The 56,401-nt window shown below is 69.5% G+C and carries 53 protein-coding genes, 2 tRNA genes and 1 pseudogene (1 of these 56 running past the window's edge); 27 read left to right on the top strand and 29 right to left on the bottom strand.

Features of this window, described 5'->3' with window-relative positions:
• Positions 1-16: 16 nt before the first annotated feature.
• From ACFWV3_RS32575 to ACFWV3_RS32565, 3 genes are read left to right on the top strand one after another with little or no spacing between them, the layout of a single operon-like run.
• The gene (locus ACFWV3_RS32575) at positions 17-457 is read left to right on the top strand and encodes a YbaB/EbfC family nucleoid-associated protein (protein WP_382416928.1); all 441 of its coding nucleotides are present in this window, start codon (positions 17-19) and stop codon (positions 455-457) included.
• Between the two features lie 9 nt (positions 458-466).
• Positions 467-775, top strand: coding sequence for a hypothetical protein (locus ACFWV3_RS32570; RefSeq protein WP_382416926.1), 309 nt, complete (start codon positions 467-469; stop codon positions 773-775).
• Complete coding sequence (locus ACFWV3_RS32565; RefSeq protein WP_382416924.1) at positions 775-1,818, top strand: hypothetical protein; 1,044 nt, start codon at positions 775-777, stop codon at positions 1,816-1,818. The genes ACFWV3_RS32570 and ACFWV3_RS32565 overlap by 1 nt, the downstream gene beginning before the upstream one ends.
• Before the next feature lie 223 nt (positions 1,819-2,041).
• Here ACFWV3_RS32565 and ACFWV3_RS32560 read toward each other — a convergent pair whose 3' ends face one another.
• Genes ACFWV3_RS32560 through ACFWV3_RS32550 form a run of 3 tightly spaced genes read right to left on the bottom strand, consistent with a single transcriptional unit; the run spans position 2,042 to position 6,446 of the window.
• On the bottom strand, positions 2,042-2,485 hold the full coding sequence (locus tag ACFWV3_RS32560; RefSeq protein WP_382416922.1) for a DUF4233 domain-containing protein: 444 nt from the start codon (positions 2,483-2,485) through the stop codon (positions 2,042-2,044).
• Entirely contained in the window at positions 2,482-3,819 is a 1,338-nt protein-coding gene (locus ACFWV3_RS32555) for a bifunctional folylpolyglutamate synthase/dihydrofolate synthase (RefSeq protein ID WP_382416921.1), read from the bottom strand. Before ACFWV3_RS32555 ends, ACFWV3_RS32560 begins: the two co-directional genes overlap by 4 nt.
• Entirely contained in the window at positions 3,819-6,446 is a 2,628-nt protein-coding gene (locus ACFWV3_RS32550) for a valine--tRNA ligase (protein WP_382416919.1), read from the bottom strand. Before ACFWV3_RS32550 ends, ACFWV3_RS32555 begins: the two co-directional genes overlap by 1 nt.
• Positions 6,447-6,571: 125 nt before the next feature.
• Here ACFWV3_RS32550 and ACFWV3_RS32545 point away from each other — a divergent pair, with 125 nt between their 5' ends.
• Both ACFWV3_RS32545 and ACFWV3_RS32540 read left to right on the top strand, forming a co-directional pair.
• Complete coding sequence (locus ACFWV3_RS32545) at positions 6,572-7,447, top strand: hypothetical protein (protein WP_382416917.1); 876 nt, start codon at positions 6,572-6,574, stop codon at positions 7,445-7,447.
• 149 nt (positions 7,448-7,596) lie between these two features.
• Positions 7,597-9,885: an FdhF/YdeP family oxidoreductase gene (locus tag ACFWV3_RS32540; RefSeq protein ID WP_382416915.1), complete on the top strand. Its 2,289-nt coding sequence runs from the start codon at positions 7,597-7,599 to the stop codon at positions 9,883-9,885.
• On the opposite strand, the gene ACFWV3_RS32535 is transcribed toward ACFWV3_RS32540, so the two are convergent.
• Together ACFWV3_RS32535 and ACFWV3_RS32530 are read right to left on the bottom strand one after the other, a co-directional pair.
• Positions 9,882-10,046 carry a hypothetical protein gene (locus tag ACFWV3_RS32535; protein ID WP_382416913.1) on the bottom strand — a complete coding sequence of 55 codons (165 nt, stop codon included), beginning with the start codon at positions 10,044-10,046 and terminating at the stop codon, positions 9,882-9,884. The genes ACFWV3_RS32540 and ACFWV3_RS32535 overlap by 4 nt on opposite strands.
• A gap of 25 nt (positions 10,047-10,071) precedes the next feature.
• Positions 10,072-10,629 (bottom strand): winged helix-turn-helix domain-containing protein, encoded by a 558-nt coding sequence (locus ACFWV3_RS32530; RefSeq protein WP_382416912.1) that lies wholly within the window; start codon positions 10,627-10,629, stop codon positions 10,072-10,074.
• Positions 10,630-10,723: 94 nt separating this feature from the next.
• On the opposite strand from ACFWV3_RS32530, the pseudogene ACFWV3_RS32525 reads away from it, so the two are divergent.
• Positions 10,724-11,222 (top strand): annotated as a pseudogene (locus ACFWV3_RS32525) (DUF2238 domain-containing protein).
• Here ACFWV3_RS32525 and ACFWV3_RS32520 read toward each other — a convergent pair.
• Positions 11,167-11,658: a hypothetical protein gene (locus ACFWV3_RS32520; RefSeq protein WP_330856347.1), complete on the bottom strand. Its 492-nt coding sequence runs from the start codon at positions 11,656-11,658 to the stop codon at positions 11,167-11,169. The pseudogene ACFWV3_RS32525 and the gene ACFWV3_RS32520 overlap by 56 nt on opposite strands.
• Before the next feature lie 57 nt (positions 11,659-11,715).
• Entirely contained in the window at positions 11,716-13,230 is a 1,515-nt protein-coding gene (locus ACFWV3_RS32515) for a phytoene desaturase family protein (protein ID WP_382416910.1), read from the bottom strand.
• A gap of 65 nt (positions 13,231-13,295) precedes the next feature.
• Here ACFWV3_RS32515 and fdhD point away from each other — a divergent pair, with 65 nt between their 5' ends.
• The 3 genes from fdhD to ACFWV3_RS32500 are packed head-to-tail and all read left to right on the top strand — an operon-like array spanning position 13,296 to position 16,161.
• Positions 13,296-14,123: a formate dehydrogenase accessory sulfurtransferase FdhD gene (fdhD, locus tag ACFWV3_RS32510; RefSeq protein ID WP_382416908.1), complete on the top strand. Its 828-nt coding sequence runs from the start codon at positions 13,296-13,298 to the stop codon at positions 14,121-14,123.
• Positions 14,110-15,240, top strand: coding sequence for a CaiB/BaiF CoA transferase family protein (locus tag ACFWV3_RS32505; RefSeq protein WP_382416907.1), 1,131 nt, complete (start codon positions 14,110-14,112; stop codon positions 15,238-15,240). The genes fdhD and ACFWV3_RS32505 overlap by 14 nt, the downstream gene beginning before the upstream one ends.
• A gap of 39 nt (positions 15,241-15,279) precedes the next feature.
• On the top strand, positions 15,280-16,161 hold the full coding sequence (locus ACFWV3_RS32500; protein WP_382416905.1) for an alpha/beta hydrolase: 882 nt from the start codon (positions 15,280-15,282) through the stop codon (positions 16,159-16,161).
• 70 nt (positions 16,162-16,231) lie between these two features.
• Here the strand turns inward: ACFWV3_RS32500 and ACFWV3_RS32495 are convergent, their stop codons facing one another.
• The 6 genes from ACFWV3_RS32495 to tig all read right to left on the bottom strand — a co-directional run bounded on the left by ACFWV3_RS32495 (position 16,232) and on the right by tig (position 22,577).
• Complete coding sequence (locus ACFWV3_RS32495; RefSeq protein WP_382416903.1) at positions 16,232-16,825, bottom strand: serine hydrolase domain-containing protein; 594 nt, start codon at positions 16,823-16,825, stop codon at positions 16,232-16,234.
• A 10-nt stretch (positions 16,826-16,835) separates the two neighbouring features.
• Positions 16,836-18,128, bottom strand: coding sequence for a serine hydrolase domain-containing protein (locus ACFWV3_RS32490; protein WP_382416901.1), 1,293 nt, complete (start codon positions 18,126-18,128; stop codon positions 16,836-16,838).
• Between the two features lie 86 nt (positions 18,129-18,214).
• Entirely contained in the window at positions 18,215-19,495 is a 1,281-nt protein-coding gene (clpX, locus tag ACFWV3_RS32485; protein WP_090100149.1) for an ATP-dependent Clp protease ATP-binding subunit ClpX, read from the bottom strand.
• 304 nt (positions 19,496-19,799) lie between these two features.
• Positions 19,800-20,414 (bottom strand): ATP-dependent Clp protease proteolytic subunit, encoded by a 615-nt coding sequence (locus tag ACFWV3_RS32480; protein WP_154697940.1) that lies wholly within the window; start codon positions 20,412-20,414, stop codon positions 19,800-19,802.
• Between the two features lie 35 nt (positions 20,415-20,449).
• Entirely contained in the window at positions 20,450-21,034 is a 585-nt protein-coding gene (locus ACFWV3_RS32475; RefSeq protein ID WP_382417016.1) for an ATP-dependent Clp protease proteolytic subunit, read from the bottom strand.
• 196 nt (positions 21,035-21,230) lie between these two features.
• Positions 21,231-22,577, bottom strand: coding sequence for a trigger factor (gene tig / locus ACFWV3_RS32470; RefSeq protein WP_382416899.1), 1,347 nt, complete (start codon positions 22,575-22,577; stop codon positions 21,231-21,233).
• A 527-nt stretch (positions 22,578-23,104) separates the two neighbouring features.
• On the opposite strand from tig, the gene ACFWV3_RS32465 reads away from it, so the two are divergent.
• Positions 23,105-24,004 (top strand): LysR family transcriptional regulator, encoded by a 900-nt coding sequence (locus ACFWV3_RS32465; protein ID WP_382416897.1) that lies wholly within the window; start codon positions 23,105-23,107, stop codon positions 24,002-24,004.
• A gap of 379 nt (positions 24,005-24,383) precedes the next feature.
• Here ACFWV3_RS32465 and ACFWV3_RS32460 read toward each other — a convergent pair whose 3' ends face one another.
• A complete protein-coding gene (locus ACFWV3_RS32460; protein WP_382416895.1) occupies positions 24,384-25,367 on the bottom strand; it encodes a LacI family DNA-binding transcriptional regulator in 984 nt (327 codons plus the stop codon).
• A 98-nt stretch (positions 25,368-25,465) separates the two neighbouring features.
• On the opposite strand from ACFWV3_RS32460, the gene ACFWV3_RS32455 reads away from it, so the two are divergent.
• From ACFWV3_RS32455 to ACFWV3_RS32435, 5 genes are read left to right on the top strand one after another with little or no spacing between them, the layout of a single operon-like run.
• Complete coding sequence (locus tag ACFWV3_RS32455) at positions 25,466-26,719, top strand: ABC transporter substrate-binding protein (protein ID WP_382416893.1); 1,254 nt, start codon at positions 25,466-25,468, stop codon at positions 26,717-26,719.
• A 4-nt stretch (positions 26,720-26,723) separates the two neighbouring features.
• A complete protein-coding gene (locus ACFWV3_RS32450) occupies positions 26,724-27,593 on the top strand; it encodes a carbohydrate ABC transporter permease (protein WP_382416892.1) in 870 nt (289 codons plus the stop codon).
• A complete protein-coding gene (locus tag ACFWV3_RS32445; protein WP_382416890.1) occupies positions 27,590-28,411 on the top strand; it encodes a carbohydrate ABC transporter permease in 822 nt (273 codons plus the stop codon). The genes ACFWV3_RS32450 and ACFWV3_RS32445 overlap by 4 nt, the downstream gene beginning before the upstream one ends.
• Positions 28,412-28,430: 19 nt before the next feature.
• Positions 28,431-29,549 (top strand): glycosyl hydrolase, encoded by a 1,119-nt coding sequence (locus ACFWV3_RS32440; RefSeq protein WP_382416888.1) that lies wholly within the window; start codon positions 28,431-28,433, stop codon positions 29,547-29,549.
• A gap of 4 nt (positions 29,550-29,553) precedes the next feature.
• The gene (locus tag ACFWV3_RS32435) at positions 29,554-32,460 is read left to right on the top strand and encodes an alpha-mannosidase (RefSeq protein ID WP_382416886.1); all 2,907 of its coding nucleotides are present in this window, start codon (positions 29,554-29,556) and stop codon (positions 32,458-32,460) included.
• 216 nt (positions 32,461-32,676) lie between these two features.
• On the opposite strand, the gene ACFWV3_RS32430 is transcribed toward ACFWV3_RS32435, so the two are convergent.
• The gene (locus ACFWV3_RS32430) at positions 32,677-33,813 is read right to left on the bottom strand and encodes a cytochrome P450 (RefSeq protein ID WP_382416884.1); all 1,137 of its coding nucleotides are present in this window, start codon (positions 33,811-33,813) and stop codon (positions 32,677-32,679) included.
• Positions 33,814-33,980: 167 nt separating this feature from the next.
• On the opposite strand from ACFWV3_RS32430, the gene ACFWV3_RS32425 reads away from it, so the two are divergent.
• Positions 33,981-34,157, top strand: a complete 177-nt coding sequence (locus tag ACFWV3_RS32425) for a hypothetical protein (protein ID WP_382416882.1) — start codon at positions 33,981-33,983, stop codon at positions 34,155-34,157.
• A gap of 100 nt (positions 34,158-34,257) precedes the next feature.
• On the opposite strand, the gene ACFWV3_RS32420 is transcribed toward ACFWV3_RS32425, so the two are convergent.
• The 4 genes from ACFWV3_RS32420 to ACFWV3_RS32405 form a co-directional block, all read right to left on the bottom strand.
• Positions 34,258-35,214, bottom strand: a complete 957-nt coding sequence (locus ACFWV3_RS32420; RefSeq protein ID WP_382416880.1) for an ABC transporter substrate-binding protein — start codon at positions 35,212-35,214, stop codon at positions 34,258-34,260.
• A complete protein-coding gene (locus ACFWV3_RS32415; protein ID WP_382416878.1) occupies positions 35,214-37,151 on the bottom strand; it encodes an ABC transporter permease in 1,938 nt (645 codons plus the stop codon). Before ACFWV3_RS32415 ends, ACFWV3_RS32420 begins: the two co-directional genes overlap by 1 nt.
• Positions 37,151-38,173 (bottom strand): glycine betaine/L-proline ABC transporter ATP-binding protein, encoded by a 1,023-nt coding sequence (locus tag ACFWV3_RS32410; protein WP_382416876.1) that lies wholly within the window; start codon positions 38,171-38,173, stop codon positions 37,151-37,153. The genes ACFWV3_RS32415 and ACFWV3_RS32410 overlap by 1 nt, the downstream gene beginning before the upstream one ends.
• 192 nt (positions 38,174-38,365) lie before the next feature.
• On the bottom strand, positions 38,366-40,123 hold the full coding sequence (locus ACFWV3_RS32405; protein WP_382416874.1) for a hypothetical protein: 1,758 nt from the start codon (positions 40,121-40,123) through the stop codon (positions 38,366-38,368).
• A 19-nt stretch (positions 40,124-40,142) separates the two neighbouring features.
• Between ACFWV3_RS32405 and ACFWV3_RS32400 the strand changes: the two genes are divergently transcribed.
• Together ACFWV3_RS32400 and ACFWV3_RS32395 are read left to right on the top strand one after the other, a co-directional pair.
• Positions 40,143-40,904, top strand: coding sequence for an alpha/beta hydrolase family protein (locus tag ACFWV3_RS32400; RefSeq protein WP_382416872.1), 762 nt, complete (start codon positions 40,143-40,145; stop codon positions 40,902-40,904).
• A gap of 45 nt (positions 40,905-40,949) precedes the next feature.
• Positions 40,950-41,357, top strand: a complete 408-nt coding sequence (locus ACFWV3_RS32395; protein ID WP_382416870.1) for a hypothetical protein — start codon at positions 40,950-40,952, stop codon at positions 41,355-41,357.
• Between the two features lie 148 nt (positions 41,358-41,505).
• Here the strand turns inward: ACFWV3_RS32395 and ACFWV3_RS32390 are convergent, their stop codons facing one another.
• Entirely contained in the window at positions 41,506-41,838 is a 333-nt protein-coding gene (locus tag ACFWV3_RS32390; RefSeq protein WP_382416869.1) for a hypothetical protein, read from the bottom strand.
• Between the two features lie 111 nt (positions 41,839-41,949).
• Positions 41,950-42,023, bottom strand: a tRNA-Pro gene (locus tag ACFWV3_RS32385).
• Positions 42,024-42,085: 62 nt separating this feature from the next.
• On the opposite strand from ACFWV3_RS32385, the gene ACFWV3_RS32380 reads away from it, so the two are divergent.
• Positions 42,086-42,156, top strand: a tRNA-Gly gene (locus tag ACFWV3_RS32380).
• Between the two features lie 219 nt (positions 42,157-42,375).
• Here ACFWV3_RS32380 and ACFWV3_RS32375 read toward each other — a convergent pair.
• Complete coding sequence (locus ACFWV3_RS32375; protein WP_382416867.1) at positions 42,376-43,005, bottom strand: NAD(P)-dependent oxidoreductase; 630 nt, start codon at positions 43,003-43,005, stop codon at positions 42,376-42,378.
• Here ACFWV3_RS32375 and ACFWV3_RS32370 point away from each other — a divergent pair.
• The 3 genes from ACFWV3_RS32370 to ACFWV3_RS32360 all read left to right on the top strand — a co-directional run bounded on the left by ACFWV3_RS32370 (position 42,991) and on the right by ACFWV3_RS32360 (position 44,192).
• Complete coding sequence (locus ACFWV3_RS32370) at positions 42,991-43,305, top strand: winged helix-turn-helix transcriptional regulator (RefSeq protein WP_382416865.1); 315 nt, start codon at positions 42,991-42,993, stop codon at positions 43,303-43,305. The genes ACFWV3_RS32375 and ACFWV3_RS32370 overlap by 15 nt on opposite strands.
• Positions 43,302-43,637: a VOC family protein gene (locus ACFWV3_RS32365; RefSeq protein WP_382416863.1), complete on the top strand. Its 336-nt coding sequence runs from the start codon at positions 43,302-43,304 to the stop codon at positions 43,635-43,637. The genes ACFWV3_RS32370 and ACFWV3_RS32365 overlap by 4 nt, the downstream gene beginning before the upstream one ends.
• Positions 43,638-43,856: 219 nt before the next feature.
• Positions 43,857-44,192 (top strand): histidine triad nucleotide-binding protein, encoded by a 336-nt coding sequence (locus ACFWV3_RS32360; RefSeq protein ID WP_382416861.1) that lies wholly within the window; start codon positions 43,857-43,859, stop codon positions 44,190-44,192.
• On the opposite strand, the gene ACFWV3_RS32355 is transcribed toward ACFWV3_RS32360, so the two are convergent.
• A complete protein-coding gene (locus ACFWV3_RS32355; RefSeq protein WP_382416859.1) occupies positions 44,173-44,781 on the bottom strand; it encodes an MBL fold metallo-hydrolase in 609 nt (202 codons plus the stop codon). The genes ACFWV3_RS32360 and ACFWV3_RS32355 overlap by 20 nt on opposite strands.
• A complete protein-coding gene (locus ACFWV3_RS32350; RefSeq protein WP_382416857.1) occupies positions 44,778-45,458 on the bottom strand; it encodes a 2-phosphosulfolactate phosphatase in 681 nt (226 codons plus the stop codon). The genes ACFWV3_RS32355 and ACFWV3_RS32350 overlap by 4 nt, the downstream gene beginning before the upstream one ends.
• 27 nt (positions 45,459-45,485) lie before the next feature.
• Between ACFWV3_RS32350 and ACFWV3_RS32345 the strand changes: the two genes are divergently transcribed.
• Complete coding sequence (locus ACFWV3_RS32345; protein ID WP_382416855.1) at positions 45,486-45,968, top strand: ribose-5-phosphate isomerase; 483 nt, start codon at positions 45,486-45,488, stop codon at positions 45,966-45,968.
• On the top strand, positions 45,961-46,761 hold the full coding sequence (locus ACFWV3_RS32340) for an Fpg/Nei family DNA glycosylase (protein WP_382416853.1): 801 nt from the start codon (positions 45,961-45,963) through the stop codon (positions 46,759-46,761). The genes ACFWV3_RS32345 and ACFWV3_RS32340 overlap by 8 nt, the downstream gene beginning before the upstream one ends.
• Positions 46,762-46,836: 75 nt before the next feature.
• Here ACFWV3_RS32340 and ACFWV3_RS32335 read toward each other — a convergent pair whose 3' ends face one another.
• From ACFWV3_RS32335 to ACFWV3_RS32315, 5 genes are all read right to left on the bottom strand, one after another.
• Positions 46,837-47,583 carry a hypothetical protein gene (locus ACFWV3_RS32335; RefSeq protein ID WP_382416851.1) on the bottom strand — a complete coding sequence of 249 codons (747 nt, stop codon included), beginning with the start codon at positions 47,581-47,583 and terminating at the stop codon, positions 46,837-46,839.
• Between the two features lie 57 nt (positions 47,584-47,640).
• Positions 47,641-48,852: a GNAT family N-acetyltransferase gene (locus ACFWV3_RS32330; protein ID WP_382416849.1), complete on the bottom strand. Its 1,212-nt coding sequence runs from the start codon at positions 48,850-48,852 to the stop codon at positions 47,641-47,643.
• Positions 48,853-48,893: 41 nt separating this feature from the next.
• On the bottom strand, positions 48,894-50,246 hold the full coding sequence (locus tag ACFWV3_RS32325; RefSeq protein ID WP_382416847.1) for an aldehyde dehydrogenase family protein: 1,353 nt from the start codon (positions 50,244-50,246) through the stop codon (positions 48,894-48,896).
• Positions 50,247-50,347: 101 nt separating this feature from the next.
• Complete coding sequence (locus tag ACFWV3_RS32320; protein WP_382416845.1) at positions 50,348-51,193, bottom strand: DNA-3-methyladenine glycosylase family protein; 846 nt, start codon at positions 51,191-51,193, stop codon at positions 50,348-50,350.
• 37 nt (positions 51,194-51,230) lie between these two features.
• Positions 51,231-51,839, bottom strand: coding sequence for a DsbA family protein (locus tag ACFWV3_RS32315; protein ID WP_382416843.1), 609 nt, complete (start codon positions 51,837-51,839; stop codon positions 51,231-51,233).
• 172 nt (positions 51,840-52,011) lie between these two features.
• On the opposite strand from ACFWV3_RS32315, the gene pepN reads away from it, so the two are divergent.
• From pepN to ACFWV3_RS32300, 3 genes are all read left to right on the top strand, one after another.
• Positions 52,012-54,573 (top strand): aminopeptidase N, encoded by a 2,562-nt coding sequence (pepN, locus tag ACFWV3_RS32310; protein WP_382416841.1) that lies wholly within the window; start codon positions 52,012-52,014, stop codon positions 54,571-54,573.
• Between the two features lie 71 nt (positions 54,574-54,644).
• Entirely contained in the window at positions 54,645-56,327 is a 1,683-nt protein-coding gene (locus ACFWV3_RS32305) for a GNAT family N-acetyltransferase (protein WP_382416840.1), read from the top strand.
• Positions 56,324-56,401: the beginning of a GNAT family N-acetyltransferase gene (locus tag ACFWV3_RS32300; protein ID WP_382416838.1), read on the top strand. Its footprint extends 558 nt past the window's final position; only the first 78 of its 636 coding nucleotides appear in the window; its start codon is at positions 56,324-56,326; its stop codon lies beyond the right edge, outside the window. The genes ACFWV3_RS32305 and ACFWV3_RS32300 overlap by 4 nt, the downstream gene beginning before the upstream one ends.

Raw genomic sequence — 56,401 nt, 5'->3', positions numbered from 1 at the left:
CTCAGTCTGAGCGGGCATGAGTTCTGCAGAACTGGGGGCTGGACAGCAGAGACTCGACGACTACCTGCGTCGCGTCACCGAGATCCAGCAGCGGGCCGAAGAGACACAAGCGCAGCTCAAAGCGTTGCGCGCCACCGTGAGCAGTCCTGACCGGTCGGTCACCGCGACCACGGCACCGGGTGGGCGGCTGGAGCGGCTGAGCCTGGCTCCGTCGGCGATGAGGATGTCGCCCGAGCAGCTCGCCGCCCTCATCACCGAGACCGTGGGCCGGGGACAGGCTGCCGTCGCGCAGCAGATGGAGGCCACGATGCAGCCGTTGATCGGCGGCACGCCGGCGATGGACTTCCTGCGCGACCAGGTCACGGCGGCGCAGCAGCCGGAGGAGACCGAGGAGCCACAGCAGGCGCCCAGGCGACGACCGGACGACGACGAGCCGTTCGGCACCATCTACCGGTAAGGGGTCCCGGTGTCAGATTTCGCAATGGTGCCCGCCGACGTGGTCAACCACGCGGGCACCGTCCAGTCGATGGGCATGGAGCTCACGCGGGCTGCCGGGCGCGGTCAGAGCGTCGACCTCGGCGTCGACACGTACGGGATCATCGGCCAGGTCTTCAGCGTGCCGGTGCGCATCCACATCGCGGCGATCGCGAACTCCATCAACGAGCTGGCCGACGCGCTGCCGGACGTCGCCGACGCGTTGCGCGACTGCGCGGACGTCACCCAGCAGACCGACGACGAGCACGCGAAGCTCTTCACGAAGTTCAGGGGGCAGTGATGGTTCTCGACGTCAGCGCCGACAACGCGACCGACGGCGCGCGCATCATCGACACCGTCTGGAAGTGCGCGGAGGACTTCGACAACCCCAGCGACTGGGCGTTCGACGGCGTCGCGCTCGGGCTCGACGTGCTCGGGTTCGTCGCGAACCCGCTCGGCACGCTGGTGGGCGCGGGGATCGGCTGGCTGATCGAGCACGTGTCGTTCCTCAAGGAACCGCTCGACATGCTCGCCGGCGACCCCGGTGCGATCAACGTCGTCGCGGCCACGTGGGGTGAGGTCGCCAAGGCGTGCGCGAAGGTCGGCAACGACTACGCGCAGGCCGCCACCGGTCAGACCGCCACCTGGACGGGTCAGTCCGGCGACGGCTACCGCAAGGCCGCTGCCTCGCTCGCCGAGCAGGTCAAGGCGCTGGAAGGGGCGGCCAACGCCGTCGCGACCGGCATCCGCGGCACCGGCGTCCTGGTCGCGGCGGTGCGCGGCATCATCCGCGACATCGTGGCCGACGTGGTGGCGGAGTTCATCATCGCCGCGGTGACGGCGCTCGCGACGAGCTGGTGCAGCTTCGGCGCCTCGATCGCCGCGTTCACCGGCTGGGCCGTGGCACGGGCCGCGTCGACGGCGGGCAAGATCGCGGGCAAGGTCAGCAAGCTGCTGATGAAGCTCGCGCAGGCCGTCCGCAAGTTCGACAACCTCAAGGGCGTCTCGAACGCGCTCGCGAAAGCCGCCGTGAACATCGGCCGCAAGGCCAAGGAGGTCGGCCGCTCGATCGGCAAGAACCGCGCGGCGGTGCGGCAGATCGAGGACGGCTTCTCCGGCGCCAACAACGCCATTCGCGACAAGCTCACGTTCGGCAACGACGCCATGAAGAACGCGGCCAACCGGGTCGACGACATCATGGCGCCGCGCGGCCGTGACGGGTTCGCGGACACCGTGAAGCCCGTCGCGCTCGGGCGGACCGGTGCGTCGGAGGCGTTCAAGGAAGGTGCGAACTGGGACGAGAGCTACGCGCAGGGCCAGGAGGACCTGTCCACGCAGAAGTAGCCGGACGGCCTGACCGGGCTCGCGGTCAGGCCGGTTCCGTGCCGGGGCTCGTGGGGAACCGGCCGGGTCGACGCGGCCGTCGAGAGCGATGGATGCGTCCGCCGTGGGCGCCGCACCCGAACAGCGCACGCTCGCGCAGGGGTCCCCCGAGCTTGGGAACCCCTCGCATCACAACGTACTCAGCTACCCCGACAAGATCAGCGACCCGCGTTCGCGGGCCTGATCACTCGGCCTGCTGTGCCTGTTCTTGCTGAGTCTGTTCCTCCTGGGCCTGTTCCTGCCGGGCCTGTTGCTGGGCGGGCAGCCGACCCTCGGCCATCCGCTTGAGCAGGTCCCTGCGCAGCCACAGCAGGTACGCCCAGACCAGGCCGAAGATCACGCCGATCACGCCCATCGCGGGCAGCAGCAGCCACGTCGCGATCAGCAGCACGTGCAGCGCGACGACGGCGGCGATAGCCCACGGGCGGCGGACGAACGCGCACATCGCGATGAACACCACGATGAAGCCGAACGCGACCCAGCCGGCCGCCGACGTGACGCCGCCGTGCAGCTTGGCGATCACCGGCAGAGCCAAAGCCACGACGATGACCTCGAGGATCAGCGTGCCGGCCATGATGCCCCGGAACGCCTTCATCGGGTCCTTCTTCAGCGGCGCCGGGGTGGTCATGCCGGCTCCTTCCCGAACAGCGCGCGGGCCTCGCCCGCGGTGACGACGGAGCCGGTGACGATGACGCCGCCACCGGACTGCTCGTCCTCGGTCAGGTGGATGGCTTCCTCGATCGCGTCCACGAGGCGCGGGCGCACCTCGAAGCGGTCCTCGCCGAAGATCGGCACGGCGATGCCCGCCAGGACGTCCGGGTCCATGGCCCGCGGGGACGAGTTGGTGGTGATCACCAGCTCCTGCACCACGGGCTCCAGGGCGGAGAGGATGCCCTCGGCGTCCTTGTCGGACATGACGGCCACGACCGCGACGAGCTTGCGGAAGCCGAACTCGGACTCCAGCGCGCGAGCCAGTGCCGCGGCGCCGTGCGGGTTGTGGGCCGCGTCGACGAACACGTTGGGCGCGGAGCGGACGCGCTCGAGCCGCCCTGGGTTGATGACCGAGGCGAAGCCCTCGCGGACGACGTCGATGTTGATCTGGCGGTCGGGGCCCGCGCCGAAGAACGCCTCGACCGCGGCCAGTGCCAGTGCGGCGTTGGCCGCCTGGTGCTCTCCGTGCAGCGGCAGGAAGATGTCCTCGTAGATGCCGCTGAGGCCCTGCAGCGTGATCATCTGGCCGCCCACCGCGACCGCGCGGGAGACGACGCCGAACTCGCTGCCGAAGCGCGCGATGGTGGCGTCCACCTCGGCGGCGCGGGTGAGGACGACCTTCATGACCTCGGGCGTCTGCTCGCCGATGATCGCGACCGAGCCCGGCTTGATGATGCCAGCCTTCTCCACCGCGATGTCCTCGGGACGGTTGCCCAGGTACTCGGTGTGGTCGAGGCCGATCGGCGTCAGCACGGCGATCTTCGCGTCCGCGATGGACGTCGCGTCCCAGGTGCCGCCCATGCCGACCTCGACGACGGCGACGTCGGCCGGTGCCTCCGCGAAGGCCGCGTAGGCCATGCCGGTGAGCACCTCGAACTTGCTCATCCGGATCTCGGACTGCCCGTCGACCATCGCGACGTACGGCTCGATGTCCCGGTAGACCTCGACGTAGCGCTCGGGGCTGATCGGGGCGTTGTCGAGGCTGATCCGCTCGGTCGCGAGCTGCAGGTGCGGGCTCGTGTAGCGGCCGGTGCGCAGACCGATGCGCGTGAACAGCGCATCGGTCATGCGCGACGTCGACGTCTTGCCGTTCGTGCCCGTCAGCTGCACGACCGGGTACGACGTCTGCGGGTCTCCCAGCACGTGGGCGAGCGCCTTGATCCGCTCCAGCGACGGCTCGAGCTTGGTCTCGGGCCACCGCTGGTTGAGCTCGTTCTCGACGTCGAGGAACTCGTCGAGGTTGGTGTCCATCACTTCTCCGGCAGCGCGGCCAGGCGCTCTTCGATGCGGGCGATCTCGGACTCGGCCACGGCCTTGCGCTCCTCGATCTTGGCCTTGACGTCGGCGGGCGCCTTGGCGAGGAACGCCTCGTTGCCCAGCTTCTTCGTCGTGCCCTCGAGCTCCTTCTGCGCCACGGCCAGGTCCTTCGCCAGGCGCTTGCGCTCCGCCGCGACGTCGATCGTGCCGGACAGGTCCAGCTCGACCTTCACCGCGCCCTTGGGCAGGCCGACCTCGAGCGTCGCCGAGACGGTGAACTCCTCCCCCGGCTCGGTCAGGCGCGTCAGCGACCGCACCGACGGGACCTGGTCGAGCAGGCCGACGCAGCACGCGCCGCGGACCTTGCCGGCGACCTTCTGGCCGGGCTTGAGGCCCTGCTCCGAGCGGAACCGGCGGATCTCGGTCGCGAGCTTCTTCAGGCCCTCGATCTCGGCCTTGGCGTCGAGATCCCGCTCCGCACCGGAAGGAGCCGGCCACGAGGCGACGACCAGCGACTCACCACCGGTCAGCGACGTCCACAGCGTCTCGGTGATGAACGGGATCGCCGGGTGCAGCAGGCGCAGCAGGACGTCGAGGACGTGGCCCAGGACGGACTGCGTGGCCTCCGCGCGGCCGTCCGCGATCTGGACCTTCGCGATCTCCAGGTACCAGTCGCAGAACTCGTCCCGCGTGAAGCCGGCCAGCGCCTCGCAGGCACGCGAGAACTGGAACGCCTCGAAGTTCGTGTCCACAGTGGACACCAGCGCGTCGAGCTCGTCGAGGATCCAGCGGTCGGCCGCCGTCAGCTCGTCGCGCGCCGGCAGCGGGCGCTCGACCGTGGCGCCGTTGGCGAGGGCGAACCTGGTGGCGTTCCACAGCTTCGTGGTGAAGTTGCGCGACCCGGCCGCCCACTCCTCCGCGACGGCCATGTCCGAGCCGGGGTTCGTGCCGCGCAGCAGCGTGAACCGGGTGGCGTCGGCGCCGTAGCGCTCCATCCAGTCCAGCGGGTCGATGCCGTTGCCCTTGGACTTCGACATCTTCTTGCCGAACTGGTCGCGGATGAGTCCGTGCAGGAAGACGTCGTTGAACGGCTGGACCTCGTCCATGGCGTACAGGCCGAACATCATCATCCGGACGACCCAGAAGAACAGGATGTCGTAGCCGGTCGACAGAACAGACGTCGGGTAGAACCGCTTCAGGTCCTCGGTCGAGTCCGGCCAGCCCAGCGTCGAGAACGGCCACAGGCCCGAGGAGAACCACGTGTCGAGGACGTCCTCGTCCTGGCGCCAGCCCTCACCGGTCGGGACCTCGTCGTCCGGTCCGACGCAGACGACCTCGCCGTTGGGGCCGTAGTACACCGGAATCCGGTGGCCCCACCACAGCTGGCGCGAGATGCACCAGTCGTGCAGGTTGTCGGTCCAGTCGAAGTAGCGCTTGCCCAGCTCGGCCGGGTGGATCTTCGTGCGGCCGTCGCGGACCGCGGCGGACGCGGCGGCGGCGATCGTCTCGACCTTGACCCACCACTGCAGCGACAGGCGCGGCTCGACGACAGTGTTGCAGCGCGAGCAGTGGCCGACGGAGTGGACGTAGGGCCGCTTCTCCGCGACGATCCGGCCCTCGGCGCGCAACGCGGCGACGATCGCCGGACGCGCCTCGAACCGGTCGAGGCCGAGGAACGGGCCGGGCACGGTGATCGTGGCGCGGCCGTCCAGGACGGTGAGGTTCGGCAGGCCGTGGCGCTGGCCGATCTCGAAGTCGTTCGGGTCGTGCGCGGGGGTGACCTTGACCGCGCCCGTGCCGAACTTCGGGTCGACGTGCTCGTCGGCGACGATCGGGATCCTGCGGCCGGTCAGCGGCAGCTCGACCTCGGTGCCGATGAGGTGCCGGTAGCGCTCGTCGTCCGGGTGGACGGCGACCGCGGTGTCACCGAGCATCGTCTCGGCGCGCGTGGTCGCGACGACGATCGACGCGTCCCCGTCGCCGTAGCGGATGGAGACGAGCTCACCCTCGTCCTCGCTGTGGTCGACCTCGATGTCCGACAGCGCCGTCTGGCAGCGCGGGCACCAGTTGATGATCCGCTCGGCCTGGTAGATCAGGCCGTCGTCGTACATCTTCTTGAAGATCGTCTGGACGGCGCGGGACAGGCCCTCGTCCATGGTGAAGCGCTCGCGCGACCAGTCGATGCCGTCGCCGAGCCGCTTCATCTGGTCGAGGATCTTGCCGCCGTACTCCTCTTTCCACTCCCAGACGCGCTCGACGAACTTCTCGCGCCCGAGGTCCTGCCGCGACAGGCCCTGCTTCGCGAGGTCGCGCTCGACGGCGTTCTGCGTCGCGATGCCCGCGTGGTCCATGCCCGGCAGCCACAGGACCTCGTAGCCCTGCATGCGGCGGCGCCTCGACAGGGCGTCCATCACGCTGTGGTTCATGGCGTGGCCCATGTGCAGCGAGCCGGTGACGTTGGGCGGGGGCAGCACGATCGTGAACGGCGGCTTGTCGCTCTTGACGTCCGCCTCGAAGTACCGCCGGTCGACCCACCGCTGGTACAGCTCCGCCTCTACCTCCGCCGGAGTCCACGCGGCGGGGAGGTCGGGACGCTGGGTTGCGGTGTCGAGTTCAGTCACAGCTGTCAAGTCTACGGAGGCCGGGCTATCGACTTGAAACGAGATACCTGATAACGGCACGGCGACAATCCGAACCATGCCATCGGCGTCCCCGCGCCCCGTGCTCAATGATGTGCGCCGATCACATGGGGGAAACGTTGCAGTACGACATCGAAGATCATCCTGATCTCCAGGACGCCGCCTGGATGCGCGGCGCGAACAGACGCGCCAAACGGGACGTCCGCAGGCAGAAGCGCCGGGTCAAGGCCCGCCGGCACAGCGGCAAGATCGTCGCGGCCGTCGCGCTGCTCGCGGTCGGGGCGGTGGTGTTCGGCCTCTACCGGGCGGGGACGTTCGCGAACGTGTCGCTGCCGAAGGCGCCGGACGTGCACCTGCCCCACTCCGGCGTGAACGTCGAGCAGCCCTTCACCGGCACGCCGGCCGAGCAGTGGTCCGACGGCGAGCGCGGCATCGTCCTGCCCTCCACCGACCCGGCGTTCGAGCAGGTCCGGCAGGCGCTCATCGCCTCGCGGCTCGACCCGGCGATGCTCGTCGAGCACAAGCCGGACCGGTTCCTCTCGATGCTGGCGCCGGGCTCCCGCGAGCACGTCGCGACCGACGTCTCGATGGTGGCGACACGGCTCGAGCAGGGCATGAAGCTGTTGCCGAACGGCATCAGGGTGTCCGGGAAGATGACCCTCGGCCAGGGCGCGAACTATCCGGCCGTGACCGCGGACTACGTCTTCGCCTACGCGTTCGAGCCGCCGGACCCGAGGAAGCTCACGACGCAGATGGAGATCGTCGCGGCCGTGCGCCACCAGGTCACGTTCGAGATCACCCCGGAAGGGCTCTGGCTGACCAAGTCCTCCAGCTTCCAGTACTCGATCGGGTGCGAGGCCTCGAAGGCCGGCTTCCTGGCCCCGCAGTTCTCCGAACGGCCCAAGAACGTGGGCGGCCAGTACGACGACGAGAAGCACTTCTCCGTCGACGGACCGGTGCCGACCGACGGCAACTGCGACTGATCACTCTTTCAGAGGTGCCGAGCGGCAGTGACGGCGATCACAATTGACCGTCACGGACCGTTCCAACCCCTTGGGGCCCGTGACGACGGCGCCGCCGCGTTCTTCGGGGGCGCTGGCGGCGCCGACGTCGATCGGCGTTGAATGAAGGCATGAGCAGCAAGCCTCCGCAGCACGACGTCGACGAGTCCGCGCTCGAAGTCAGCACCCCCAAGACGTGGGCAGCGGGAATCCCCGGTGTGCTCGTGTCGCTCGACCGCGCGGTCGAGCAGATGGGTGTCGGACGCACGGTCAAGACGTTGCGCCTGCTCAACCAGCGTGAAGGGTTCGACTGTCCCGGCTGCGCGTGGCCGGAGCCGCAGGGCCACCGCAAGATGGCGGAGTTCTGCGAGAACGGCGCCAAGGCAGTCGCCGAGGAAGCCACCAAGCGGCGGATCGGGCCGGAGTTCTTCGCCGCGCACCCGATCGAGAGCCTGCGGGAGAAGACCGACTACTGGCTCGGGCAGCAGGGCCGCATCACCGAACCGATGGTGCTCAGGCCGGGTGCGACGCACTACACACCGATCGCCTGGGACGAGGCGTTCTCGCTCATCGCGGACGAGCTGACGGCGCTGCCGAACCCGGACGAGGCGATCTTCTACACCTCCGGCCGCACCAGCAACGAGGCCGCGTTCCTCTACCAGCTGCTGGTCCGCTCGTTCGGCACGAACAACCTGCCGGACTGCTCCAACATGTGCCACGAGTCGTCCGGCTCGGCGCTGAACGAGACCATCGGCATCGGCAAGGGCTCGGTCTCCATCAAGGACTTCGACCTCGCCGACCTGATCGTGGTCGTCGGCCAGAACCCCGGCACGAACCACCCGCGCATGCTCAGCGCGCTGGAGGAGGCCAAGAAGAACGGCGCCAGGATCATCGCCGTGAACCCGCTGCCGGAGGCGGGCCTGATGCGGTTCAAGAACCCGCAGAACGTGGCGGGTGTCGTCGGCCGCGGCACGGCGCTGTCCGACGAGTTCGTGCAGATCAGGGTCGGTGGCGACCAGGCGCTGTTCCAGGCCGTCGGCCACCTGCTGCTGCAGTGGGACAAGCTCGACAAGAACTTCATCGGTGCCAAGACGCACGGATTCGAGGCCTACGCCGAGAGCCTGCGCGAGCTCGACTGGGACCGGGTGCTCACCGCGACGGGCCTGACCCGCGAGCAGATCACCAAGGTCGCCGGCATGTTCGTCGACTCGCAGCGCACGATCGTCTGCTGGGCCATGGGCCTGACGCAGCACAAGCACAGCGTGCCGACGATCCGCGAGATCGCGAACGTCATGTTCCTGCGCGGCATGATCGGCAAGCCGGGCGCGGGCCTGTGCCCGGTGCGCGGTCACTCGAACGTCCAGGGCGACCGGACGATGGGCATCTACGAGAAGATGCCGGAGCCGTTCATGAAGGCGCTGGAGACCGAGTTCGGCATCTCCGTGCCCCGCAAGCACGGCTTCGACACCGTCGACGCGATCAACGCCATGCGCCACGGCCGCGGCAAGGTGTTCATCGCGATGGGCGGCAACTTCGTCAGCGCCACCCCGGACACCCCGGTGACCGAGAAGGCGCTGGAGCAGTGCTCGCTGACCGTGCACGTCTCGACGAAGCTCAACCGCTCGCACGTCGTCCACGGCCGCACGGCGCTGATCCTGCCCGCGCTGGGCCGCACGGAGAGCGACGTGCAGCACTCCGGCGAGCAGTTCGTGACGGTCGAGGACTCGATGTCTGTCGTGCACCGCTCGCGCGGCCGGCTCAAGCCCGCGTCCGACCAGCTGCTGTCCGAGGTCTCGATCGTCTGCCGCCTGGCCCGCAAGGTGCTCGGCCCGTCCCACCCCGTGGCGTGGGAGGAGTTCGAGAAGGACTACGACGTCGTGCGGGAACACATCGCACGTGTCGTGCCGGGCTGCACCGACTACAACACCCGCGTGCGCCAGCCCGACGGCTTCGTCCTGCCGCACCCGCCGCGCGACTCGCAGGAGTTCGCGACGGCGACGGGGAAGGCGAACTTCACGGCCAACGACCTGACCGTGATCGACGTGCCGGAAGGCCGGCTGCTGATGCAGACGCTGCGCAGCCACGACCAGTACAACACCACGATCTACGGCCTGGACGACCGCTATCGCGGCGTGAAGGACGGTCGGCGCGTGGTGTTCGTGAACCCCGATGACGTGAAGGCGCTCGGGTTCACCGACGGCCAGATGGTCAACATCATCTCGGAGTGGAAGGACGACCCGACGGGCGTCGTCGAACGGCGTGCGGACGCGTTCCGGATCGTCTCGTACTCGACCGCGCGCGGGTGCGTGGCGACGTACTTCCCGGAGGCGAACCCGTTGGTACCGCTGGACTCCAAGGCGGACATCTCGGGGACGCCGACCTCGAAGTCGGTGATCGTGCGGCTGGAGCCGGTCGCCTAGGCGTGGCGGACCCGGACGGCGGGCTTGAGGAAGCGCCGCCGTTCGGGTTCGGTCCGGACGTCCTCCTCGGCCTTCTTGACGAGCCGGCGCGCGGCCGCGTCGGCCTCGAAGTCCTGCTGGCGTAACTTAGCGATTGCAAACGCCTGGTCGTGCGAGATCATGGCAGTTCTCCCCTTCGACTGGTGGTTACTCGGGCGCGACCGTCACGGCCAGGAAGTACCTGACCGCGCGCGAACCCTCGGGCCGCAGCGACTCGTCGAGCCGGCGGTCGTCGTACTTCTCCAGCAGCGCCTGCAGCTCCGCCTGGTACTCGGCGGCTTCCTCGGCCGTGAGGAACTTGATGGTGCCCTGGGTTCCGATCGCCTTGCGCCACTGCTCCGGCAGGTGCTCGTGGCGGCGGAGGTGTTCGCGCGTGCGCTCGAACTCCTGGTCCAGGTAGGCCATCGCGGCCGCCTCGGCCGCCAGCGCGGCCTCGCCCTCGAGCCCTTCGGTCGAGATGGACTGGCGCCCGCGCACGATCCGCCACGGCTTCTGCCGGCCCGGTCCCTCGACCTCTTCGACGAAGCCGTACTTGGCCAGCATGTTCAGGTGGTACGAGCAGCTCGCGACACTCTCACCGAGCTTCTCCGAGCACTGCGTGGCGGTGCGCGGTCCCTGTTCGGTGAGCACCTGGAGCAGCTTCCACCGGAACGGGTGCGACAACGCCCTGAGCGCTTTGGGGTCGGTGATCGGGGTGTCGGTCATGACACCACCGTACGCGTATCAACAACCCTTTAGCAAGAACCCTTGATATATAAATCCTGATATAAAACCGACCAAGATCGGCCAGGCTGTGCGCATGACTCGGGGACAGTGGTGGCTGGTGGGGGCGTTCGGCGCGCTGGTGGCGGTGACGTGGATCGACCCGCCCTGGCCCGCCGAGCAGGCGTTGCACAGCTCGCTGACGGCGGTGGCGCTGCTGGCGCTGTGGCTGTGGAGGAAGCGCCTCGACACCACGCAGCTGGCCTGGGCGCTGGTGTTCCTGGCCCTGCACACGATCGCGGCGCGGTGGATCTACTCGTTCGTGCCGTACGACGACTGGACCGACGCGCTGGTCGGCGTGCGGCTCTCCGAGGTGTTCTCGTGGGACCGCAACCACTTCGACGATCGCGCTCTACGAACTGCTGGAGTGGGCGATCGCGATGACGCTCGCACCCGAGGTCGCCGAGGCCTACAACGGCCAGCAGGGCGACATGTGGGACGCCCACGCCGACATGGCCCTGGCGGCGCTCGGCGCGCTCGTCACCAGTCTGGCGAGTTCCGCGCCACGGCGGTCACGAGCGGCAACGACTCGATGATCGGCACGCGCAGCAGCTCGGCCGCCTCGTCCGGGTCGCGCACCGGCTCGACCAGCTCGCGCAGCAGCGCGCCCACCACGTCGTCCGCGGTCTGGTCGATCTCGTGCGCCAGGTCGCGCAGCTGGGCGGCGGCCTCGTTCAGCACGCGCGGGCGCTGGGGTTCCTCCAGCATCAGCGCGGCCAGCCGCAGCACGCGGCGGCACACCCTCAGACGCAGGCTGCGGCTCGCCGACTCCGCGCCACCGGCGAGGCCCAGACGGCCGCGGGTGCGCTCGATCCACGGCTCGACCGTCTCCTTGCGCCAGATCGGGCCGGACGCTAGCTCCGCGTCCGGCTCGGGAATGCCGTGGGACCGGCGCTTGCGCCACACCGTCACCAGCTGGCGGCTGAGGCCCATGGCGTCCGCGATCTCGGCGATTCCGTAGAAGTCCCCCACGGCGACAACTGTAACCAGAGATGACGCGTTATGTCATCAAGAATGTCGCAAGTGGGCTCAGAGGCGTTCGAGCACCGCGTGCGCCGCGTTGTGGCCGCCGATGCCGCTGACCCCGCCGCCGCGCCGGGAGCCCGCGCCGCAGACGAACACGTTGCCGACCTCGGTCTCCACGCCCCACCGGCCGACCTCGGCCTCGGACTCGGCGAACGGCCAGTCGAGCTCTCCGTGGAAGATGTTGCCACCCGGCAGCCCGAGCTCCTCCTCCAGGTCCAGCGGCGTGCGGGCCTCGACGCACGGCTCGCCGTGCGCGTCCACGGCCAGGCAGTCCCTGATCGGCTCGACGAGGTGCGCGTCGAGCTGGTCGAGGTAGCGCCGCACGAGCTCGTCGCGCAGCTCGGCGTTGCGGCCGGCGAAGAGCGACGCGGGCAGGTGCAGGCCGAACAACGTGAGCGTCTCGTGGCCGGCGAGATCCGGTCCGAGGATCGACGGGTCGGTCAGCGAGTGGCAGTACATCTCGCCGGGCAGCACCGACGGCACGTGCCCGGCGGCGCTCTCCAGGTACGCGGTCTCCAGCTGGTCGTACGACTCGTCGAGGTGGAACGTGCCCGCGAACGCGACCCGCGGGTCCACTCCGGACTTCAGCGCGGGCAGCCTGCGCAGCAACATGTTGATCTTCAGCTGGCAGCCGGGAGCGTCGCGGACCTCCTTGCCCTGCAACCGTCCCAGCACCGAGGGCGCCACATTGGACAGCACGAACCGGGCGTCGAAGGTCTCCGGACCACAAGTGACGGAAGCGGTCTCGCCGTCGGACGAGATCGACGTCACCTCGGCGTCGCACACGATCCGCGCACCGGCCTCGCGCGCGACGCGTTCCAGCTCGGCGGTGACCGCGCCCATGCCCCCGACGGGGACCTTCCACTCACCCGTGCCGTTGCCGATCACGTGGTAGAGGAAGCATTTGTTGGCAGCCAACGAATGCAGCGACGCGTGCGTGCCGATCAGCGCGTCGGTGGCGACGACGCCGCGCACCAGGTTGTTGTCGAACAGCTCCTGCAACGTCGCGCCGATCGGGCGTTCGAAGACCTGCTCCCACACTCGCCCGCGCGCCACCGCGTCGACGTGCACGCGCAGGTGGTCGCGCGACACCAGCGGTTCGAGCAGCGTCGGCGCCAGCGCGGCGGCCATCAGCTCCAGGTCCGCGTACCAGCGCTGCCACCGGTCCCAGTCGTCGAGCGACCCGCAGACGTCCTGGAACGACTTCGCGGTCGCCTCGCCGGGCGTGCGTTCGACCAGCAGCCCCGACCTGCCGTTCGGTGTGTAGGACGACGCGGCGCGCGAGCGCAGCGCCAGGTGCAGCCCGAGGTCGGACACGATCCGGTCGGGCAGCAGCGAGACGAGGTAGGAGAACCGCGACAGCCGGGCGTCGACCCCCTGCCACGGTGACGCGCTCACCGCGGCGCCGCCGACGTGCGGCAGCTTCTCCAGCACCCTGACCGACTTCCCCGCCCGCGCGAGGTACGCGGCCGCCACGAGCCCGTTGTGGCCGCCTCCCACGATCACGACGTCGTCCATGCCCCGAGATCCCTCCCACGTAGCCTGGTCGGTGGGGAACATAGCGGTCCGAAGGAGATGTGCACATGGGCCGAGTGACGGTGCGCCGAGCGGTCGAACGGGTGTCGTCGAACGGTCGGCGGCGCAAGGTGGACGCGCTCGCCGCCGAGGAGCCGCTGGAGCTGAGGGTCAACGGCAAGGCGCTGGCCGTCACGATGCGCACGCCGGGTCATGACGTGGAGCTCGCCCACGGCTTCCTGCTCAGCGAGGGGGTTATCGGCTCGTCCGAGGACATCGCCGTCGCCCGCTACTGCGACGGCGTGGGCCCGGACGGCATGAACACCTACAACGTTCTGGACATCGCGCTGGCCGACGGGGTGCCGCCGCCGGACACCGGGGTGGAGCGGAACTTCTACACCACGTCGTCGTGCGGGGTGTGCGGGAAGGGCGCGCTCGACGCCGTGAAGCTCAAGACGCGCCACTCTCCCGCTCTCGACCCGCTGCGGGTCACCCCGGAGTCGCTCACCACGTTCCCGGACGCGTTGCGGGAACGGCAGAAGGTCTTCGAGAGCACCGGCGGGCTGCACGCGGCCGGGCTGTTCGTGGACGACGAGCTGCTGGTCGTGCGCGAGGACGTGGGCAGGCACAACGCCGTCGACAAGGTGCTGGGCTGGGCGGTGCTGCAGAACCTCGTGCCGATCCGCGGCGCCGTGCTGATGGTGTCCGGACGGGCGTCGTTCGAGCTGGTGCAGAAGGCCGCGATGGCCGGCATCCCGGTGCTCGCCGCGGTGTCCGCGCCGTCGTCGCTCGCCGTCGAGCTGGCCGAGGAGCAGGGCATGACGCTCGTCGGGTTCCTGCGCGGCGACTCGATGAACGTCTACACCGGCGGGGAGCGGGTGCTTGAGACCGCTTGACGGCGTCGTGGTGGTGAGCCTGGAGCAGGCCGTCGCCGTGCCGTACGCGACGCGGCTGCTGGCCGACCTTGGCGCCCGCGTCATCAAGGTCGAACGGCCGGGCACCGGCGACTTCGCCCGCCACTACGACTCGGCGTGCGGCGAGGTCTCGTCGTACTTCGCGTGGACGAACGCCGGCAAGGAGTCGGTGTCACTCGACATCACCCACCCCGACGGCCGCGAGGTGCTGCAACGGCTCACCGACCGCGCCGACGTGCTGCTGTGCAACCTCTCGCCGCGCGTCTGGCGGCGCCTGGGCCTGGAGCTGCCGGACCGGCTGGTCGTCGGCGAACTGTCCGGCTACGGCTGGGACGGCCCGTACGCGGACCGCAAGGCGTTCGACGCACTGGTGCAGTCCGAGGCCGGGCTGGTGTCGTTGACCGGCGAGGGCGACGTGGTGGCCCGCGCGGGCATCTCGGTGGCCGACATCGCGGCCGGCGTCCAGCTGCAGTCGGCGGTGCTGGCGGCGTTGTTGCAGCGTGCGCGCACCGGCTCCGGCGCACGGCTGCGGTTGTCGCTCTTCGGGGCGATGGCCGAGTGGATGCACCAGCCGATGCTGTACGCGGCCGGCACCGGTGCCCCGGCGCCGCGGTCGGGAGCGCACCACCCGAGCATCGCGCCGTACGGGCCGGTGTCGTGCCAGGACGGCTCCGTGCACCTCGCCGTGCAGAACGACGGCCAGTGGCAGCGGCTCTGCGGGCTGATCGGACTCACGCCGGAGGAGAGGTTCGCCACAGTGGCGTCCCGCGTGGAGCACCGCGCGGAGCTGCAGAACCTGCTCGAACAGGCCTTTTCGGACCTCACCGCGACCGAGCTGCTGACCGCTCTGGACACCGCCGACGTGCCGGCCGCACTGACCAGGCCAATCACCGACCTGCCCTCCCACCCGCAGCTCGACATGTGGGTTGACGTGCCCGTTCCCGGCGGGACGGCCCGCATGCTGGCGCCTCCGGTAGCCGGCTTCGAGTGGTCACCTGGTGCGGTGCCCGGCCTCGGCGCGCACAATGACGCCGTGCTGACCTGGTTGGGCTATTCGAGTGAGGAACAGTCCTCGTTACGCGTGCGTTCCGTCCTCTGAAGAGGAAACGTGGAACGCCGTCCGCGCGATGAGGTGAGCATGGGGGACACGAGGTACAGCCGCCGCACCCTCCTCGCGGCGATCGGCGTGGTCGTCGCGAGTGCCATCGGCGTCGCGACCTACGCCTCTTCGGCGTCCTCGGAGGCCTCGCAGCAGATCGCCACGGCGGACCGGGTGAACAACAAGCCGGTCGCCAAGCCGACGATCCGGTTCGAGCGCGTCTACTCGGCCGCCCGCCACCGCGAGGTCACCCTCGCCTTCTACCTGCCGACCGGCGCCAACCCGCGCGGCCTGCCGATGTCGATCCTGCTGCACGGACTGCACGGCGACGCCCGGCACGCCGCCATCGGCAACCTCGCCGACGTCCTCACCGCCGCCGTCGCGAAGGGCTCGGTCCCCGCGTTCGGCTTCGTGGCGGTCGACGGCGGCGACAACTACTGGCACGAGAACGTCCCCGGCGACGACCCGATGGCCATGCTGCTCGACGAGGTCCCCCGCTGGCTCAAGGACCGCGGCTACGGCGAGCCGTTCGCGGTGACGGGCGTGTCGATGGGCGGCTTCGGCTCCCTGCTCTACGCCCGCCGCCGAGCCGAACGGGGCGACCCGGTCGCGGCCGCCGCGGCCATCTCCCCCGGCCTCATCACGACGTGGCCGGAGATGGCCAAGCGCCGCGCGTTCAAGGACGAGGGCGAGTGGGCCTCGCTCGACCCGCTGCGGCACCTGAAGGCCACCGGAACGACCTCGCTCGGCGTGTGGATCGGCGACCGCGACAAGTTCATCGAGGGCACCCGCCTGTTCATGCGCGAGGTGAAGCCCGAGGTGAGCACGGTCAAGGACGGCGGGCACGACGACGGGCTGTACCGGAAGGTGACGCCCGACGTCGTCCGGTTCCTCGCGAAGTACGCGAAGCGCGCCGTCTAGACCCGGACCGCCGCACGGCCGCCGTGCAGCCATCGCACGCGGCCCTGCTCGTCACTCCCGCAGAGGACGATCACGGCGTGGGTGCCGGAAGGCCGGACAGCTCCGCGAAGACCAGGTCGAACACCCCTCCAGCGGCACCGCCGTTGGTCAGCAGGGCCACCGCCAGGCCGGTCTCCGGCACGACGCGCAGGAAAGACGCGAACCCCGTGTTGCCGCCGTCATGACCCGCGACGACGGTGCCGGCGACCTCGTGCAGCATCCAGCCGAGGCCCCAGTCGGTCACCGGCTCGCGGGACAGGTGCCCGTCGGCGGTCCGCGAGCCCGGCACGACGTGCGTCTCGGCCTCCAGCCCGAGCGGCACGGCCAGCCGCTCACGCAGCACGGTGGTGAAGGACTTGCCCCGCACCACCTCGGCGAACCTCTCGAGGGCGTCGTCGCCCGTACCGGTGTCGAAGAACAGGTCGCCCTCGAAGCCCGCCGTGTGGGCGAGCAGCTGCCTCGGCGTGACGACCCCGGCCGCGTCCTCGTCGGCGAGCCGGAAGCCGGGCAGAACGTCCCGCACCGGGCGGTCGAGGTCGAGCAGACCGTCGTTCGCGAGCTCCTGGACCGCCAGCTGCGCGCCGACGACGGCGTGCTCGTCGATCAGCCGGTGCAGATCGATCATGATTTCCCCCTCAGATCCGGACGGCCGCCCGTCCGAAGTGCACCCACTCCACCCGGTCGCCGCGGCGGACCAGCCTGAGCACGGTGTGCGGCTGGTCCGCGGCGATCAGGGCGTCCTGGCTCAAAGCGACGTACTCGGGGGCCTCGTCACTCGTGGTCGCCGCGGCTATCCAGTGCTTCGGCTCGTGCCGGACCCGCACCCGGCCCGGCCGCGACGGCGTCACGTGGACATCGACCGCCGATGAGCGGTAGACGCCGACGACCTCGGCCACGTCCAGCGGGACGGCCGGCTGCGGCGGAACGGGGAGGTCGGGCAGCCGGACGCCGGCCAGGTCGTCGAGGACGTGGGCGAGCACGGCCCGTTGGAGCCGGCTGACGCCGCCGCCGTTGGTGAGCACGGCGACCGCGACGCCCGCGCCCGGGAGCACCCGCAGGGTGGCGTCCTGGCCCATCGTGCTGCCGCCGTGGCCGAGTCCGACCGTGCCGTCCGGGTAGCGGTGCAGGGTCCAGCCCAGGCCCCAGCCGCCGCCGTCGAGCGTTTTCACCTGCTTCACGCGCATCGAGTCGTACCTCGTCGACTCCAGGTGCATGCGGGCGAAGCTCACCAGCGCACGCGCGTTCATGGCGAACGCCGAACCGGCGGGAGCGTCGGAACCCGGCATCATCCTGTCGACGGGCCGCAGCTCTCCGTCCGAGGGCAGGTGGCCTTCCGCGACCTGGTGCATCGGGTACTCGTCGTAGTGCGTGGCGACGTTCGTCAACCCGAGCGGTGTCACGAGCCGTTCGCGCAGCACCACGTGGAACGGCTTGCCGCGCAACACCTCGACGATGCGGCCCAGCACGACGTACCCGGCGTTGCAGTAGGAGAAGAACTCACCGGGCTCCGTCAGCTGACGCGCGTCGGTGAGGAGGGCCACGTACCTCGCCACGCAGTCGTCACCGGTCCCGGTGTCGGACCACTGGTCCCCCTCGAAGCCGCCGACGTGGCACAGCAGCTGCCGGGGCGTGACCACCCCGGCCACCCGGTCGTCGGCGAGCCGGAACTCCGGCAGGACCGCGCGCACCGGCCGGTCGAGGTCGAGCAGGCCCTCCTCGACGAGCTGCGCGACCAGCGTCGCCGTCCAGACCTTCGTGATCGACCCGATCTGGAACAGCGACCCGGTGGTCACCGCCTCGCCGGTGGCGGTGCTGAGCACCCCCGCGGCCGCGTCCACGATCTCACCGTCCGCGAGCACCGCGACCTGGGCGCCGGGCACGCCGTGCTCGTCCAGGAGCGTGGCCAGCCATTCCGCCGTGGTGCTCACGTTCCCCCGAGAGGTGACGGCCGCCGGAGAGGACGAAGGGCGCCCGGCCGGAGCCGGACGCCCTTCGCTGTGCACTGCTGCGAACCCTAGGCCGACTTCTCGCGGCGCTCGCGGCGCGAGGGCTGCCGGGCCACGATGGTCGGGTTCACGTTCTCCTTCACCGTCTGCTCGGTGATGACGACCTTGGCGACGTCCGTGCGGCTCGGGATGTCGTACATCACCGGGAGCAGGACCTCTTCCATGATCGCGCGCAGGCCTCGGGCACCGGTGCCGCGCAGGATCGCCTGGTCGGCGACCGCTTCCAGCGCGGTCTTGGTGAACTCGAGCTCGACGCCGTCCATCTCGAACAGCTTCTGGTACTGCTTCACCAGGGCGTTCTTCGGCTCGGTGAGGATCATGACCAGCGACGGCTTGTCGAGGTTCGTGACGGAGGCGACCATCGGCAGACGCCCGATGAACTCGGGGATCAGGCCGAACTTGATCAGGTCCTCCGGCATGGAGTCGGCGAAGTAGTCCGCCGCGTCCACCTCGGCCTTGGAGCGGACCTCGGCGCCGAAGCCCAGGCCTCGCTTGCCCACGCGGTCCTGGATGATCTTCTCCAGACCCGCGAAGGCACCGGCCACGATGAACAGCACGTTCGTCGTGTCGATCTGGATGAACTCCTGGTGCGGGTGCTTGCGGCCGCCCTGCGGGGGCACCGACGCCGTCGTGCCCTCCAGGATCTTGAGCAACGCCTGCTGCACGCCCTCACCGGAGACGTCGCGCGTGATCGACGGGTTTTCACTCTTCCGAGCGATCTTGTCGACCTCGTCGATGTAGATGATGCCCGTCTCGGCGCGCTTCACGTCGTAGTCGGCGGCCTGGATGAGCTTCAGGAGGATGTTCTCGACGTCCTCACCGACGTAGCCGGCCTCCGTCAGCGCGGTCGCGTCGGCGATGGCGAACGGAACGTTCAGCATCTTCGCGAGCGTCTGCGCGAGGTAGGTCTTGCCACAGCCCGTCGGGCCCAGCATCAGGATGTTCGACTTCGCGAGCTCGACTCCGTCGTCACGCCCCTCGCGCCCGCGGTCGCCCGCCTGGATGCGCTTGTAGTGGTTGTAGACGGCGACCGAGAGGGTCCGCTTCGCCTCGGACTGGCCGATGACGTACTGGTCGAGGAACTCGTGGATCTCGGCGGGCTTCGGCAGCTCGTCGAGCTTCACGTCGCCGGCTTCCGCCAGCTCCTCCTCGATGATCTCGTTGCAGAGATCGATGCACTCATCGCAGATGTAGACGCCGGGGCCGGCGATGAGTTTCTTCACCTGCTTCTGGCTCTTTCCGCAGAAAGAGCACTTCAGCAAGTCGCCGCCGTCACCGATACGCGCCATGACCGCTGACCTATGTCCCCTCCGGCGCACACCTGCTGTAGTGCGCCTGCTGACTTGCTGTGGCAGTCCCACTGGCTGTGGGTGCTGAGCCCGTTGCACTGACGGTACCTGGCCCACCCCGTTTCAGGGGAGGACCAGCGTCCCTCCGACGCGCGGATCAGGCCAGACACCGGGTCTTCCCGGGCGTGTCGGGTGCGTGGCGCCCCCGGACCGGGGTCTTCCCAGTCCTCGGGAACCACGCGGGCCGCGCCCCGGACGGACCAGGCGGAGGGACGAGCGGCGCTCACCCCTCCGCCGGCGCGTCTCAGGACTTGGCCGAGAGCTTGCGGTAGGGCAGCACCGAGTCGACGATGCCGTACTCCTTGGCCTCGTCGGCCGTGAGGATCCGGTCGCGCTCGATGCTCTCGCGAACCTCCTCCGCCGTCCGGTTGGTGTGCCGCGCGAGGGTGGACTCCATCAGGCGGCGCACGCGCTGGATCTCGTTCGACTGGATCTCCAGGTCGGACACCTGACCGTACGCACCCTCCATGGAGGGCTGGTGGATCAGGATTCGCGCGTTCGGCAGCGCGTGGCGCTTGCCGGGGGTGCCGGCGGCCAGCAGCACCGCGGCGGCCGAGGCGGCCTGGCCGAGGCAGTACGTCTGGATGTCCGGGCGCACGAACTGCATGGTGTCGTAGATGGCCATCAGCGAGGTGAACGAGCCACCCGGCGAGTTGATGTACATCAGGATGTCGCGGTCCGGGTCCTCGGACTCGAGCACCAGCAGCTGCGCCATCACGTCGTTGGCCGAAGCGTCGTCAACCTGCACGCCGAGGAAGATGATGCGCTCCTCGAACAGCTTGTTGTACGGGTTCGACTCCTTCATGCCGTAGCTGGTGCGCTCGACGAACGAGGGCAGCACGTACCGCGACTGAGGCATGTGGAACTGGCTCACTTCGAACTCTCCTCAGCTTCCTAGTTGCTCGAGCCGACCGGCTGGGAGCGGGTGACGACCTTGTCGACGAACCCGTACTCCAGCGCTTCCTGGGCCGTGAACCAGCGGTCGCGGTCGGAGTCGCGGGTGATGGTCTCGACCGTCTGGCCGGTGTGCTCGGCGATGAGCTGCGCCATCTCGAGCTTCGTGCGCGTCAGCATGTCCGCCTGAATGGCGATGTCCGCGGCCGTGCCACCGACACCGGCGGACGGCTGGTGCATGAGGATGCGCGCGTGCGGGAGCGCCTGGCGCTTGCCGGGGGCACCCGCCGAGAGCAGGAACTGGCCCATCGAGGCCGCGAGGCCCATCGCGACGGTGGCCACGTCCGGCTCGATCAGCTGCATCGTGTCGTAGATGGCCATGCCCGCCGTGACGGAGCCACCCGGCGAGTTGATGTAGAGGGTGATGTCCTTCTCGGGGTCCTCAGCGGCCAGCAGCAGCAGCTGAGCGGTGATCTGGTTGGCGATGCCCTCTTCGACCTGGGAACCCAGGACGATGATCCGCTCGCGGAGCAGCCGCTCGTACACCGAGTCGTTGAGGTTCATCCCGGCGGTGGCCGACCGCATCTCGGGGGTCGGGAAGGAGTGCTGCGTCACGTCTGCCTGCCTAACTCCAGGTGGAACGAATCTGGATGCCAAAACTCTCTGCGATCGACCTTAACGAAGACGGGCGGCGTCAGATGCCCGACACCGCCCGCGTTCGCTGTAAGCAGTATTCGCGGCGGTCTCCCGCTCGCGCGGCGAGGTCGTCGAGACGACCTCGCTACTCCGCCGCGTCCTCTTCGGACTTGGTCTCGCCGAAGAGCTCGTCGAGGTCCAGCTGGGTGCCGGCGGTGTCGGTGACCGTCGCCTGGCGCACGACGCTCGCGAGCGCCTTGCCGCGGCGGACGTCGGCGAAGATCGCGCCGAGCTGGCCGGACTGCTGCGCGCGCTTGACGTACTCGTCGGGCGAGATGCCGAAGCGCTGGGCCTGGTAGATGATCCGCTCGGTCAGCTCGCCGTCGGACACCGTGACCTGCTCGGCGTCGGCGATCGAGTCGAGCACGAGCTGCGTCTTGACGGCCTGCTCGGCGGCGGTGCGGAGCTCGGTGTCGAACTCCTCCTCCGACTGGCCCTGCTCGACGAGCCACGCGGCGAACTTCTCGTCGTCGTGGTCGAAGGCGTGCACGGCGTCGTGCTTCCGCGCGTCGACCTCGCCCTGGACGATGCCCTCGGGCAGCGGGACCTCGGTGGTCTCCAGCAGCGCCTCGAGCACCTTGTCGCGGGCCTGGACGCCCTGCTGCATCTTCTTGACGCGGCTGAGGCGGGTCTGCAGGTCGGCCTTGAGCTCGTCGAGCGTGTCGAACTCGCTGGCGAGCTGCGCGAACTCGTCGTCGAGCTCCGGCAGCTGGCGCTCCTTGACGGAGTTCAGCACGACGGACACCTCGGCCTCGCGGCCCGAGTGCTCACCGGCGACGAGCGTGGTGGTGAAGGTCTTGGTCTCGCCCTCGGAGGCGCCGACGAGCGCGTCGTCGATGCCCTCGACGAGCTGGCCGGAGCCGATCTCGTAGGACAGGCCGGCGGTGCGGGCCTCCTCGACCTCCTCGCCGTCGACGGTGGCCGACAGGTCGACGCTCACGAAGTCGCCGGTCTCGGCGGGCCGGGTGACACCGGTCAGCGTGCCGAAGCGGGCGCGGAGCTCGTCGAGCTGGGTGGTCACGTCCTCGTCGGAGACCTCCTGCTCGTCGACGGTCACGGCGAGCTCGCCGAACGCCGGCACGGTGATCTCGGGACGGACGTCGACCTCGGCGGTGAACTCGAGCGTCTGGCCGTCCTCGATCTTGGTGACCTCGAAGTCCGGACGGCCGAGCGTGCGCACCTCACCGGCGTTGACCGCCTCCAGGTACTTGGCCGGGATGGCCTCCTGGATGACCTCGTCCAGCACGGGCGCGCGGCCGATGCGGTTCTCCAGGACCTTGGCGGGGGCCTTGCCGGGACGGAAGCCGGGGATGCGGACCTGCTTCGCGAGCTTCCGGTACGCCTGGTCGAAGTTCGACTTGAGCTCGTCGAACGGCACCTCGACGTTGATCCGGACCCTCGTCGGGCTCAGGTGCTCGACGGTGCTCTTCAACGTGGACTCCTCGATACGAACAAGAACGTGCAAGACAGCCGGTACCGCCACACGGGACGCCCGGATTCCCAGCGAGTCTAGGCGAGACCCGCACTGTGACCGCCGCCACCCCGGTTCCGCGACGTGATCAAGACGTCAGCGGCCCCCGCTCGACTGCACAGAAGCGGCCCGAGGGGGCCGCAATCCGACGACACGACGTCGACGACATCAAGGCGGGCGGCCACGAGATCGGCGGGAACCGCAGCCCGCCGGCCACCGTCCCACCACCCGTGGACGGCAGCCTTTTGTTCGTCCGGCGAACAACTTCACCGAAACAACACGCCCCACTACCGCCCGTCAAATCGGCAGCTTCAATTTCACTCTTTCGGCCGCAACCCTTCTTCGACGCAGATCGAGATGACTCCGTTAGCACTAATCTGAGCCTCGCGGCCGACAGGTAGCGTTACGGCTCCTGCACCACCCGTAACGGGATCACGGGAACGAACGAGAAAAAGTCGTCGCACCGTTTTACTCCGAGGATCCGCCTGATGGAGACACGCCAGCTTCTCGCGTTCACTACCGTGGTTCAGACAGGGAGCTTCACCAAGGCCGCAGCCACGCTCAACTGCTCGCAGCCGACCATCACCACCCGCATCAAGGCCCTGGAGGAGGCCCTCGGGGTCGTCCTTTTCCGGCGCCTCCCCCGAGGTATCCAGATGACGTCCGCAGGGGTAGAACTCCTCCCCTTCGCGCGAAACATCATCAACCTCACCGAAAAGGCCCGAAAAGCCATCACGATGAACGGCGAGCCCCACGGCAAACTCGTCATCGGTTCCGCACAGAGTTTGACCGACTACCGTCTGCTACCGCTCATCGAATACATGTGCTGGCGCTACCCCTCGGTCCAACTCTCCCTGCACTCGCGCAACGCCCTGAACAACCTGGCGTCCGTGCGCGACGGCCAACTGGACTGCGCCTTCTTCATAGGAGCCATAGAGCCCCGCGAGGGCCTGGAAACCACGGTCCTCTGCCCAGAACCCCTGGTGATGGTCGCCGGCCCGAACCACATGCTCACCCAGCGCCAGTCCCTCACCGAGGACGACATCACCAGCAGCACCCTCATCAGGGCCGAGAACGGCGCCTCCTACCACGAGCTGCTGGAACACACGATCGGCTTCGACGACACCAGAGCCCCCGTCCTGGAACTGGACTCGGTGGACGCCGCGAAACGAGCGGTGGCGTCCGGCTTGGGCATCGCGCTGATGCCCGAGGTGACCGTGTCCACGGAACTCTCGGACGGCAGGTTGGTCCGCTTGCCCTGGTCCCCGACCTTCCGCGTGTACACGCAGTTCGGCTGGCGCCAGGACAACTCGACGAACCCGGCGGTGACCGCCTTGGTGTCGGCAGCCGCACAGGTGGTCAGCGACCAGGTCGCCTCCCTGACCTGACCCACGAGGCATCAGCCGGTGTCGAAGGCGAGCAAGGGCGACGGCGAAGCCGAGCTGCTTGCCGCTTGAAACAGAAGGTTCCGGTGGGTCCCCGTCACGAGTCGTGCCACAGCTCTCGCTGCAACGAGGCAGGGGTGTCAAATCGCCGCTTTTCGGCGATTTGACACCCCTGCCTCGTTGTGGCCAGCTCCTGGCTCGACTCGTGACGGGGACCCACCCGAACCGCACCACCAACGCGACGGGCAGCCGCCCAGCACGAACAGGCGTGCCATCAACCCGCCGGTGGCGTGGTACCCCCAGATCAGATTGGCGGGGGTTCGGGGGCAGAGCCCCTGAGGGGAAGCACGCAACAGAACCCGCCGCCCGCACCAGGGGAACGCTACGCAACCACCCCGGTAGAACCCCGAACCACCAACGACGGCAACACGTCCTCGACATCGGTGGGCAACGCCCCACCCACCACGGCCAACAACGCCCGAGCAGCCCGAGCCCCAAAAGCGAACGTGTCCCGGGACAACGCGGTCAACCCCCCGTGCTGGGCCAGAACCGAGTCGTCCCAAGCAACAAGCGACAACTCCGAAGGCACGGCAACGCCAAGAGACCCAGCCACAGCAGCCCCGGCCACCGCCATCACATCGTTGTCGTAGACGATCGCCGTAGGCCGATCATCACCGCTCAACAACGCGGAAGTAGCAGCAGCCCCGGCCTCAGCCGTGTAGTCCCCGGAAACGATCACACCGTCCACAACGGACGCCAGAAACGCCTGATCCCGCCGAACCGTGTGCAACAACGACGACAACCCGGCAACGCGGGCGATCCGCCGGTGCCCCAACGACTTCAGGTACTCCACAACGGAAGTCATCGCCGCGTAGTCATCAGCCCACACAGAGGCCAACGACCCGTGATGCCCGGACCCGCCCACCACCACGGCCGGCAATCCCAAGGACGACATCAGCTCGACCCGAGGGTCGGAGACCAGCAGGTCGACGAGGAACACCCCGTCCACCCGGTGCTCGGCCCACCACCGCTGGTACAGCGCGATCTCGTCGGACCGCGACGACACCACCTGCAGCAACAACGCGGAAGACATCTCCGACTGCATCCCGGCGATCAGCTGGAAGAAGAACGCCTCATCGCCGAGAGCGCGCGGCGGCCGCACCAGCACCAGCCCGACGGCGTCGGCGGAAGCGGACGACAACGCCCGAGCGGTGACGGACGGCCGGTACCCCAGCGAGGACGCCACGCCGAGCACCCGCGACCGCGTCGCCTCCGACACGCCGGAGCGGCCGTTCAGGGCCAGCGAGACAGCCCCCTTCGACACGCCGGCCGCGGCCGCGATGTCCTTGATGGTCGGCCTCTTCACCAGCGGGCACCTGTCCGGAACGAGACAACAAGACGTTCGGAGGCTAGCCGGAGATAAACCGGTTTAGCTAGGGTCCGGGGCCTTGGAGGTGGGTGTCAATGAAGAGGCGCACGTTCCTCGCGGGCCTGGTGGCGGTGCCCGTGGCCGGCTGTGGCCTGTCGGGCACGTCCAGCACGTCGAGCTCGGCTTCCGGCCAGGTCACCGGCGAGATCACGTTCCAGACGTGGTCGCTCAAACCCAAGTACACCGACTACGTCAACGGTGTCATCGACGCGTTCCAGAAGCAGCACCAGGGCACCACCGTGAAGTGGGTCGACCAGCCCGCGGACGGGTACCTGGCCAAGGTCATGGCCGACGCGAGCGCGGGGAGCCTCCCCGACGTCATCAACGTGCCGCCGGACCTCAGCTTCCCGCTCGCCAAGGCCGGCCAGCTGGTCGACCTCGACGAGAGCCTGAAGGACGCCAGGCCCGAGTACCTCGGCAACGCCTGGCAGGCGTTCGAGATCCCCGGCAAGGGCGGCTGCTACGGCTTCCCCTGGTACCTCAACACCGGTCCGCTCTTCTACAACAAGGCCCTGTTCCAGCAGGCGGGTCTCGACCCGGACAAGCCGCCGACGAACTTCAAGGACCTCGAGGCGACGGCCCTCAAGCTCGCCGGGAAGAAGGTCGCGATCCTCGGCCAGACCCCGTCCATCGCCGACTTCGGCCTGTACGGCGTCAAGCTGTTCGACAACGACAAGTTCACCTTCAACGAGCCCAAGGGCGTCGAGTTCGTCGAGGCCTACAAGCGGATGTACGACGCGGGTGCGCTCATCCCCGAGGCGCTCACGCAGAACTACACGGGCGCCGGCGCCAAGTTCATGGCCGGGCAGACCGCGATGAACCCTGGCAGCGCCTACGACCTGGGCAAGTTCAAGACCGACGCGCCCAGCCTCTACGCGAACATCGGCATCACCACGCCCATCACGAACACGGGCAGCGCCAACATGTTCCTGCACGGCGTGAGCGTGCCGAAGAGCAGCAAGAACCAGGCGACGGCGCTCGCGTTCGGCCGGTTCGTCACCAACGCCGAGAACCAGGTGAAGTTCGCGAAGCTCGCGTCGATCTTCCCGTCCACGTCCCAGGGCGGCGACGACCCGTATTTCACCACGGAGGACGGCACCGACGAGGCACGGGTGCGGGTCGCGGCGGCCAAGCAGCTCAAGACCGCCGTGAACTACACGCCGGTGCAGTTCAGCGACCAGATGCGCGAGGCGCTGCTGCAACAGCTCGCGGACGCGATGCTCGGCAAGAAGTCGCCGAAGCAGGCCCTGGACGACGCCGTCGCCGAGTGCAACCGGCTCCTGAAGTAGCGCGATGACTCATCGCCCGTACACGCCGTGGCTGTTCCTGTTGCCGGGACTGGCCGTCTGCCTCATGTTCACGATCTTCCCGTTCCTGAACATGATCGTGCTCGCGTTCACGGACGCGAGCGCGCTGGGCGGCGGCCGGTTCACCGGCGTGGACAACTTCGTGCGGATGGCCCAGGACCCCAAGTTCTGGCTGGCGGCGCGCAACAGCCTGCTCTACATGGTGTGCGTCGTGCCGCCGCTGGTGCTGTTGCCGTTGCTGATCGCGATGCTCGCGCAGAAGGCCGTGCCGGGCATCGGGATCTTCCGCACGGCGTTCTTCACGCCGGTGATCGCGTCCGCGGTCGTGGTCGGGCTGATCTGGACGTGGCTGCTCGACAGCCGCGGCCTGGTCAACAGCGTGGTGGAGGCGCTGGGCGGCACCAGGATCGGGTTCCTCACCGACTCGACGCTGCTGCTGGTCAGCTCCATGCTCGTGACGGTGTGGCGCGGCCTGGGCTACTACATGGTGATCTACCTGGCCGCGCTCGCGAACGTGCCGAAGGACCTGCACGAGGCCGCGATGGTCGACGGCGCTGGACCGGTGCGGCGCTTCTGGTCCGTGACGGTGCCCGCGTTGCGGCCGACGATGGTGCTCATCGCGGCGCTGAGCGCGGTCAACGGGTTCCGCGTGTTCTCCGAGATCTACCTGCTGTCGGGCGGCACCGGCGGGCCGGGCGGGGCGAGCACCACGATGGTGATGCTCATCCAGTCGGTCGGCCGGGGCCTCACCGGCGAGGTCGGGTACGCGTCGGCGCTGAGCTCCGTGCTGTTCGTGATCCTGCTGGGCCTGCTCCTGGTCACCCTCAAGCTCAACCGCAGGGAGGAGCAGCTGTGAAGCGCGCGCACCTGTACCTGGCACTGCGCTACCTGGGGCTGCTGAGCGTCCTCGCGATCAGCATCGGCCCGTTCCTCTGGCAGTTCGCGACGAGCGTCAAGGGGCCGAACGAGGACGTCTTCGTCCCCGACTTCATCCCGGACGACCCGACGTTCGGCAACTACGCCGCGGTCGCCGACGTGGTGCCGGTCTGGACGTTCGCGCTCAACTCGCTGGGCGTCGCGAGCGTCAACGTGTTCACCAACTGCCTGGGCGCGGCGATGGCCGGCTACGCGTTGGCACGGCTGAAGTTCCGCGGCCGCAAGCTCGCCGCGGTGATCTTCGCCAGCAGCATCCTGGTGCCGTTCGAGGCGATCCTGATCTCGCTGTTCCTGGTGATGCGCGGACTCGGCCTCACCAACACGCTCACCGGCGTCGTGCTGCCCGGCTCGATCGCCGCGCTCAACGTCCTGCTGCTGCGCAACGCCTTCCTCGCACTCCCCGCCGAAGTCGAGGAAGCCGCGATCATCGACGGCGCCAACGCGTGGCAGCGCTTCACCCGCCTCGCGCTGCCGTCGGTGAAGGGCACGCTCGTCGTGGTGGCCCTGTTCTCGTTCATGTTCAGCTGGGACGACTTCCTGTGGCCGCTCGTGGTGCTGAGCGACCAGGAGAAGTACACGCTCACCATCGGCCTGGCCTACCTCCAGGGCACGTTCGTGCAGAACCAGCGGCTGGTCGCGGCGGGCACGATCATCGCCGTCCTGCCGCTGATCCTGCTGTTCCTGTTGCTGCAGAAGCACTTCTTCCGCGGTGTCGGAGAAGGCGCGATCAAGGGATGACCCACCGAGGAGATCGACCTTGCGTTTCGGCGTGAACTACACCCCGTCGGCCGGCTGGTTCCACCACTGGCTCGACTTCTCCCTCGACGACGTGAAAGCCGACTTCGAGTCCATCGCCGGCCTGGGCCTCGACCACGTGCGGGTGTTCCCGCTGTGGCCGGTGTTCCAGCCCAACCGCGGCCTGGTCCGCCCGCAGGCGGTCGACCAGCTCGCGCGGATGCTCGACGCGGCCCGCGAGACCGGACTGGACGTGCAGGTCGACGTTCTCCAGGGCCACCTGTCGAGCTTCGACTTCTACCCGTCGTGGGTGCAGACCTGGCACCGCCGCAACATCTTCACCGACCCCGACGTCATCGACGGACAGCGGTTCTACGTCCGCACGCTCGCCGCGGCGTTGAAGGACAAGCCGAACTTCCTCGGCTTCACCCTCGGCAACGAGGTCAACCTGCTCACCGAGTCGAACCCGTGCACCCCCGAACAGGCCGGCGAGTGGATCGACACGCTGCTCGCCGAGTGCGAGACGGCCGCACCGGGCCTCCCGCACGTCCACTCCGAGTACGACGCCGTCTGGTACGAGAGCGAGCACTCGTTCCTACCGGAACACGCAGCCAACAAGGGCGCGATGACGACCGTGCACTCGTGGGTCTTCAACGGCACGGCACAGCGCTACGGCCCCCTCTCCACCGAGAGCGTCCACCATGCCGAGTACCTCGTCGAGCTGGCCAAGGCGCACGCCAAGGACCCCGACCGGCCCGTGTGGCTGCAGGAGGTCGGCGCCGCCCAGCCCGAGATCAGTGCGGAGCAGGCGCCGCAGTTCGCCGAGCAAACGCTTGCGAATGTGCTGACCTGCTCGAATCTGTGGGGCGTCACGTGGTGGTGCTCGCACGACGTCGACCGTGCGCTGGTGGACTTCCCCGAACGCGAGTACGAGTTGGGGTTGTTGACGACGGAACGCAAGGCCAAGCCGCTCGGGGAGGCGATCGCGAGGATCGTGCGGGACGCGGAACCCGCGCCGGCCGTGCGCACGCCGATCGAGCTGCACGGCGACCGGCCCTCGTGGGGTCCGGGTGGCGCTTTCTTCGACGAGTGGATGGCTCTCGCGCGCGACGGCGTGCGGGCTTCGATCGAGCTGGGGTGAACACGTGCACGACGAACGCGCGCTGCTGGAAGACCGACTCAACCGCACGCTCAAGGAACGCATTCGCCCGGCCGTCTACGGCGAGACCGCACCGCTGGAACTCGCCGTGTGGACGGTGCCCGACGAGCCCGTCCCGGTCGCCGAAGCTCTCGAAGCCACCTACGTCCCCGCCGCCGTCGGCGACGCCTGGGGCGCGCCGTGGAGCACGAGCTGGTTCCGGCTGACCGGCAGCGTTCCCCCGGCGTGGCACGGCAAGCAGGTCGAGGTCGTGCTGGACCTGGGCTTCACCCACCCCGGTCCCGGTTTCCAGTCCGAGGGCCTCGCGTACACCGCCGACGGCGTCCCGGTGAAGGGCATCGAACCGCGCAACACCTACCTGCCGGTCGACGGGCCGGACGTCCTCTTCTACCTGGAGGCCGCGGGCAACCCGACGATCCTCGACTTCCACCCGTTCCTGCCGACCCGGTTGGGCGACAAGGAAACGGCGGGCACCGAGCCGTTGTACAAGATCATGAAGGCCGAGCTCGCGGTGTTCCAGCCGCAGGTCTGGCACCTGATGCTCGACATCGAGGTGCTGCAGTCGCTCATGGGCGAGCTGCAGGACCACGACCCGCGCCGGCACAAGGTCCTGCACGCGCTCGACCGGGCGATGGACGTGCTCGACTTCAACGAGGTCGCCGCCACCGCCGACCTGGCGCGCGCCGAGCTGGAGCACGTGCTGTCGTTGCCCGCCAGTGCCTCGGCGCACAAGGTGTCCGCGATCGGCCACGCACACATCGACTCCGCGTGGCTGTGGCCGTTGCGCGAGACCGTCCGCAAGTGCGCGCGGACGTTCTCGAACGTCACGAAGCTGATGGACTCCTACCCGGACTTCTACTTCGCGTGCTCGCAGGCCCAGCAGTACGCGTGGATGAAGGAGCACCACCCGCACGTCTGGGACCGCGTCCGAGAGAAGGTCCGCGCCGGCCAGTTCGTCCCGGTCGGCGGCATGTGGGTCGAGTCGGACACGAACATGCCCGGCGGCGAGGCGATGGCCCGCCAGCTCGTGCACGGCAAGCGGTTCTTCCTCGACAACTTCGGCGTGGAGACCGAGGAGGTGTGGCTGCCCGACTCGTTCGGCTACAGCGCCGCGCTCCCCCAGCTGATCAAGCTGTCCGGCTCGCGCTGGTTCCTCACCCAGAAGCTGTCGTGGAACCAGATCAACAAGTTCCCGCACCACACGTTCTGGTGGGAGGGCATCGACGGCACACGGATCTTCACGCACTTCCCGCCCGTCGACACCTACAACTCCTCGCTGTCCGGCGCGGAGCTGGCCCGCGCCTCGCGCCAGTTCGCCGAGCACGCCAAGGCCTCGCGGTCGCTGGTCCCGTTCGGCTACGGCGACGGCGGTGGCGGCCCCACCCGCGAGATGATGGAGACCGCGCACCGCGTGGCGAACCTCGAAGGCTCGCCGACGGTCAAGGTCGAACCCCCGCGCGACTTCTTCCAAGCGGCGCAGGACGAGTACCCGGACGCGCCGGTGTGGGCGGGCGAGCTGTACCTGGAGAAGCACCGCGCCACGTACACCACCCAGGCCAAGACCAAGCAGGGCAACCGCCGCAGCGAACACCTGCTCCGCGAGGCCGAGCACTGGGCCACCGCCGCCGCGCTGCAGGGCGCCGACTACCCGTACGACGACCTCGACCGGTTGTGGAAGACCGTGCTGCTGCACCAGTTCCACGACATCCTGCCCGGCAGCTCGATCGCCTGGGTCCACCGCGAGGCCAGGGCGACCTACGCCCGCGTCGAGTCGGAGCTGAAGGCCCTGACGACGGCCGCGATCGAGTCGATCAAGGGCGACGGCGACGACGAGATCACCTTCGACGTGCTCGGCGGCGACGCACCGCGCCCGTTCGTCGCCCCTGCCGACGGCGTCCTCGACAACGGCCGCCTGCGCGTCACGATCGACCCCGACGGCATCGTGCTGTCGATCCTCGACCTGGAGACCGACCGCGAGGTCCTGCCCCCGCACGGGTTCGCCGGCATGCCCCAGCTGCACCGCGACAACCCGAACCAGTGGGACGCCTGGGACATCGACCCGTTCTACCGCAACTGGAAGGCCGACCTGACCCCGTCCGAACGCGTCGACATCGAGGACGGCGTGGTCGTGCGGGCGAAGTTCGGCAACTCGGTCCTCACCCAGACCATCCGCCTGCGCGAGGGCGCGAAGCAGGTCGACTTCGACACCGAGGTCGACTGGCAGGAACGCGAGAAGCTGCTCAAGATCGCGTTCCCGCTGGACCTGCGCGCCGAGGTCTCCACGGCGGAGACCCAGTTCGGCCACCTGCACCGCCCGGTGCACACCAACACCTCGTGGGAGGCGGCGAAGTTCGAGATCTGCGCCCACCGCTTCCTGCACGTCGGCGAACCCGGCTACGGCGTGGCCGTGGTCAACGACTCGACCTACGGCCACGAGGTCACACGCACCACCCGCGAGGACGGCGGCACCACCACGACCGTGCGCCTGTCGCTGCTGCGCGCACCGAGGTTCCCCGACCCCGAGACCGACCAGGGCGACCACCGCTTCCGCTACGCCCTGGTCGTGGGCGACCTCCCGGCAGCCGTCGAAGCCGGCTACCGCATCAACCTGCCGCCGCAACGCGTCCGGGGCTCGCGGGCACCGTCCCCACTGGTGTCCACGGACAACCCGGCAGTCAGGGTCGAGGCCGTGAAACTGGCCGACGACCGGTCGGGCGACGTCGTCGTCCGGCTCTACGAGGCCCACGGCGGTCGCGCCAAGGCCTCGATCAGCACCTCCTTCACCCACACCGGCATCCAGGAGACCGACCTGCTGGAACGCCCCCTGAACGCCGCCACGGCAGAGGTGGTGCTGCGCCCGTTCCAAGTGATCACCCTGCGATTCACGAGGTAGCGCAAGAGGCGCCCAAGCGATGCCGGAGGCGAGCAGTCAGACCTTGCGCCGATGGGTAGCGGTGCACCCACTCGTGGTGTGGCGATTGGGGCTTGAAGTCAAGCCCCAATCGCAATCGTCGCGCAGCGGCGATGAACCCAGGTCTTCGTCCGAGGTGCACGCCCACGCCGGAACAGGCACCCAACCGCAACGGCGACCACGCTGGAAGCCAAATCTCTAATCAAACCGGAACGTAGCCGTCTCCAGGTTGTCCAACATCCACTCCCGCCGCACCAGCGGAGCCCCGACCTCCCTGCGCAACAACGGCATCCTCCCCACCATCTCCTCCAGCAGAACCCGCTGCTCCAACCGAGCCAACCCGGCCCCGAGACAGTGATGCGGCCCGTGCCCGAACGACATGATCCGAGTCCGGCGCCGGATGTCGAACACCTCAGGCGACGCATACCGAGCCGGATCCCGGTTGGCCGCGCTCAACCACCCGATGACCCAGGACCCGGCCGGAATCACGCACCCACCGAGCGAAACCTCCCGCACCACCAACCGCCGGGGCCCGGGAAACACCGGGTACCACCGCATCGTCTCCTCGACGGCCCCGGGAATCAGCGAAGGATCGGCGCACAACTCCGGCCACACCCCGAACTCCGTCAGGAACAACACCGCGTTGGGTGCGCTGGCGAACGTCGTGTCGACCCCGGCCCCGAGCAACATCGCGCAGTACCCGACGAGATCCCAGTCGGACAACGGCTTCCCGTCCACGAGGTAGCCGGAATCCTGCGCCGCGAGAAGTTCCGCGATCAACCCGCCTCCCGGCGAGACCCGTTGCCGATCGAGCTCGTCCGCGAAGAACTGCGCCATCTCCGTCTGCGACGGCAGCGTGTTGGTCGTGGCCGAGGCCTTGTACCAGTCTTCGAGCCACGCGGTCATCCGCACCTCCGCGCTGAGGTCGAGCCCCAGCAGGTGGCAGATCACCCTGGTGGGCAGCGGCCGGCCGATGGTCGGCACGATGTCGAAGCCCGCCGGGTCGAGCTCGCCGAGCAGCGACACCGCGATCTCGCGGATCTGGTCCTCCAGCCGGGCCATCACGCGCGGGCTGAACGGGTCGGCGACGGCGGAGCGGAGGTCGCGGTGGCGTTGCCCGTCCGCGGCCCACATGCCGCTGAGCATCGCGTTGGCGAGCGGGCGCGTGTCGTCGGTGAGGCCGTAGCCCGCGGAGAAGTGCTCCTCGTCGGACAGCACGCGCTGGACGTCGGCGAGGCTGAAGACGTTCCAGGTGTCGAGCACCTCGTCGAAGTGGACCTCGGTGGTGGGGTCGAAGAACTTCGCAGGTCGCGCGGGTAAGCGGGCGGCAGTCATGCCCTCGATCGTGGCCCCTTACCCCTACCCCGGGAATCCACTGATCCGGTTGAGGCGACCCGGCGTAAGGGGTCTCACCGCGCGACCTTGGGTGATCGTCGGATGTGAGGGGTCACCCCTCAGGAGCAATCTCATCCTCAGCGAGAACGACCTGAGGAGTGAGCGAGATGGAATGGACGCCCGAGGCGATCAAGGCGGAGATGGACTACCGGCAGGAGGCCCTGCGGGAGGACGCCCGCCGCGTCCACGAGTTCTACCGCAACGGCGGCAAGCCGCGGTCGTGGTGGCACCGGATGACGCACCGGCACGAGCCTGAGGTCCCCGCCGGGCCGCAGGCTGCGTGATGCCGGGGGTGGGGTGGTTCCTCTCGTCCGGGAACCACCCCCGACGCGGTTTTCGGGCGCGGCGGTCCGCAGAGACCGCCGCGCCCGAAGCCCGGGGCGGCTAGGCCTTACCGGGCAGCCACGCCTTGACCTTGTCACCGTTGGCGTCGACCCACTTCTTGGCCGCGTCCTCCGGCTTCATCTTGTCCTCGGCGATGTACCTGGCGACCGTGTTCTGGTCCTCGTTGGTCCACTTGAAGTTCTTGACCAGCTGGAACGCCGGCCCGTTCGCGTCGGCGAACTTCTTCGACACGAGCTTGTCGAGGTCGTAGTCCGGATAGTCGCAGGCGACCTTCTCCGCGTCGGCGTCGCAGCCCGTCTTGTACTCGGGCAGCTTCACCTTCTCGAGCTTCACCTCGTTGAGCAGCCACTGCGGCGAGTAGAAGTAGCCGATGACCCACTTCCTGTCCTTCTCCGCCTGGCGGAACGCCTGGATCAACGCCGTCTCGCTGCCGCCGTACACGACCTTGTAGTTGAGGCCGAGGTTCTTCACCAGCGCCTCGTCGTTGGTCACGAAGGACGGGTCGCCGTCGAGCAGCTGCCCCTTGTCGCCGGACTCCGAGGTCTTGAACTGGTCGGCGTACTTGTTGAGGTTGTTCCAGTCGAGGATGTCGGGGTGCTCCTTGGCGAGCCACGGCGGCACGTACCAGCCGATCTGCCCCTTCACGCCCGTGGACCCCGCGCTGACGGCGGTCTTCTGGTCGTCGACGTACTTCTTGCGCAGGTCGTCGTGGCCCCAGTTCTCGACCACGGCGTCGACCTCACCGGTGCCGAAGCCCTGCCAGGCAACCTCTTCCTTGAGCTCCTTCTTGGTGACCTTGCACTTGAGCTCCTTCTCGGCCACGTACGCGAGCACCGCGGCGTTCGCCTCGTACCCGACCCACGGGTTGATCGCGACGTTGAACGTGCCGCACTCGCCGGCCGCACCCGACGTGGTGTCCCCGACCTTCGCGCCGCCGCACCCGGCGAGCGCCAGTGCCCCGACGAGCACCGCTGGAAGCACGCTGTGCCTTGCCACTACCGAACCTCCTGGTTGGTCCACCGCTTGGCGGCCGCCTGGGTGAGGCGGTCGAGCATCACGCCCAGCACGACGATCGCGACACCCGCCGCGAGCCCCTTGCCGTACAACTGCCCCTGCGAGAACCCGGCCACCACGTCGTAACCGAGCGCGCCGGCGCCGACGAGACCGCCGACGACGACCATCGAGAGCACGTAGATCAGTCCCTGGTTCGCGGCGAGCGTCAACGCCCCGCGCGCCATCGGCAGCTGCACCTTCACGATCGCCTGCCACGAGCTCGACCCCAGCGCCACCGACGCCTCGACGGTCGAGGGCGACACCGCGCGCACCCCGTCCGCGATGATCTTGATCGCGACCGGGGCCGCGAACACCACGGCCGCGATGATCGCGGTGAAGCGCGACGCGGAGAACAACGCGAGGAACGGCACCAGGTAGACGAACGCCGGCATCACCTGCCCGGCGTCGAGCACCGGCCGGATGACCCGGTCGACACGCCGGCTGCGGCCCATCCACACCCCTACCACCACGCCCAGCACCATCACCAGGATCGTTGCGACCAACGTGGACGCCAGTGTGATCATCGAGTCCTGCCACAGGCCGGTCGCGATCAGCAGGCCCAGGCACGCGGCGGACACCACCGCGGACCGGACGCCTCCGACCAGGAACGACAGCGCCACGATCACCAGTGCCACCAGGAACCACGGCGACTCGGCCAGCAGCGCCTGCAACGGGTTGATCAGCGCCCACGTGACGAAGTCCTTGAAACCACCCGTGATCACGGGCAGCGTGTCCTGCACCCACTCCGTCGCGGCCGTCGCGCCGCGCCGGATCGAGCTGCCGATCTCCACCTCCGACGGGAACTCCGCCGCCCACAGGTAGGTGTAGGAGAAGTACACGGCGACCCCCGTGACGCCGAGCCCGCCGAACAACGCCCAGCGCGGGAGCGTCCGGCGTTCGGTCGCGGCCGTCGTCACGCGGTCCAGCACGATCGCCAGCACGACGATCGCCAGCCCCGCGTTGAACGCCGTGCCGACGTCGAGCGTCTGCAACGCCTTCACGACCGTCTTGCCGAGACCGGGCGCGTCGATCAGCGCGGCGATCGTGACCATCGACAGCGCGGCCATGATCGTCTGGTTGACGCCGAGCACGATGGTCTTGCGCGCGGACGGCAGCAGCACCTTCACCAGCGTCTGCTGCCACGTCGCGCCCAGCGACTCCGACGCCTCGACGGTGTTGCGCGGCACCGAGCGGATGGCGTGCGCCGTGATGCGGATCGCCGGCGGCGCGGCGTAGATCAGCGTGGCGATCGTCGCGGACGCCGGTCCGATCAGGAAGAACAACGTCAGCGGCGCCAGGTACACGAACGTCGGCATCGTCTGCATGAAGTCGAGCACCGGCGTCATCACCCGCTGGGCCCGGTCGGACAGCCCCGCCCAGATCCCCAGCGGGATGCCGAAGAGCAACGCGATCACGACCGCCGACAACGTCAGCGACAGCGTGTCCGTGCTCTCCTGCCACAACCCCTGCAGGCCCAGGAACACGAACCCGGCGACCGCGAGCAGCGCGACCCGCCAGCCCGCGACGACCAGGCTCACGAAGCCAGCGATCGCGACGACGCCGAGCCAGCCGATCAGCGGCACCGGGCGGCCGAACGACGGCTGCGCGATCAGCGCCTGGACGAAGGTGACGAACTCGTCGATGACGAGCCGGATCTCGTTGAAGAAGTACAGGAACACCGGGTTGGAGTTCCGCGACGCGCCGATCGCGTCGTTGAGGTCGTTGATCCACCGGTGCAGCGGCGTGAGCTCGGAGGCGTCGAGCGGCAACGTCCCGAAGTTGCGCAACACCAGCCACAGCACCAGCCAGGCCAGCACGATCCCGGCGACGATCAACGGCTTGCGCGGCAGTTCCCTGCGCGAGGCGGCGACGGCGACCATCACGCCTCCCCAGCCACGACCCCGAGGATCTCCTCGTCGGCCACGACACCGAGCAGCTCGCCGTCCCGCACGACCTTCACCGGCTTGCCGGCGCCGAGCACGCTGCGCACCGCTTCCCGCACCACCGTGTCCGGCGGCAGCTCCGGCCCGTCCAGCTCGTCCTCGGGAGCCGGCGGACGCATGATCCACTTCAGCGTCAGCACCTGCGCGCGCGGCACGTCCCGCACGAAGTCGCGCACGTAGTCGTCCGCGGGCGCGCCGACGAGCTCGTCGCCCGTGCCCACCTGCACGACCTGGCCGTCGCGCATGATCAGGATGCGGTCGCCCAGCTTGAGCGCCTCGCTCAGGTCGTGGGTGATGAAGACCATCGTCTTGCCGACCTCGCGGTGCAGCCTGATCACCTCGGACTGCATGTCGCGCCGGATCAGCGGGTCGAGCGCCGAGAACGGCTCGTCGAAGAACAGGACGTCGGGGTCACCGGCGAGTGCGCGCGCGAGGCCGACGCGTTGCTGCATACCGCCGGAAAGCTGATCGGGATAGGACTTCTCGTACCCGGTCAGCCCGACCAGGTCGATCACTTCCCGGGAACGCTCCGCACGTTTCGCCCGCGGTACCCCGCGGATTTCCAGTCCGTAACCGACGTTGTCCGCGACGGTCCGGTGAGGAAGCAGCCCGAAGTGCTGGAACACCATGGAGAACTTGTTCCTGCGCAGGTCGCGTAATCGCCGGGGATCCGCGTCGAGAATGTTCTCGCCTTCGAAGGTGACCGACCCGGACGTCGGTTCCACCAGCCTCGTGAGGCACCGGACGAGAGTGGACTTGCCCGACCCGGACAGGCCCATGACCACGAACATCTCCCCCGGAGCGACCTCGAAGTCCACCCCGCGCACGGCGGCGACGGCACCGGTGCGGTCCATCAGCTCCTGCCGCGACAGCGCTTTCAGCTCGTCGGAGGCCACCACCTGAGACGCGTTCGACCCGAACACCTTCCACAGGTCTCCGACCGAAATCACGGGATCCACGCCAAATCACCCCGACCTGTTGCGGACTACGCACACCGTTTCTCGATGCGCGACAGCATTGACCTTCGCACGCGTGCGGGTCAAGGGTCGGCACGTAGTCAGTCCATTGTGGACGACCAATCATCCCATGACTTGCCCAGGCGGAGTCCGCGGGGAAAGGCCGACCGAGCGGCAAGGCCGTGACCAATGGCCTCAGTTTCCGCCTCGCGACCACCACTTCTCGTCGGGTCCGGAAATGTCCTCCACGCTCAGCCTGCGCACCGACCCCGCGCGTCTGAGCCGGGCCACCAGTTGGTCCTGTCGTTGCGCGAGCCGGCGGTAGACCTCCACGGCCGAGGTCTCCCGCCGGCTCAGCCGGCGTTCGACGGTGCGCCAGTTGCCGAGGAACTCGAGCGTCAGGTCGATGACGGCCTGCCCGGCGTGCGCGGTGAGCGTGTCGGCTGGCGACGCGAACCGTCCCGCGTGGAACGCCAGGTTGCGCGTGACGTAGAGCCACTCCAGCACCGCCGCCGCGGTGTCCTCCTGCTCCCGCAACCAGTCCGCGAGCACCTTCGAGTCCGCGAGCCGGGCCCGCCAGAGCTCGACGAGGTCCCGCACCAGCCCGCCCTCGTTCTCGGCCAGCGCGTCCACGGCCTCCTGCGCGGCCCGCAGCGCCTCGCCCGGCCGGGTGTGCGGAATCAGCACCTCCAGCCACGCGTCGACGGACTTCAGGTGGTGCTTCACCCCGGTCGTCGGCACGTGCGCGTCGAGCGGCCTGCGCAGCTCGTCGTCGTGGTTGGTGACGACGACGTGCAGACTGACCAGGTGCTGCCGCAACATCTGCAGCGCGCACGCCTTGGCGAGCCACGGGATCTTGCTCGGGTCCAGCCCCGTCGCCTCCAACGCGCTCCACGCGAGCCCGGCGCTGGCCATCGGCGCGTCGACCTGCCGGGCGAGGTTCGCCACCCGCATCGCGCTGCGCAGCTCGACCGGCCAGTACGGGGTCAGCGGGTAGGCGTTGCCGACCGTGCGCCGGTGCTCGGTGCCGCGGGTGACCCGCCCACCGGGTCCGCTGACCTGCCAGACGGGCGCGATGTGCAGCTCGGTGAGCCGCTCCCCCGCCGCGTACTGGTCGAGCACCTCGTTGAGGATCCGCCGCCCCCGCGCCGCCGCCGTGTGCACGTCCGCCGCCTGGACCGGCAGCCGCACCAGCACCGACGACCCGCTGACCGCCTCCGCGAGGAAGTCGTCCTTGGGCAACCTGTTGCGGTGCAACGGCTCCTGCCGCGCCTCCGGCAACAGCCCGTCGAGGTGGCGCAGCACCCGCGCACCGCTCACCACCAGCGCGACGACGTGCCGTCGCGGCTCCGGCCAGAGCACACCGGCGAGATCACCGGACGGCTTCTTGAGCCAGCGCAGCAGGTCCGCGCGCAGCTGCCGGCCGTCCCTGCCGTGCACCGCCACGAGGACCGCCACCTCGGCGATCATCCTGGCGCGCAGCGGGAGCTCCACGCCGTTCCACAGTGGAGCGACCCACGTCCGGATCTCGGCCGCGAGCGCGTCCGGGTCCAGCTTCGCGGCAGCCGCTGCCGTGACCAGCGGATCGAGCCGCTGACCGTCCGCCGCGATGACCGCGTCGACCTTGAGCAGGACCCGGCGCGCCCGCGCGAGCTCCTTGTTGCCGCCGTGCGCGTAGGCGGGCTTGCCGGCGTCGATGCACGCGAGCGACGTGGTGATGATGCGCCGCAACAGGTTCCACCGCGGCTGGTCCTCGGTCGCGTGGCTCTCGAGGGCGGTGCGGGCACGCGTGACGGCGAGGTACGCGCTGGTGAGCCCCGCCACGTGCTCCCCGAGGTGCGCGTCGGGGTCGAGCGCCCGCAACACGCCCTGCAGCAACGCCCGCTGCCCCCGGCCGAGCCCGGCGTCGTCGAACGCGTGCCGGAGCCGGGCGTCGAGGTACTGGTAGCGCACGTGACGCACCATAGAGGGCATGGACAACCGGAAAGCGGTCTTCGCGGGCACCGACGGCCAGGCACTGGCGGGCCGCCTCGAACTGCCGGCGGGCGACGTCGTGGCCACGGCGGTCTTCGCCCACTGCTTCACCTGCGGCAAGGACTCGGTCGCCGCCTCCCGCATCGCCCGCGAGCTGGCCGGGTGCGGAGTAGCGGTGCTGCGCTTCGACTTCACCGGCCTCGGCCAGTCCGGCGGCGACTTCGCGAACACCACCTTCACGTCCAACGTCGACGACCTCGTCTGCGCGGCCACCCACCTCCGCGACACGATCGGCGCCCCGAGCGTCCTCATCGGACACTCCCTGGGCGGCGCCGCCGTGCTCGCCGCCGCACAACGCATCCCGGAGGTGCGCGCCGTCGTGACCATCGGCGCGCCCGCCGACACCGCCCACGTCGAACACCTCCTCGGCCCGGCCAAGGCCGAGATCGAGCACCACGGCGTCGCCGAGGTCCTGCTGGCCGGACGCCCCTTCCGGATCAGCACCGGCTTCCTCACCGACATCAACAGCCAGGACCAGACCGCGTGCATCGCCGACCTGAAGCGCGCCCTGCTCGTGATGCACTCACCGCAGGACGACCTGGTGGGAGTGGACAACGCGCGCCTGATCTTCGACGCGGCCCGCCACCCGAAGTCGTTCGTGTCACTGGACGGAGCCGACCACCTGCTGACCGACCGCGCCGACGCCGCGTACGTCGCACGGGTGCTGTCCGCTTGGGCCAGTCGGTACCTGGGACGTTGATCGATTCACCGTAACGGTCGCTCTTCGACGAACGACGGAGCTTCGGTGAGGCGAACAACGACGTTCCTGCTGCCCCTGATCGCACTGACCGCGGCCTGCGCCCCGCCGCCGTCCAGCACCACGCCCACGGCCCCGCCGACGAGCAGAGGCGGAGCCACACCGGTGCTGCAAGTCCCGGGCATCCCGCCCAAGCCCGACACCGCCACCCAGGCCGCCTACATCGCGGACCTCGACGCGATCGACCCCGAGATCGTCAACGGCAACCCCGACCGAGCCGTCACCCGCGGCCGCGACCAGTGCACCAGCGTCGCCAAAGCCCCCGGCGACCAGGTGAAGCTGGTCGAGCTCACGGCACAGCGGTTCACCTCGCCCGGCCACCCCACCGGGTTCGGTCCCGACGTCTCCGCACGCATCCTCGCCGTGGTGCGCAAGCACATCTGCCCGAGCTACTAGGCGGCCGCGGCGGCTCCTGATGCCTCAGATGCGACAACCCGCAGCGAAGACACGCCGCGGGTTTCGTCGACTGATCGGGGCGACAGGATTCGTTCTTCCGCTCGCCGAGGAATGGCCACTTGCCTTTACCTCGGCACGTCACCGTGTTTCACGGCGTCACACCGATCGGCGTGAACACGAACGCTGGCGATGACGAGTCGCGGGTGCCGACGCCGCCGAGCAGGCGCGCCGGCGTCTGGAAGGAGCCGCCGGATCCGGTGACGTGCACGGTGCCGGCCTGCACCTTTGTGAGCGCGTTGGACTGCGGCCGGATGTAGAGCTCGATCCCAGCCGCGACCTCGCCACCGAAGACTCCGCCAGGCCGGACGGCCGTCGGCAACGAGAATCGCACGGTCGACCAGTGAACCGGCAGCGACGCGGTCATACGTGGGCCGGCGATCACTTGAGGCTTCGACGCATCGCCGGCACCGGCCAGACGCATGTGCCCGAGAGGTCAGCGAGCCGACTCGGAACGAGGTCCGCCGCGGCCACAGATGCAAGGCAGGGCCGGTCCCCTGGTGGAGAAGCCAGCCCTGTCCCGCACTCACAACCGTCGGGGCGACAGGATTTGAACCTGCGACCCCCCGCTCCCAAAGCGGGTGCGCTACCAAACTGCGCCACGCCCCGGTTGCACCCAGCTTACCGCCACCCGCTAAGGTATTGATCGCAGCCCCGACAAGGGCGGCAACGCGGGCGTAGCTCAATGGTAGAGCCCTAGTCTTCCAAACTAGCTACGCGGGTTCGATTCCCGTCGCCCGCTCGCGGCCGAGGCCGACCTGTGTCTGCGGAGAGCGCAGACCTGGTCGGCCTCTCGTGTTTTTTCTGGGGGCCGAGCCCCCAGACCCCCACGCCGGGGGCCCGCCCCCGGACCCCCATCACAAGCCCGTGGTCCCGTTTTTCGGTGGCGTTCCGTTCCGGCCGTACCCGATTCGAGCCCGTACCGGTGCCGTTGCCGGCAGTCGAACGCCTTTCGGGGTGGTTACTGGGAGGCGACGGCTATTTGGGTGTGGTGGTGGGTGGGGGTGTCGATCTCGTCGGCCACTGCTTGGGCGAAGTCCTCGTAGGTCAGGTTGTTGGTGGGGTCTGGGGTCGTGGTGAGGCGGTAGGTGCCGGTGGTGGTGCCGCCGAACATGCCTGCTGGGCTCATGACCAGCCAGTCTCGGGTGGAGTTGGCGAGCACTTCCACGCCTGCTGCGTGGCCCAGGCTGAACGGTTTGTGTTCGGCTGGGAAGTCCGGGGTGTCGACGACCCGCGTGCCTGGGGCCACCTCCAGAAGGGTGTAGAGGCCGATCACCAGGATTCTGGGTGTGCCTGAGTTGACCAGGGCGGTGGCTGCTTCTCGGTAGAAGTCGGCCGGGTCGCGGGTCAGGTCCACCACGGAGCTCACGGCCACGTCGTGGCCGGCGGCGAGGGAGGCTGCGGCTTGTACGCCTGGGACTCGGCCGACTCTGGTGACCTCGTGGCCGCGGGACTCGGCGGCGGCTGCGATGTGAGTGCCCGCTTTGCCGGACGCTCCGAAAACAACGATCTTCGTCATGGGCGCGAAGGTAGGGTGCGCACTGCCGGTTTCCGCAACGATATCGGGGGTGAGCAGGTGCAATGCCAGCACGGCGACACGGTCGTCGACCTGCCGTACCGCATCGGTGACAAGTGGACGGCGCACGTGCTGCGGGCGTTGGAGGGTGGGCGGCGGAGGTTCACCGAGCTGCGCGCCGGACTGCCGCACGTGACGCCCAAAGTGCTCACGGAGACGTTGCGCGCGATGGAGCGGGACGGCACCCTCTCGCGCGAGGTGTTCGACGAGAACCCGCCGCGCGTCGAGTACGAGCTGACCGCGCACGGGCGCAAGGTGCTCGGACTGCTCGACCTGTGCTGCGACTGGGCCCGAGAGAACCTGGTGACCACGTGAGGCTGCAACAGATCGTCGTCGACAGCAACGACCCGAGCCGGCTCGTCCGGTTCTGGGCCGAGTTGCTCGGCGGCGAGCCGGTGAACCGCGAACACGGCTGGGCGCACGTCGAACCGCCCGGCGGGACGCGGATGTCGTTCCAGCCGGTGCCCGAGCGCAAGGACGTGAAGAACCGCCTGCACCTCGACTTCGAGGTCGACGACATCGAGGCCTCGGTCGTGAAGGCCGTAAGTCTCGGGGCGACGCGCGAGGGCGTGGTCGTCACGGACGAGCAGGGCAGCTTCCAGGTCATGCGCGACCCAGAGGGCAACGAGTTCTGCTTCGTCCGCTGAACACCCGGTGGGACCGGCACCCGCGAGGACCGGGCGCTCAGTGGAACGCGCGCCAGAGCGCCTCACCGAACCGGATCGCGAGCACCACGAGGAGCACGCCGATCGCGAAGCTGGTGAGGCACCGGACGACCACCATCAGCCTGGTGCCCTTCACCCGGCCATGATCGGGGCGCGGCGGGCAGGGGCAACAGGGCACAACGGGCCCAATACGATGCCGGTGTGACCGACTGCCTGTTCTGCCGCATCGTCGCGGGCGAGATCCCGGCGACCGTGGTGACGGAGACCGACACGACGCTCGCGTTCCGCGACATCGACCCCAAGGCGCCCACGCACGTCCTGGTGATCCCCAAGGAGCACCACCAGGCGGTCGGCGACGTCGACCCGGTGCTCGCGGGCCAGATCCTCGCGACCGCCCACCAGGTCGCGAAGTCCGAGGGGATCGACGAGACCGGCTACCGGCTCGTGTTCAACACCGGCAAGGACGGCGGCCAGACCGTCTTCCACGTGCACTGCCACGTCCTCGGTGGACGCGGCCTCAGCTGGCCCCCGGGATAGCCATCCCCCGCACGAACGCCGCGTCGACCGGGTCCCCGTGTCCCGGCACTACGACGCGCGGGTCCAGCTCCAGCAGCAGGTCCAGGACGTGGCGCCAGTTCGACGGCGTGGCGTCCGGACCCGCCTGAGCGGGAGCGCCCTGCTCCACCAGGTCCCCCGCGAACACCACCCCGGCGTCCGGCACGTGCACCACCACGTCGTGCGAGGTGTGCGCGGGACCGAAGTGGTGCAGGTCGACCCGACGCCCGCCGACGTCGAGCGTCACGCTGTCGCGGAACGTGTGCGTGGGCGCGACGAGCCTGCCTTCGAAGGGTTCCGAGTAGTACTGGGCGCGGTCTTCGAGCAGCGAGTCGTCGACCACGCAGTCCTCGTGCGCCCAGACCTCGCACGGCAGGAACCCCTCGGTCGCCAGCACGTGGTCGAAGTGGTTGTGCGTCAACACGATCCGCGACGGCCGCACCTCGCGGGCGAACGCCGGGTCCATGCCGGCGTCCACCACCAGCGAATCACCTGATCCGGTGATGTACCCGAGGGTGAGGTCGAGCTCGGCGTGCCTCCGGACGAACACACCGGGTGCGATCTCGATCACCGTGCCGCCTCCGCGGTCAGCATCCCGTCGACGAGCACCGGCACCGCGTCGCTCACCTCGAGCTCGACGGCCAGGTCCACGTCCGCCGCGTGCCCGTTGCCGATCAGCTCCCGCCCCGATGCGCAGTCCCGCACGGTCGCCACGACGTCGGTGTTCCGGAACGCCGCGACCGCGAGCTGCGCCTCGGGTGACGCCGTCCCGTCGAGCGCGGCGAGCACCGCGCCGGCACCCAGGTAGTCCTCGACGGCAACGCGCAGCGGCCCGAACTCGCGCGGCCCCTGGCGGAGGATGTCGAGCCCCCACCGCTCGCCGCCGGGCACCACCCCGATCGTCTCCCCCAGCTCCGCGGCACGCCGGGCCACCGCCGAGGCGTTGCGCAGGCACGCAGCGAGCACGTGCGCACCGGTCTCCGCGGCCAGCGAGCACAGGTTCGACCCGTTCGGCGACGGCAGCTCGACCAGCCCGGTGGCTCCCACGAGCGACGCCGGTCGCAAGGTCCTCCCCGACTCTGGCCTCCACCGCGACGGCCGCACCCGGCCACCGTTGCCGACCACGATGTCGACGGACGTCGTGAACGACAGCACGTCGACGACGACCAGCACGTCGCAGTCCCGCAGCGCCGTGACGCCCTCCGGCCCCCATTCGAGCTTCAGCTGGTACCCCTCCTGGCTGAACATGCGCACCAGCGTGTCAGACTCCGTGACGTGCGCGTTTATCTGGCAGCAGACCACGCGGGCTTCGAGCTGAAGTCCCACCTGTCCACGGCTCTGCGGGAGCAGGGGTACGAGGTCGTCGACGTCGGTGCTCACACCTACGACGCCCAGGACGACTACGTGGCGTTCTGCACCGACGCCGCCGAGAAGGTCGTCGCCGACCCCGGCAGCCTCGGAGTCGTCATCGGCGGTTCCGGCAACGGTGAGCAGATCGCCGCGAACAAGGTGAAGGGCGCCCGCGCCGCGCTGGCGTGGAACGTCTCCACCGCCCAGCTCGCCCGCGAGCACAACGACGCCCAGCTCGTCGGCATCGGCGCCCGCCAGCACACCACCGAGGAGGCGACCGAGATCGTCTCCTCGTTCCTGAAGACGTCGTTCTCGGGCGAGCCGCGGCACCAGCGCCGCATCGACCTCGTCAGTGCCTACGAGAACGGCGCGCACGAGAACGGCGAGCACGAGAGCAAGCGTGCCTGAGGGCCACACGCTGCACCGCCTCGCGCGGTTGCACCAGCGCCGGTACGCGGGCAGGCCGGTGTCCGTCAGCAGTCCGCAGGGACGCTTCGCCGCGTCCCTCGTGGACGGACGCACGCTCGTCCGCGCCGAGGCGCACGGCAAGCACCTGTTCCACGTCTACGGCCCGGACGCGATCGTGCACGTCCACCTCGGCCTCTACGGCACGTTCACCGAGTCGGAGCTGCCGGTCCTGCTGCCCGTCGGCCAGGTCCGCATGCGGATGGCCGGCGAGACCCACTGGACCGACCTGCGCGGCCCGACGGCGTGCGAGGTGCTCAACAAGGCCGAGGTCAAGGCGATCCGCGACCGGCTCGGGCCCGACCCGATCCGCAGGGACGCGAACCCGGACCTCGCCTACGAGCGGATCATCCGGTCGAAGCAGCCGCTCGCCGTGCTGCTGATGGACCAGAAGGTGCTCGCGGGCGTCGGCAACGTCTACCGCGCCGAGGTGCTCTTCCGGCACAACGTGAACCCGCTGCTGGCCGGCACCAAGGTGAGCCGGGAGCTGTGGGACGCGATGTGGGCCGACCTGGTCGTGCTGATGAAGGACGGCGTGAAGGTCGGCCAGATCAACACCGTCCGCCGCGAGCACATGCCGAAGGCGATGGGCCGGGCGCCGCGCGTCGACCGGCACGGCGGCGAGGTGTACGTCTACCGCCGCGCCGGGGAGCCGTGCTTCCTCTGCGGCACCGAGGTCCTGACCACCGAACTGGCCGGCCGGAACCTCTTCTGGTGCCCCGTCTGCCAGGCCTGAGGATCACCCGGGAAAAGGGGTCGGGGTGCTTTTCGGGGTGCGGCTGGAAAGTGCTCAGTTCGTGAGCACTTTCCGCTAGAAGTCGAAGCCGCCCATGTCGCCGAAGTCGAACCCGCCGGCGTCACCCACGTCGGCGCCGCCCATGTCACCCATGTCGCCGCCGCCGAAGTCACCGCCGAAGTCGCCGGCGCCCATGTCCGCCATGCCGTAGTCGCCGATGCCGTGCATGCCCGAGAACATGGCGTCCATCAGCAGGAACGTGCCCACGCCCCACGCGCCGGCCACGAGCGCGGGCTTCCACCACGGCTCGGAGTACCAGCCACGCGGCACCGGGCGTCCCGCGACCATGCCGCCGGGGTAGTAGTACGGCGTGCCGGAACCGGAGTGCGGCGACGCGGCGTACTGGTGGCCCTCGACCGTGACCTGGCGGTCCTCGCTGACGGCGCCGGCCTGCTTCTGCCCGGCGATCTCGGGCAGCGCGGGTCCGGGGTCCATGTCCATGGCCTCCCGCGCCGCGCGCACGTAGTGCAGGCCCTCCATCGCGGTCTGGGTGACCAGCCGCGCCTGCGGGATCGTGCGGGCCTGCTCCATCTGCGACCCGGCCGCGGTGAAGCGCTCGGACGCGTCCGCCAGCGCCTGGGTCGACGCGGCGTTGCTGCCCGTGAGGCTCATCACCTGCCCGCCGAGGCGCTCGACCCACCGGCGGGCGTCCGCCTTCGCGTCGTCGAGCTCCCGCGCCTTGCGCGCGTTGCTCTGGCTGACCAGGTAGAACACACCCGCGACCAGCAGTACCAGCACTACGACCCACACGACCGTTCCCACGGCTTTACCTCCCGAGCCAGGTAAACCGTCAACGAGTGAACGCCGGTCGTAGTTCCGTCAGAACACCTCGGGGCAATGCGGCTCATATGCGCCGAGAAACGCCAACGAGAGAGCGTCGACGTGTCCGGGCGTGTGCTCAACCACGCGTTGTGCACGCTTGAGCACGGAAAGCCTTGCGCCACCGAGGTACGCACTTCCCAGAGCGGCGACGTCGAGCGACACGTCCGCGGGGTCGTCGGTACCCGCCACCGTCGCCTCGCCGCTCTTCACGGTGAGCCGCCAGCGGCCGGAGTTCCACGGGCAGAAGGAGTCCTCGACCTCCAGCACACTGTCCACATCGGACGAGTAGCGGCGCAGCGGCAGTGCCTTCTCGACGTCGACGATCCGCAGCCACAGCGCGTCGGTCAGCTCCCGCTGCACCTTCCGCGGGTTGTCGACCATGTGCAGGATCGGGTCGTCGGCGGCGGTGAAGAAGGAGATGCTGCCCGCCAGGTCGAGGTCCAGCAGGAACCGGTAGAGGTCGGTGTAGGCCTGCTCGGTCTCGCACACCAGCTCGCGCACGTGCAGCTCGTGCTTCGGGCCGCCGTTGTCGCCGTCGTGCTTCACCCGGAAGACCACGTAGCCCTCGGGGTGCAGGCAGTAGCGGTAGGCGGTGAGGCCGCCGCGGTCGCGCTCGGCGTCGGAGAGGTGGACCTCCCACGACTGGTCCACCCTGCTCAACCAGCCGGTCCGCGCGCGGCGCACCCGGTCGTGGACCTCGCGCATGAACGGCATGGCCTCCTCGCGCGTCACCTGCCGGATCCGCGCCGGGCTCACGGACACGCCGGGGTGGAACGGCATCCGCGTCGGCATCGACAGCATCGACAGGCTCGACGCGTACTCGCCGTACCCGAACCGCCGGTAGATCGAGCCTTCCGAGGCCCAGAGGATCCCGATCGACTCACCGGCCTCGCGCATGCTCTCCAGCTGCGTCCTCATCAGCAACGACGCCATGCCGCGGCGGCGATTGCCCGGCTTGACGCCGACCACCGTGACGGCGCCGACGTCGGCCTGGACGCCGCCGGGCACGGTGAGCTGACGGGTGAGGATGCCGCCGGTGCCGATCATCTCGTCGCCGTCGAACACGGCGTGCGTCCGGTCGAGCTCCAGCACCTTGAGCCAGCGGTGCTCGGCGGCGGGCTCGTCGAGGAACGACCACGCGAACACCCGGTGGAAGTCCGGGAGGTCGGATTCGGAGATGGTCCTGATGCTCAGCGCCGAGTCAGCCATAGCGGCAGTGATACGCCGCCACGGCGACTCGCGCAGCTCAATTACCGCTGGATCGACTTGATCTCGCAGAACTCGTCGAGACCGAACCTGCCGAACTCGCGGCCGTTGCCCGACTGCCGGTAGCCGCCGAACGGCGCGCTGGTGTTGAACGCGGCGGCGTTGATGTCGACCTGGCCGGTGCGCAGCCGCCTGGCGACGCGCATCGCCCGCTCGGTGTCGGCGGAGAACACACCGCCCGCCAGTCCGTAGATCGTGGAGTTCGCGATGCGCACCGCGTCGTCCTCGTCCGCGTACGGCATGACCGACAGGACCGGTCCGAAGATCTCCTCCTGCGCGATCGTCATCTCCGGCGTGACGTTGCCGAACACCGTCGGCGTCACGTAGAAGCCCCGCGGCAGCGGCGCGTCCGGCCCACCGGCGGCGAGCGTCGCGCCCTCCTCGACACCCTTGCGGATGTAGCCGACGACGCGGTCGCGCTGCGCCTTCGACACCGCGGGCCCGATGCGCGTCGACGGGTCGCTCGGGTCGGCCGACGTGTACTTCGCGGCGGCTTGAGCCGCGAGTTCGACGGCTTCGTCGTGGCGGTCGGCGGGCACCAGCAGCCGGGTCCACGCGCTGCACGCCTGACCGTTGTTCATGAACGAGTTGGCGACCGCGATCTTCACCGCGCGCCCGAGGTCGGCGTCGTCGAGCACGATGCACGCCGACTTGCCGCCGAGCTCCAGCGCGACCCGCTTGACCGTCTCGGACGCCACCGCCGACACCCTGCGCCCGGCCTTCGTGGACCCGGTGAACGACACCATGTCCACGTCCGGGTGCGCCGCCAGCGCCTCGCCGACGACCGGTCCGGTGCCGTGGACGAGGTGGAACACGCCCTCGGGAACGGCCGCGGTGATGATCTCGGCGAGCAGGTCGGCGGTACCCGGTGCGAGCTCGCTCGGCTTGAGCACCACGGTGTTGCCCGCGGCCAGCGCCGGGACGACCTTCGCGACCATCTGCTGCAGCGGGAAGTTCCACGGCGTGATGGCGCCGACCACCCCGACCGGCTCGCGGAAGACCAGCGAGTTGCCGATCTCCTCGGGCTCGAAGTAGCCGCCCTCCAGCACGGACGCGACGCCTTCCGCGATCGCGATCGGGTTCGCGACCTGCACCTTCTGGCTGAAGGTGAGGGGCGTGCCCATCTCGCTGGTCATGGTCTCGGCCAGCTCGCCGGCACGGTCGCGCAGCCCGTCGATGATCGCCCTGACCGCCTTCGCCCGTTCGTCGACCGAGGTCAGCGACCACGCCGGGAAAGCCGCGACCGCCGCGGCCACGGCCGTGTCGACGTCGGCCGGTGTGCCCTCGGCGAGGGTGCCGACGACTTCCTCGGTGGCGGGGTTGACGACCTCAATCACGAGAACCCTCCTGGCGGCGATGTGACACTTCTGGCGCTTGCCGGGTCCAGAGTGTCACATCCGGCGGGTGGGGTCACGTGGCGGCCACGCGAACGCCGGGATCAGCGGCCCGAAGCAGCCATCTCACCTCGCAACCGCCGCTCCCGCAGCACGCGCAGGTGCACCGAGGCCCACGTCCGATAGGGCCGCCACGCCTCCGACACCTCGGCCAGCGGCCGCCCGTACCGTTCGCGGACCTCGTCGGTGAGCCGGGACTCGTTGTGCGGCACGGCGTCCGGTTCGTTGGCCCCGCGCAGCACCACCAGCTCGGCGGCGAACGGGCCCAGGCCCTTGACCTGCTGCACCGCCAGCACGGCCACCGCGGGTTTCATCGCCCGCAGCGTGGCGGCGTCGAGCAGCCCGTCGAGCGCCGCGTCGGCGACCGCGCGCAGGTACTCCTGCTTGCGGCCGGGCAAGTCGAGGTCGAGGGAGCGCAACTCGGCGGGCGACGGGAACACGCCGTCGACGGACAACGCGGCTTTCACCTCGGCCGCCTGCGCCATGCTCGTCCGCTGTGCGAGCACCGACCACGCCGCGGCCTCGTACGGCGAGTAGAAGCCGCACGGGCGCAAGCCGGAGAACGCTTTCTGGGCACCGGCGATCACCGGGTCACGGGCGCCGACGGCGGGCCAGCCGGAGCCGTCGACGTCCAGCGACAGGAACCGGCACACCTGCGCCGCGGCCAGGTCGAGGTCGCCGTCCCCGGACAGCTCCAGGACGGCGGTGGCGCCGCGCTGGGTCACGGAGACCGAGGCGCGGCGCCACTCACCTTCGACCAGGAACGTCGACCGCAACGCCTCGCCGTCGTGCCGAGGCAGCTCCGACGGCGTGAAGCCCTCCCAGAAGGCCCGGGACGTCGCCAGCGACCAGGGCCCTTGAACTGCGACTTCGACGAGGTGGTGTGCCATGTCCGAAGACGTTAGCGACCACCCCTGACAAAAAATCTCAGCTGAAGTCCAGCTCGCCCGTGCGGGTCCGCTTGAGCTCGAAGAAGTACGGGTAGCTCGCGAGCAGCTGCGCGCCGTCGTAGATCTTGCCCGCCTCCTCGCCGCGCGGGATCTTGGTGAGCACCGGGCCGAAGAACGCGACGCCGTCGATGTGGATGGTCGGCGTGCCGACGTCCATGCCGACGGGGTCCATGCCCCGGTGGTGCGACGCCCGCAGCGCCTCGTCGTACTCGGTCGAGGTGGCGGCCTCGGCCAGCTCGGCGGGCAGGTCGGCGTCCGCGAGCGACAGCTTGATGATGTCGTCGAAGTCCTTGTTGCCCTCGTTGTGGATCCGCGTGCCCATCGCCGCGTACAGCTTCGGCAGCACCTCGTTGCCGAACTTCTGCTCCGCCGCGATGGCGACGCGGACCGGTCCCCAGCCCTTGGTCATGAGCTCCTTGTACTGCTCGGGCAGGTCGCGGCCCTCGTTCAGCACGGAGAGACTCATGACGTGGAAGCTCAGGTCGATGTCGCGGACCTTCTCCACCTCGAGGATCCACCGGGAGGAGATCCAGGCGAACGGACAAAGAGGGTCGAAGTAGAAGTCGACCTTCGCCTTGTCGGCCATGCGTGCCCCTTCAGTCGCGTTCTGTCGCGTTGGGTGCGCTTATCGCCCCATCAGCCCAACCAGATCACCCTGTCATCTCTTCCCGCACGGCGCTTCCGTGATTGGATGCGGGAGTCATGACCATTCCGACGACGTCAGCGCGTAACCAGACGCGTGGCAGACGAGGTGACCAGTGGCCGCGCCCAACCTCACCCGCGACCAGGCTCAGGACCGTGCTGAGCTGCTGGAAGTGGAGTCCTACCGGATCGAGCTGGACCTGACCGACGGCGGCGGGAAGCCGGGTTCGGACACGTTCCGCTCCACCACCACCGTGGTGTTCCGCAGCCGGACTCCGGGTGCTTCCTCGTGGATCGACATCGTGGCGGCGACCGTGCACCGCGCTGTGCTCAACGGCAGCGAGCTCGACGTCTCCGACTACCGCGAGGAGGACGGCGTCAAGCTGCCGGACCTCGCGGAGACCAACGAGCTCACCATCGAGGCCGACTGCCGGTACATGAACACCGGCGAGGGCCTGCACCGGTTCGTCGACCCGGTCGACGGCGGCGTGTACCTGTACTCGCAGTTCGAGACCGCGGACGCCAAGCGCATGTTCGCGTGCTTCGACCAGCCCGACCTCAAGTCGGTCTACTCGATGCGGGTGACCGCCCCGCACGACTGGAAGGTCATCTCGAACGGCGAGATCACCGGCACCGAGGACGGCGAGGGCGGCTCGGCCGTCCACACGTTCGCCACCACCAAGCCGATGTCGACGTACATCGTGGCGCTCGTCGCGGGTCCGTACGCGGAGTGGCGCGACGAGTTCGTGGAGGGCGACTTCCGCATCCCGCTGGGCATCTACTGCCGTGCCTCGCTCGCGCCGCACATGGACCACGAGCGGCTGTTCACGGAGACCAAGCAGGGCTTCGGGTTCTTCCACAAGGCGTTCGGCGTGCAGTACCCGTTCGGCAAGTACGACCAGTGCTTCGTGCCGGAGTTCAACGCGGGCGCGATGGAGAACGCCGGCTGCGTCACGTTCCTGGAGGACTACGTCTTCCGCAGCCGCGTCACCCGCTACCTCTACGAGCGCCGCGCCGAGACCGTGCTCCACGAGATGGCGCACATGTGGTTCGGCGACCTCGTGACGATGCGCTGGTGGGACGACCTGTGGCTGAACGAGTCGTTCGCCACCTGGGCGTCCGTGCTCGCGCAGGCGGAGGCCACCGAGTACCGCCAGGCGTGGACGACGTTCGCGAAGATCGAGAAGTCGTGGGCGTACCGGCAAGACCAGCTGCCCTCGACGCACCCGGTCGCCGCGGACATCTCCGACGTGCAGGCGGTCGAGGTCAACTTCGACGGCATCACCTACGCCAAGGGCGCGTCCGTCCTCAAGCAGCTCGTCGCGTACGTCGGGCTGGAGAACTTCCTGGCGGGCCTGCGGGTCTACTTCGCCAAGCACGCCTGGGGCAACGCGACGCTCGCGGACCTGCTGGGCGCGCTGGAGGAGGCGTCCGGCCGCGACCTGTCGTGGTGGAGCGCGCAGTGGCTGGAGACGACGGGCCTGAACCTGTTGCGCCCCAAGTTCACCGTGGACGCGGACGGGAAGTTCACCGAGTTCGCCGTGCTGCAGGGCGGTGCCCGTCCGGGTGCCGGCGAGCTGCGCACGCACCGCATCGCGATCGGTGTCTACGACGCGGACGAGAGCGGCAAGCTCGTCCGCACGCACCGCCACGAGCTGGACGTGACCGGCGACCGCACCGAGGTGCCGGAACTGGTCGGCGTGCACCGCGGCAAGATCGTGCTGGTCAACGACGACGACCTCACGTACTGCACGATGCGCCTGGACCCCGACTCGCTGGCCGCGCTGATCGACCACATCTCCGACATCGCCGAGCCGCTGCCGCGCACGCTGTGCTGGTCGGCCGCGTGGGAGATGACCCGCGAGGCCGAGCTGAAGGCGCGCGACTTCGTGAACCTCGTCCTCGCCGGCCTCGGCACCGAGACCGAGGTCGGTGTGGTGCAACGGCTTCTGCTGCAGGCCCAGACCTCGCTGTCGTCCTACGCGGACGACTCGTGGCGGTCGGAGGGCTGGCGCCGGTTCGTGGCCACGGCCCTCGACCTGGCCAGGGCGGCGGAGCCGGGCTCGGACCACCAGCTCGCGTTCGTCAACGCGCTGACGTCGTCGGTGCTCGACGACTCCACTGTGGACGTCCTGCGCGGCTGGTACGACGGAAGTGCCGTCCTCGAAGGCCTCGACGTCGACACGGACCTGCGCTGGCGCCTGCTGCAGGCCCTGGTCGCCCACGGCAGGGCCGACCTGGCGGAGATCAACGCCGAGGAGGAGCGCGACCCGACCTCCACCGGTCACCGCCGGGCCCAGTCGACGCGGGCGCTGCGTCCGACGACCGCGGCCAAGGACGAGGCGTGGGACCGCGCCGTGAACGACGACGAGCTGCCCAACGCGGTCAGCGAGGCGATCATCGCGGGCATCTCGCACCCGAGTCAGAAGGAGCTGCTCGCACCGTACGTCGAGCGCTACTTCGCCGACGTCAAGGGCGTGTGGGACCGCCGCTCGTCCGAGCGCGCGCAGTCGATGGTCGTGGGCATGTTCCCGGCGTGGTCGATCGCGAAGTCCACCGTGGAGGCCGCCGACGCGTGGCTGGCCGACGAGCACCCGCCTGCCCTGCGCCGGCTGGTGTCCGAGGGCCGCGCGGGCATCGTGCGCGCCCTGGCCGCCCAGGAGTTCGACCGTTCCTGAATTCGTTCGAGGGGAAGGCCCCGCGCCGCTTTGATGGCGGAGCGGGGCCTTCCCGCTTTCCGGGGGTGTGCTTGTTCCGCTACGAGGTCGTGTGCCGGGAGCCCGACGGCCGGTACGAGGTGCTGGCCAGGGCCGTGGACGTGGACGGGCTGTTCGAGGACCCGGTCGCGGCCCCGCGGGAACGGCTCGTGCTGCGCGGGTGTTCCGCCGCGCCGGAGCTGCTCACCGGCGACCTGCGCCTCGACGTCGTGGGCTCGGCCGGCCGGCAGTGGTGGATGCTGTCCGACGTCGTCGTGCACGCCGTGCTGCCCGGCGGGGACGTCATCGCGAGCGCCTCCGCCAACCAGCTGCTCGACGACGTGGACCTCGGCCCGTCGCGGCCCGGGTACCTGCTGCGCAAGGACGGGGACGAGCTCGGCGTCTGTTCCGCGGTGGAGGGCTTCCCGCGGGCGTACGAGCACGTGTGGCCGCCGGTGACGTTGATCGGCTGCGACACCCCGTACCGCATCCGGCCGGTCGAGGGAGCACTGCGCGCCCTGGACCTCGACGGACGGGTGGTGGACCACGCGGGAGTCGCTTTGGACGTCGCGTCGATGGTCCCCTCCGCGGTCGGCGAGGGCCTGTTCGACGTGGTGCTCGACCAGTCCCGCTACGGAGAAGGGCCGGACCTGGCCCAACGTCCCGTGCCCGCCGCCCGTGCGGTGTGGCGCCGGTGGCAGGACGGCGTCCCGGCGGAGCGAAACCTGTGGGCGCCGCTGAGCCCCGAGAGCCGCATGTGGTGGAACGAGATCGCCCTGAAGGCGCCCCGCGCGCGTCCCACGGCCGGTGTGCACGAGGTCGACGGCAGGTACGCCACCGACGAGTTCGGCCTGCACCTCGCGTTGTGCGAAGCCCTTGTCGGGCCGGGACATTCCCTCGGCAGCCCGTACACGATCACCGGCGTGTACGACGAGTGGTGGTTCGTCCCGGGCATCACCCTCGTCTGGCAGGACGCGCACGTCGCCCACGAGGCGATGCCCGGCCACTTCGCCGGGTTGCTGAAGTACCTGCGGCGCAACGGGGTCGAGGTGCGGCTGTCCGCGCCCGGCCTGGAGGACCGGCTCGACCGGTGCGTGGAGATCGGCGCGCTCGTCGACCGCTGGGTGGCCGGCTGGGCGAAGGCGGAGGAGCTGCAGCCCGATCTCCTGCTGGACAACTGGCACGTGTGGGCCGAGCCGCCGGGCCCCGCGGAGGAGGAGCGGATCCTGGCGGGTGACGCGAACGCGGCCGCGCACGCGGAGGACGTCGCGCTGTCCCACGGCCCGATGTGGCTGACCGTGCCGACCGACTTCCCCGACGAGGTCACCGAGGTGGTGCGGGAGGCGGGGCTGACCGTCCACGAACAGAGGACGTTCCTGCGCCGCACCCTGGACGACCACCTCGCCCGCGCGTTCCCCGACGGCTACGAGATCTCGGTGGACCGGTCCGACGTCATCGAGGTGCGCGTCTTCCACGACGGCGAGGAGGTGGCGGGCGGGAAGATCGCGGTGATCGGCTCGGACGCGGTGCCGCATGCCGTGGAGACCGTGCCCGAGCACCGCCGGCGTGGGCTCGGCAGCGCCGTGATGGGTGTGCTCGCCCGGGAGGCGGTGGCGGCGGGCGCCGTCGACGGGCTGCTGGTCGCGACCGCGGAAGGCCTGCACCTGTACCGCGCACTGGGCTGGCGGACGATCTCCGACGTCGTGACGGCGTCCAACACCGAGGGAGAAGCATGATCGACGAGCTGGCCGAGCGCTGGCACCGCGGCTGGGTCGCGGCGGACGGGCTGACCTCCGCACGCCGGGACGGC

It is taken from the genome of Lentzea sp. NPDC059081 (assembly GCF_042738015.1).
Taxonomy (GTDB): Bacteria; Actinomycetota; Actinomycetes; order Mycobacteriales; family Pseudonocardiaceae; genus Lentzea.
This window is presented reverse-complemented; position numbering and strand designations above follow the sequence as displayed.

Bases quoted from the DNA above. Each gene is read 5' to 3' on its own strand.
- ACFWV3_RS32575 (WP_382416928.1), top strand. From the start codon at position 17: ATGAGTTCTGCAGAACTGGGGGCTGGACAGCAGAGACTCGACGACTAC.
- ACFWV3_RS32565 (WP_382416924.1), top strand. From the start codon at position 775: ATGGTTCTCGACGTCAGCGCCGACAACGCGACCGACGGCGCGCGCATC.
- ACFWV3_RS32560 (WP_382416922.1), bottom strand. From the start codon at position 2,485: ATGACCACCCCGGCGCCGCTGAAGAAGGACCCGATGAAGGCGTTCCGG.
- ACFWV3_RS32555 (WP_382416921.1), bottom strand. From the start codon at position 3,819: ATGGACACCAACCTCGACGAGTTCCTCGACGTCGAGAACGAGCTCAAC.
- ACFWV3_RS32545 (WP_382416917.1), top strand. From the start codon at position 6,572: ATGGGGGAAACGTTGCAGTACGACATCGAAGATCATCCTGATCTCCAG.
- ACFWV3_RS32540 (WP_382416915.1), top strand. From the start codon at position 7,597: ATGAGCAGCAAGCCTCCGCAGCACGACGTCGACGAGTCCGCGCTCGAA.
- ACFWV3_RS32535 (WP_382416913.1), bottom strand. From the start codon at position 10,046: ATGATCTCGCACGACCAGGCGTTTGCAATCGCTAAGTTACGCCAGCAG.
- ACFWV3_RS32530 (WP_382416912.1), bottom strand. From the start codon at position 10,629: ATGACCGACACCCCGATCACCGACCCCAAAGCGCTCAGGGCGTTGTCG.
- ACFWV3_RS32515 (WP_382416910.1), bottom strand. From the start codon at position 13,230: ATGGACGACGTCGTGATCGTGGGAGGCGGCCACAACGGGCTCGTGGCG.
- fdhD (WP_382416908.1), top strand. From the start codon at position 13,296: ATGGGCCGAGTGACGGTGCGCCGAGCGGTCGAACGGGTGTCGTCGAAC.
- ACFWV3_RS32500 (WP_382416905.1), top strand. From the start codon at position 15,280: ATGGGGGACACGAGGTACAGCCGCCGCACCCTCCTCGCGGCGATCGGC.
- ACFWV3_RS32495 (WP_382416903.1), bottom strand. From the start codon at position 16,825: ATGATCGATCTGCACCGGCTGATCGACGAGCACGCCGTCGTCGGCGCG.
- clpX (WP_090100149.1), bottom strand. From the start codon at position 19,495: ATGGCGCGTATCGGTGACGGCGGCGACTTGCTGAAGTGCTCTTTCTGC.
- ACFWV3_RS32480 (WP_154697940.1), bottom strand. From the start codon at position 20,414: ATGCCTCAGTCGCGGTACGTGCTGCCCTCGTTCGTCGAGCGCACCAGC.
- ACFWV3_RS32475 (WP_382417016.1), bottom strand. From the start codon at position 21,034: ATGCGGTCGGCCACCGCCGGGATGAACCTCAACGACTCGGTGTACGAG.
- ACFWV3_RS32465 (WP_382416897.1), top strand. From the start codon at position 23,105: ATGGAGACACGCCAGCTTCTCGCGTTCACTACCGTGGTTCAGACAGGG.
- ACFWV3_RS32455 (WP_382416893.1), top strand. From the start codon at position 25,466: ATGAAGAGGCGCACGTTCCTCGCGGGCCTGGTGGCGGTGCCCGTGGCC.
- ACFWV3_RS32450 (WP_382416892.1), top strand. From the start codon at position 26,724: ATGACTCATCGCCCGTACACGCCGTGGCTGTTCCTGTTGCCGGGACTG.
- ACFWV3_RS32430 (WP_382416884.1), bottom strand. From the start codon at position 33,813: ATGACTGCCGCCCGCTTACCCGCGCGACCTGCGAAGTTCTTCGACCCC.
- ACFWV3_RS32425 (WP_382416882.1), top strand. From the start codon at position 33,981: ATGGAATGGACGCCCGAGGCGATCAAGGCGGAGATGGACTACCGGCAG.
- ACFWV3_RS32415 (WP_382416878.1), bottom strand. From the start codon at position 37,151: ATGGTCGCCGTCGCCGCCTCGCGCAGGGAACTGCCGCGCAAGCCGTTG.
- ACFWV3_RS32400 (WP_382416872.1), top strand. From the start codon at position 40,143: ATGGACAACCGGAAAGCGGTCTTCGCGGGCACCGACGGCCAGGCACTG.
- ACFWV3_RS32390 (WP_382416869.1), bottom strand. From the start codon at position 41,838: ATGCGTCTGGCCGGTGCCGGCGATGCGTCGAAGCCTCAAGTGATCGCC.
- ACFWV3_RS32350 (WP_382416857.1), bottom strand. From the start codon at position 45,458: ATGTTCAGCCAGGAGGGGTACCAGCTGAAGCTCGAATGGGGGCCGGAG.
- ACFWV3_RS32330 (WP_382416849.1), bottom strand. From the start codon at position 48,852: ATGGCTGACTCGGCGCTGAGCATCAGGACCATCTCCGAATCCGACCTC.
- ACFWV3_RS32320 (WP_382416845.1), bottom strand. From the start codon at position 51,193: ATGGCACACCACCTCGTCGAAGTCGCAGTTCAAGGGCCCTGGTCGCTG.
- ACFWV3_RS32315 (WP_382416843.1), bottom strand. From the start codon at position 51,839: ATGGCCGACAAGGCGAAGGTCGACTTCTACTTCGACCCTCTTTGTCCG.